The sequence below is a fragment of the Fluviicoccus sp. genome, from assembly GCF_030646115.1.
Taxonomy (GTDB): Bacteria; Pseudomonadota; Gammaproteobacteria; order Pseudomonadales; family Moraxellaceae; genus Fluviicoccus.
Genome location: NZ_JAUSMX010000002.1, coordinates 228,624 through 285,692 on the forward strand (window position 1 = coordinate 228,624; position 57,069 = coordinate 285,692).

General features: G+C 57.3%; 54 protein-coding genes (2 of these 54 running past the window's edge). 34 read left to right on the top strand and 20 right to left on the bottom strand.

Annotated elements, in window-relative coordinates:
• Both Q7T36_RS01080 and Q7T36_RS01085 read right to left on the bottom strand, forming a co-directional pair.
• Nucleotides 1-185 carry the 5' portion of a hypothetical protein gene (locus Q7T36_RS01080; RefSeq protein ID WP_304843088.1) on the bottom strand. Its footprint begins 136 nt before the window's first position, so the window shows 185 of its 321 coding nt (coding positions 1-185); it begins with the start codon at nt 183-185; its stop codon lies off the left edge, out of view.
• Entirely contained in the window at nt 164-910 is a 747-nt protein-coding gene (locus Q7T36_RS01085) for a DUF2846 domain-containing protein (protein WP_304843090.1), read from the bottom strand. The genes Q7T36_RS01080 and Q7T36_RS01085 overlap by 22 nt, the downstream gene beginning before the upstream one ends.
• Before the next feature lie 138 nt (nt 911-1,048).
• On the opposite strand from Q7T36_RS01085, the gene Q7T36_RS01090 reads away from it, so the two are divergent.
• On the top strand, nt 1,049-1,894 hold the full coding sequence (locus Q7T36_RS01090) for an arginase (RefSeq protein ID WP_304843092.1): 846 nt from the start codon (nt 1,049-1,051) through the stop codon (nt 1,892-1,894).
• Here the strand turns inward: Q7T36_RS01090 and Q7T36_RS01095 are convergent.
• A complete protein-coding gene (locus Q7T36_RS01095) occupies nt 1,886-2,701 on the bottom strand; it encodes a formate/nitrite transporter family protein (protein ID WP_304843095.1) in 816 nt (271 codons plus the stop codon). The genes Q7T36_RS01090 and Q7T36_RS01095 overlap by 9 nt on opposite strands.
• A 136-nt stretch (nt 2,702-2,837) precedes the next feature.
• Between Q7T36_RS01095 and Q7T36_RS01100 the strand changes: the two genes are divergently transcribed.
• Nucleotides 2,838-3,230 carry a surface-adhesin E family protein gene (locus Q7T36_RS01100; protein ID WP_304843097.1) on the top strand — a complete coding sequence of 131 codons (393 nt, stop codon included), beginning with the start codon at nt 2,838-2,840 and terminating at the stop codon, nt 3,228-3,230.
• Nucleotides 3,231-3,281: 51 nt separating this feature from the next.
• Here Q7T36_RS01100 and cysN read toward each other — a convergent pair whose 3' ends face one another.
• Nucleotides 3,282-4,718: a sulfate adenylyltransferase subunit CysN gene (cysN, locus tag Q7T36_RS01105; protein ID WP_304843099.1), complete on the bottom strand. Its 1,437-nt coding sequence runs from the start codon at nt 4,716-4,718 to the stop codon at nt 3,282-3,284.
• Entirely contained in the window at nt 4,718-5,647 is a 930-nt protein-coding gene (cysD, locus tag Q7T36_RS01110) for a sulfate adenylyltransferase subunit CysD (RefSeq protein WP_304843101.1), read from the bottom strand. Before cysD ends, cysN begins: the two co-directional genes overlap by 1 nt.
• Before the next feature lie 125 nt (nt 5,648-5,772).
• Between cysD and Q7T36_RS01115 the strand changes: the two genes are divergently transcribed.
• Both Q7T36_RS01115 and Q7T36_RS01120 read left to right on the top strand, forming a co-directional pair.
• Nucleotides 5,773-6,669, top strand: a complete 897-nt coding sequence (locus tag Q7T36_RS01115; RefSeq protein WP_304843103.1) for a LysR substrate-binding domain-containing protein — start codon at nt 5,773-5,775, stop codon at nt 6,667-6,669.
• 99 nt (nt 6,670-6,768) lie between these two features.
• Nucleotides 6,769-7,296: a hypothetical protein gene (locus Q7T36_RS01120; protein WP_304843105.1), complete on the top strand. Its 528-nt coding sequence runs from the start codon at nt 6,769-6,771 to the stop codon at nt 7,294-7,296.
• A gap of 83 nt (nt 7,297-7,379) precedes the next feature.
• Here Q7T36_RS01120 and Q7T36_RS01125 read toward each other — a convergent pair whose 3' ends face one another.
• Nucleotides 7,380-7,820 (bottom strand): MOSC domain-containing protein, encoded by a 441-nt coding sequence (locus tag Q7T36_RS01125; RefSeq protein WP_304843107.1) that lies wholly within the window; start codon nt 7,818-7,820, stop codon nt 7,380-7,382.
• 87 nt (nt 7,821-7,907) lie between these two features.
• Between Q7T36_RS01125 and Q7T36_RS01130 the strand changes: the two genes are divergently transcribed.
• The 13 genes from Q7T36_RS01130 (at nt 7,908) to Q7T36_RS01190 (ending at nt 26,099) form a co-directional block, all read left to right on the top strand.
• Nucleotides 7,908-9,143 carry a hypothetical protein gene (locus tag Q7T36_RS01130; RefSeq protein ID WP_304843109.1) on the top strand — a complete coding sequence of 412 codons (1,236 nt, stop codon included), beginning with the start codon at nt 7,908-7,910 and terminating at the stop codon, nt 9,141-9,143.
• 322 nt (nt 9,144-9,465) lie between these two features.
• Nucleotides 9,466-10,245, top strand: coding sequence for an outer membrane lipoprotein-sorting protein (locus Q7T36_RS01135; protein ID WP_304843111.1), 780 nt, complete (start codon nt 9,466-9,468; stop codon nt 10,243-10,245).
• Nucleotides 10,245-11,501: a hypothetical protein gene (locus tag Q7T36_RS01140; protein WP_304843113.1), complete on the top strand. Its 1,257-nt coding sequence runs from the start codon at nt 10,245-10,247 to the stop codon at nt 11,499-11,501. Before Q7T36_RS01135 ends, Q7T36_RS01140 begins: the two co-directional genes overlap by 1 nt.
• Nucleotides 11,502-11,513: 12 nt before the next feature.
• Nucleotides 11,514-13,862 (top strand): RND family transporter, encoded by a 2,349-nt coding sequence (locus Q7T36_RS01145; RefSeq protein ID WP_304843115.1) that lies wholly within the window; start codon nt 11,514-11,516, stop codon nt 13,860-13,862.
• A gap of 175 nt (nt 13,863-14,037) precedes the next feature.
• Nucleotides 14,038-14,988 carry a UbiA family prenyltransferase gene (locus Q7T36_RS01150; RefSeq protein WP_304843117.1) on the top strand — a complete coding sequence of 317 codons (951 nt, stop codon included), beginning with the start codon at nt 14,038-14,040 and terminating at the stop codon, nt 14,986-14,988.
• A gap of 11 nt (nt 14,989-14,999) precedes the next feature.
• Entirely contained in the window at nt 15,000-17,753 is a 2,754-nt protein-coding gene (locus Q7T36_RS01155; RefSeq protein ID WP_304843119.1) for a phosphotransferase, read from the top strand.
• Entirely contained in the window at nt 17,750-20,461 is a 2,712-nt protein-coding gene (locus tag Q7T36_RS01160; RefSeq protein WP_304843121.1) for a phosphoenolpyruvate synthase, read from the top strand. The genes Q7T36_RS01155 and Q7T36_RS01160 overlap by 4 nt, the downstream gene beginning before the upstream one ends.
• Before the next feature lie 99 nt (nt 20,462-20,560).
• Complete coding sequence (locus Q7T36_RS01165; protein WP_304843123.1) at nt 20,561-21,673, top strand: hypothetical protein; 1,113 nt, start codon at nt 20,561-20,563, stop codon at nt 21,671-21,673.
• A complete protein-coding gene (locus Q7T36_RS01170) occupies nt 21,670-23,277 on the top strand; it encodes a fatty acid CoA ligase family protein (RefSeq protein WP_304843125.1) in 1,608 nt (535 codons plus the stop codon). Before Q7T36_RS01165 ends, Q7T36_RS01170 begins: the two co-directional genes overlap by 4 nt.
• A complete protein-coding gene (locus tag Q7T36_RS01175; RefSeq protein WP_304843127.1) occupies nt 23,274-23,912 on the top strand; it encodes a phosphatidylcholine/phosphatidylserine synthase in 639 nt (212 codons plus the stop codon). Before Q7T36_RS01170 ends, Q7T36_RS01175 begins: the two co-directional genes overlap by 4 nt.
• Entirely contained in the window at nt 23,905-24,444 is a 540-nt protein-coding gene (locus Q7T36_RS01180; protein WP_304843129.1) for a CDP-archaeol synthase, read from the top strand. Before Q7T36_RS01175 ends, Q7T36_RS01180 begins: the two co-directional genes overlap by 8 nt.
• Nucleotides 24,445-24,568: 124 nt before the next feature.
• Nucleotides 24,569-24,865, top strand: a complete 297-nt coding sequence (locus Q7T36_RS01185; protein WP_304843131.1) for a helix-turn-helix domain-containing protein — start codon at nt 24,569-24,571, stop codon at nt 24,863-24,865.
• 7 nt (nt 24,866-24,872) lie between these two features.
• A complete protein-coding gene (locus Q7T36_RS01190; protein WP_304843133.1) occupies nt 24,873-26,099 on the top strand; it encodes a type II toxin-antitoxin system HipA family toxin in 1,227 nt (408 codons plus the stop codon).
• An 84-nt stretch (nt 26,100-26,183) separates the two neighbouring features.
• On the opposite strand, the gene Q7T36_RS01195 is transcribed toward Q7T36_RS01190, so the two are convergent.
• The 4 genes from Q7T36_RS01195 to Q7T36_RS01210 all read right to left on the bottom strand — a co-directional run bounded on the left by Q7T36_RS01195 (nt 26,184) and on the right by Q7T36_RS01210 (nt 28,185).
• Complete coding sequence (locus Q7T36_RS01195) at nt 26,184-26,411, bottom strand: hypothetical protein (protein ID WP_304843135.1); 228 nt, start codon at nt 26,409-26,411, stop codon at nt 26,184-26,186.
• Between the two features lie 209 nt (nt 26,412-26,620).
• Nucleotides 26,621-26,974, bottom strand: a complete 354-nt coding sequence (locus Q7T36_RS01200; RefSeq protein WP_304843137.1) for a hypothetical protein — start codon at nt 26,972-26,974, stop codon at nt 26,621-26,623.
• Nucleotides 26,975-27,088: 114 nt separating this feature from the next.
• The gene (locus tag Q7T36_RS01205; RefSeq protein ID WP_304843139.1) at nt 27,089-27,583 is read right to left on the bottom strand and encodes an OmpA family protein; all 495 of its coding nucleotides are present in this window, start codon (nt 27,581-27,583) and stop codon (nt 27,089-27,091) included.
• 2 nt (nt 27,584-27,585) lie between these two features.
• Nucleotides 27,586-28,185, bottom strand: a complete 600-nt coding sequence (locus tag Q7T36_RS01210) for a 6-carboxytetrahydropterin synthase (RefSeq protein ID WP_304843141.1) — start codon at nt 28,183-28,185, stop codon at nt 27,586-27,588.
• A 191-nt stretch (nt 28,186-28,376) separates the two neighbouring features.
• Here Q7T36_RS01210 and Q7T36_RS01215 point away from each other — a divergent pair, with 191 nt between their 5' ends.
• The 3 genes from Q7T36_RS01215 to Q7T36_RS01225 all read left to right on the top strand — a co-directional run bounded on the left by Q7T36_RS01215 (nt 28,377) and on the right by Q7T36_RS01225 (nt 31,199).
• Nucleotides 28,377-29,357, top strand: coding sequence for a malate dehydrogenase (locus Q7T36_RS01215; RefSeq protein WP_304843143.1), 981 nt, complete (start codon nt 28,377-28,379; stop codon nt 29,355-29,357).
• Nucleotides 29,358-29,540: 183 nt separating this feature from the next.
• The gene (locus tag Q7T36_RS01220) at nt 29,541-30,749 is read left to right on the top strand and encodes a trans-acting enoyl reductase family protein (protein WP_304843145.1); all 1,209 of its coding nucleotides are present in this window, start codon (nt 29,541-29,543) and stop codon (nt 30,747-30,749) included.
• Nucleotides 30,750-30,884: 135 nt separating this feature from the next.
• Complete coding sequence (locus tag Q7T36_RS01225; RefSeq protein WP_304843147.1) at nt 30,885-31,199, top strand: hypothetical protein; 315 nt, start codon at nt 30,885-30,887, stop codon at nt 31,197-31,199.
• Nucleotides 31,200-31,490: 291 nt separating this feature from the next.
• Here Q7T36_RS01225 and Q7T36_RS01230 read toward each other — a convergent pair whose 3' ends face one another.
• Nucleotides 31,491-33,002, bottom strand: coding sequence for a fumarate hydratase (locus Q7T36_RS01230; protein WP_304843149.1), 1,512 nt, complete (start codon nt 33,000-33,002; stop codon nt 31,491-31,493).
• Nucleotides 33,003-33,068: 66 nt separating this feature from the next.
• A complete protein-coding gene (locus tag Q7T36_RS01235) occupies nt 33,069-34,295 on the bottom strand; it encodes a YihY family inner membrane protein (protein ID WP_304843151.1) in 1,227 nt (408 codons plus the stop codon).
• A gap of 48 nt (nt 34,296-34,343) precedes the next feature.
• Here Q7T36_RS01235 and wrbA point away from each other — a divergent pair, with 48 nt between their 5' ends.
• On the top strand, nt 34,344-34,934 hold the full coding sequence (wrbA, locus tag Q7T36_RS01240; RefSeq protein ID WP_304843153.1) for an NAD(P)H:quinone oxidoreductase: 591 nt from the start codon (nt 34,344-34,346) through the stop codon (nt 34,932-34,934).
• Complete coding sequence (locus tag Q7T36_RS01245) at nt 34,931-35,275, top strand: DUF2069 domain-containing protein (RefSeq protein ID WP_304843155.1); 345 nt, start codon at nt 34,931-34,933, stop codon at nt 35,273-35,275. Before wrbA ends, Q7T36_RS01245 begins: the two co-directional genes overlap by 4 nt.
• On the opposite strand, the gene Q7T36_RS01250 is transcribed toward Q7T36_RS01245, so the two are convergent.
• The 3 genes from Q7T36_RS01250 to purM are packed head-to-tail and all read right to left on the bottom strand — an operon-like array spanning nt 35,205 to nt 37,650.
• Entirely contained in the window at nt 35,205-35,945 is a 741-nt protein-coding gene (locus Q7T36_RS01250; protein WP_304843157.1) for a DUF3108 domain-containing protein, read from the bottom strand. The genes Q7T36_RS01245 and Q7T36_RS01250 overlap by 71 nt on opposite strands.
• Nucleotides 35,946-35,958: 13 nt before the next feature.
• Nucleotides 35,959-36,594, bottom strand: coding sequence for a phosphoribosylglycinamide formyltransferase (gene purN, locus Q7T36_RS01255; RefSeq protein WP_304843159.1), 636 nt, complete (start codon nt 36,592-36,594; stop codon nt 35,959-35,961).
• A 9-nt stretch (nt 36,595-36,603) separates the two neighbouring features.
• A complete protein-coding gene (gene purM, locus Q7T36_RS01260; protein WP_304843583.1) occupies nt 36,604-37,650 on the bottom strand; it encodes a phosphoribosylformylglycinamidine cyclo-ligase in 1,047 nt (348 codons plus the stop codon).
• A 157-nt stretch (nt 37,651-37,807) separates the two neighbouring features.
• Here purM and Q7T36_RS01265 point away from each other — a divergent pair, with 157 nt between their 5' ends.
• The 6 genes from Q7T36_RS01265 to Q7T36_RS01290 all read left to right on the top strand — a co-directional run bounded on the left by Q7T36_RS01265 (nt 37,808) and on the right by Q7T36_RS01290 (nt 46,410).
• On the top strand, nt 37,808-38,692 hold the full coding sequence (locus Q7T36_RS01265; RefSeq protein WP_304843162.1) for a hypothetical protein: 885 nt from the start codon (nt 37,808-37,810) through the stop codon (nt 38,690-38,692).
• A gap of 25 nt (nt 38,693-38,717) precedes the next feature.
• On the top strand, nt 38,718-39,821 hold the full coding sequence (locus Q7T36_RS01270) for an AI-2E family transporter (protein WP_304843164.1): 1,104 nt from the start codon (nt 38,718-38,720) through the stop codon (nt 39,819-39,821).
• Nucleotides 39,822-39,869: 48 nt separating this feature from the next.
• A complete protein-coding gene (locus tag Q7T36_RS01275) occupies nt 39,870-40,667 on the top strand; it encodes a MerR family transcriptional regulator (protein ID WP_304843166.1) in 798 nt (265 codons plus the stop codon).
• Nucleotides 40,668-40,856: 189 nt separating this feature from the next.
• A complete protein-coding gene (locus tag Q7T36_RS01280) occupies nt 40,857-42,899 on the top strand; it encodes a hypothetical protein (protein WP_304843168.1) in 2,043 nt (680 codons plus the stop codon).
• Between the two features lie 5 nt (nt 42,900-42,904).
• The gene (locus tag Q7T36_RS01285) at nt 42,905-45,781 is read left to right on the top strand and encodes a CSLREA domain-containing protein (RefSeq protein ID WP_304843170.1); all 2,877 of its coding nucleotides are present in this window, start codon (nt 42,905-42,907) and stop codon (nt 45,779-45,781) included.
• Complete coding sequence (locus Q7T36_RS01290; protein ID WP_304843172.1) at nt 45,778-46,410, top strand: DUF2057 family protein; 633 nt, start codon at nt 45,778-45,780, stop codon at nt 46,408-46,410. Before Q7T36_RS01285 ends, Q7T36_RS01290 begins: the two co-directional genes overlap by 4 nt.
• Nucleotides 46,411-46,476: 66 nt before the next feature.
• Here the strand turns inward: Q7T36_RS01290 and dcd are convergent, their stop codons facing one another.
• Together dcd and apbC are read right to left on the bottom strand one after the other, a co-directional pair.
• Nucleotides 46,477-47,043, bottom strand: coding sequence for a dCTP deaminase (gene dcd, locus Q7T36_RS01295; protein ID WP_304843174.1), 567 nt, complete (start codon nt 47,041-47,043; stop codon nt 46,477-46,479).
• A 27-nt stretch (nt 47,044-47,070) separates the two neighbouring features.
• Entirely contained in the window at nt 47,071-48,144 is a 1,074-nt protein-coding gene (gene apbC, locus Q7T36_RS01300) for an iron-sulfur cluster carrier protein ApbC (protein WP_304843176.1), read from the bottom strand.
• A 94-nt stretch (nt 48,145-48,238) separates the two neighbouring features.
• Here apbC and metG point away from each other — a divergent pair, with 94 nt between their 5' ends.
• Nucleotides 48,239-50,290 (top strand): methionine--tRNA ligase, encoded by a 2,052-nt coding sequence (metG, locus tag Q7T36_RS01305; RefSeq protein WP_304843178.1) that lies wholly within the window; start codon nt 48,239-48,241, stop codon nt 50,288-50,290.
• Nucleotides 50,291-50,447: 157 nt separating this feature from the next.
• Here metG and Q7T36_RS01310 read toward each other — a convergent pair whose 3' ends face one another.
• Both Q7T36_RS01310 and Q7T36_RS01315 read right to left on the bottom strand, forming a co-directional pair.
• Nucleotides 50,448-50,894 carry a PaaI family thioesterase gene (locus Q7T36_RS01310; protein ID WP_304843180.1) on the bottom strand — a complete coding sequence of 149 codons (447 nt, stop codon included), beginning with the start codon at nt 50,892-50,894 and terminating at the stop codon, nt 50,448-50,450.
• A gap of 39 nt (nt 50,895-50,933) precedes the next feature.
• Nucleotides 50,934-51,473, bottom strand: a complete 540-nt coding sequence (locus tag Q7T36_RS01315; protein ID WP_304843182.1) for a DUF4334 domain-containing protein — start codon at nt 51,471-51,473, stop codon at nt 50,934-50,936.
• A gap of 90 nt (nt 51,474-51,563) precedes the next feature.
• On the opposite strand from Q7T36_RS01315, the gene Q7T36_RS01320 reads away from it, so the two are divergent.
• The 5 genes from Q7T36_RS01320 (at nt 51,564) to Q7T36_RS01340 (ending at nt 56,569) form a co-directional block, all read left to right on the top strand.
• Nucleotides 51,564-52,175 carry a TetR/AcrR family transcriptional regulator gene (locus tag Q7T36_RS01320; RefSeq protein ID WP_304843184.1) on the top strand — a complete coding sequence of 204 codons (612 nt, stop codon included), beginning with the start codon at nt 51,564-51,566 and terminating at the stop codon, nt 52,173-52,175.
• A gap of 313 nt (nt 52,176-52,488) precedes the next feature.
• Complete coding sequence (locus Q7T36_RS01325; protein ID WP_304843186.1) at nt 52,489-53,370, top strand: site-specific integrase; 882 nt, start codon at nt 52,489-52,491, stop codon at nt 53,368-53,370.
• Between the two features lie 17 nt (nt 53,371-53,387).
• Nucleotides 53,388-54,590, top strand: coding sequence for an IS91 family transposase (locus Q7T36_RS01330; protein WP_304843188.1), 1,203 nt, complete (start codon nt 53,388-53,390; stop codon nt 54,588-54,590).
• Between the two features lie 339 nt (nt 54,591-54,929).
• Complete coding sequence (locus tag Q7T36_RS01335; protein ID WP_304843190.1) at nt 54,930-55,874, top strand: hypothetical protein; 945 nt, start codon at nt 54,930-54,932, stop codon at nt 55,872-55,874.
• A 122-nt stretch (nt 55,875-55,996) separates the two neighbouring features.
• Nucleotides 55,997-56,569, top strand: coding sequence for a hypothetical protein (locus Q7T36_RS01340; RefSeq protein WP_304843192.1), 573 nt, complete (start codon nt 55,997-55,999; stop codon nt 56,567-56,569).
• Between the two features lie 114 nt (nt 56,570-56,683).
• On the opposite strand, the gene Q7T36_RS01345 is transcribed toward Q7T36_RS01340, so the two are convergent.
• Nucleotides 56,684-57,069, bottom strand: partial view of an RNA methyltransferase gene (locus Q7T36_RS01345; protein ID WP_304843194.1) — the 3' portion only. The gene runs 646 nt beyond the window's last position; only the last 386 of its 1,032 coding nucleotides appear in the window; its start codon lies beyond the right edge, outside the window; the stop codon is at nt 56,684-56,686.

A 57,069-nucleotide genomic window follows, 5' to 3' on the forward strand; every position in this document is an offset into this window, starting at 1 on the left:
ACCACCAGCAACAAACCAGCTCCGCCAAATTGCCATGCCGGAGGCAAGGGATTGAATTTGCCCAGCATCACGGCAAAACCAAGCCCCATTACCGACATGCCCGCCACGTCAAGCACCAACCACCCCAGCGAAATGTGCTGTGGCGGCCGGGATAGAGGCGGCTTTACCAGGTCAGCGGGTTCCACAACACCACCTCTTTGCCGATACTGACGTCCTTCAGCTCCTGGATGCGCTCGGGGGGCACGGGATGCTCACCATCGGCAAACAGGTCAAACGGTTTCCAGCGTTCCTGGGATAGAGTGGCGAAGGCATAACCGGGCTGGTCAAGGCGGGTTTCACGAATTTCCTGGATAGCCATCTTTTCAGGCATTTCCGACAAGGGTCCCATTTGTAACAGACCCAGTGCTTTCTCGGGCTTGATGCGGAAACCTTCCTCGTCATAACGGAAATAGTATTGCTTGCCGCCTTCCACCTTCAGCTTGGTGCGGAAAATATAGCCCAGATAAACCGGCCCCACCGGACGACGCGCCGCAAAATCATACTCACCGGCTGGAAGCTCCAGCCAGAAGTAGGCGTTGTTGCGGAGCCCGTGCAAGCGGCGGCCGTTGACGAAAATATTGGGCGCCAGAATCTCTTCGGCATTCCAGGTGCTGGCAGGCCGGTAGATATAAATAATCGAACTGCGGGCGTCAGTAGCCGGAACCGGCTGGTACAGGCTGCCCTTGGTGGGCATGACATAAGAGCCGATACTGAAGCCGCGTGGGCGGTAGGTATCCAGCACATGATCAATTTTTCCGCGCAATTGGGTCAGTTGCGGGTTGCTGACCGGGTGCAGGGCAGTCTGGGGGGTGGAGCAGGCGGTCAAGGTAATCAGACCCGCCAAAGCCAGTCCTGGTCCGAGGCAACGCATAGGGGACATCCTCACTGTTGTTCTGGTAACCCTTCAGAATTGCAGATGTTACCTTTGATTTAGTTGGCAATGGAATGCCCATGCCTTTATTTTTGTGTATGGTTGCATGAATCAGACCACAAATCCGGAAAATGGACAATGAAAACCGTCGCAATTGACGCCGGATTTGCCATTGGCGGCGCAGACACCGGCAACCGTAACGGTCCATGGCTCTATCGGCGCAGCCGCTTGCGTTACCGGCATGGCATGCTGGATGGCGGGCTGGTGTGGCAATGCCAGGCACAACCCCTGCCTTGGCCGGAAGGGGTTCCGGAACTCCGCAACTCCTGCATCCGACTGGCGCGGCGGGTTTTGCGCCAGCAAAAGCGCGGCCTGCCGGTGATTATCGGCGGCGATCACAGTTGCGCCATCGGCACCTGGAGCGGGCTGTCAGATTATGGCCGGAAGGCGCTGGGCCTGCTGTGGATTGATGCCCATCTGGACAGCCACACCCCGCTTACCTCGCCCAGCGGCCGCCTGCATGGCATGCCGCTGGCGATTCTGCTGGGCGAAGGCGAACCGGCGTTGCAACTGGGCAAAGGCCCCATGGTGAGGCCGGAATATACCGTGGTGCTGGGGGTGCGCAGTTACGAACCGGGCGAGCCGGAACGCCTGCAACGGCTTGGAGTGCGGTTCTATACCATGGATGAAATCCGGCGGCGCGGATTGGGCGTCTGTGTGGCCGAGGCCTGGCGGCGGGTTTCGGCCGCGCCGGACGGATTCGGCCTGAGCATTGACCTGGATGCGCTGGACCCCGCCTATGCCCCCGCCGTCAGCGTGCGCGAGCCGGACGGCCTGTCCTTGCCGCATCTGGTCAAGGCCTTGCACAGCCGCAACCGCCGCCGGTTGAAGGCGGTGGAGATTGTGGAGTTCAACCCGACGCTGGATCGCGACCTGCGCACCCAGAAAACCCTGACCGCGCTGCTGAACAGCCTGCTACGCTGAACGGCGATGATAAATGATGTGATATACCAGACCGACCAGCACGCTGCCGCCGACCAGATTGCCCAGAATGACCGCCGCCAGATTGGTGAGGCATCCCCACACCGTGATCACCGGAACGGCATCAACAGTACCGGCGGCCTGCAGCAGCATGGCCATGGGAAAGAAGAACATGTTGGCAATACTGTGCTCGAACCCGGCAGCAACGAACAACGTCACCGGCAAGAACACGGCCACGGCCTTGTCGAAGACACTGCGCCCGGCAAACGCCATCCACACGGCCATGCAGACCAGAACATTGCAAAGCACACCGCGAAAGAAAGCGGTTTGGAACGGCAGATCCGTTTTGGCGGCGGCTATCTTGAGGTATTGAGCGGCAATGGCGCCGTTATTGAGATCGGCATGGTGCGAAAGGAACACCAGCACCGCCAGCCCGACCGCGCCGATCAGGTTGCCGGTACACACCACCAGCCAGTTCCGCAGCAACTCGCGGGTGGTGATCTTGCCGTCTGCCCAGGCCATGACCAGCAGGTTGTTGCCGGTAAACAACTCCGCCCCCGCCACCAGCACCAGAAACAGCCCCAGCGAGAACACCGCCCCGCCCAGTAACTGTGCAATGGCGAAGCCGAGTGAGGCATCGGATTTAACGATCACAAACCCCAGCGACCCCAGGCCGATAAACGCACCCGCCAGGATGCCTAGCATAAGCATGGTCAACAAGGGCAAGCGGGCCTTGGTGACGCCAACGGTTTCGACGCGGGCGGCAATTTCCTTGGGGGAAAAGGCATCGGAGCCGTAAATTTCGGGCATGGAAATCCTCATGTGTCCGGGGGGTTAACGCGTGGGCGTATTCTTAACGAATCCATGCTGAAAAGTCACTTCCTGTGTGCAGTGGTTGGTCCTATGATTGACGGAATAACCCTAACCTTTTTCAGGAATAATAATCATGAGAATCCTGCCCCTGATGTTTTTTACCGCCCTGCCCCTGTTGGCGCAAGCCGAAACCTGGACGGCCTCCTCCTCCCGCGAGGGTGATCAATGGGCGGTGGATACCGATTCCATCAAAACGGTCAACGTGGCCGGAAAGTCCCTGAAGCAAGCCTTGGTTCGGGCGAAGTACAAGGAGGTTACGGAGGACTACGGCCGGAAATACAACGAAACGCTGACCACGGATGTCTATGATTGCCAAGGGAAAACATCAGCCACCCGCGACGAGAAACTGGCGCTTGACGGCCAGCCGGTGCACAGCCGCAGCACGCCTGATGATCAACTGGAATTTATTGATATCTTCCCGAATACCGCCAGTGCGGATATTGCCAAGGTTATTTGCGGAAAATAAAAAAGCCGCCTGACCTTGCGGCCGGGCGGCATTCATAACGCAGACTGTAGCTTACTTGAGCAGCTTGCTGATGTCCTTGGTGTCCCAGTGCGGGAAGTACTTGCGGACCAGCGTGTTCAGCTCCACCTCAAAGGCGCGCAGACGCGCCAGCTCATCACCGTCAACCGCCGCTTCTGCGACATGGGCGGCAGCAGTAATCATACCGGCTCCGGCCGTGGCATTGCTCATGCGGTCGATGATGATCAGGCTGCCTGTACCCCGGCAATCCCGGTAGGCGTCAAACACTACCGGCGCATTGACCACGATGCGGCACAGGCCGATTTCATTCAGCGCCAGTTGCCCGGCATTGAAGTGTTCCAGCGAGTTGACGTCGATACGGTGCAACACCGCCTCCACACGCCCGAACACTACCTTGCCCGACAGCTTGAAGGCATACTCCTTGCCCGGCTGCAACGGATTCTCGTTCATCCACACCACATGCGCATCAAAGGCGGTGGAGACGTTCGGCTCGCTTTCATCCGCGCGCACAATCATGTCACCGCGCGAAATGTCGATTTCGGTTTCCAGCGTTAGGGTAATGGCCTGGCCGGTAAAGGCCAGATCGGCTTCTCCAGTGGAACCAAGCACCGTCTTAACCTTGGAGCGCTTGCCGGACGGCAGCGCGACAATGTTGTCGCCGGGGTGGATTTCACCGGAAGCCACCGTGCCGCAGAAGCCCCGGAAATCCAGGTTCGGCCGGTTCACGTACTGCACCGGCAAGCGGAAAGCGTCCAGCGTGGTGTCGTGGTTGACCTGCACCGATTCCAGCAATTCCATCAGGGTTTCACCGGTATACCAGCCCATGCCTTCAGAGCGGGTGATGACGTTGTCGCCGCGCAAGGCCGAGACCGGCACAAAATGAATGTCCGGAATGTTCAGCTCGGCCGCAAACTCCTGGTATTCCTGACGAATGCGGTTGTAGACCTCTTCACTGAAATCGACCAGGTCCATCTTGTTGATGGCGACAATGACATGGCGGATGCCCAGCAGGCTGACGATGAAGCTGTGGCGACGGGTCTGGGTCTGCACCCCGCGACGGGCGTCAATCAGGATCACGGCCAGATTGCAGGTGGATGCACCGGTCGCCATGTTGCGGGTGTATTGCTCGTGGCCGGGGCAGTCGGCGATGATGAACTTGCGCTTCTCGGTGGAGAAATAGCGGTAGGCGACATCAATGGTAATGCCCTGCTCGCGTTCGGCCTGCAAACCGTCCACCAGCAGCGCCAGGTCAATGTCCTGGTCGGTGGTGTTGTACTTCAGCGAGTCCTTCTTGATGGCGGCCAGCTGGTCTTCAAAAATCAGCTTGGAGTCGTGCAGCATGCGGCCAATCAGCGTGGACTTGCCGTCATCGACGTTGCCGCAGGTGATGAAACGCAGCAAGTCCTTGTTTTCGTGTTGCTTGAGATAGCCCAGAATATCGGAGGCGATCAGGTCGGATTGATGAGACATTAGAAGTACCCCTCCATCTTCTTCTTTTCCATGGAACCGGCGGAGTCGTGGTCAATGACACGGCCCTGACGTTCGGACGTCTTGGTCAGCAGCATTTCCTGAATGATTTCCGGCAGGGTGGCTGCGGTGGACTCCACAGCGCCCGTCAGCGGATAGCAACCCAATGTCCGGAAGCGCACATTCTTGGTCTGGATCTTCGCCTTCTCTTCATCGCTCAGGTACTGCAGGATGCGGTCGTCGTCGATCATGATCAGCGTACCGTCACGCTCAATCACCGGACGTTCGGCGGCAAAATACAGCGGCACAATCTCGATGTTTTCGAGGTAGATGTACTGCCAGATATCCAGCTCGGTCCAGTTCGACAGCGGGAACACGCGAATGCTTTCGCCCTTGTCGATCTTGGAGTTGTAGATATTCCACAGTTCCGGGCGCTGGTTCTTGGGGTCCCAGCGGTGGTTGCGATCGCGGAAGGAATAGAAACGTTCCTTGGCGCGGGACTTTTCCTCATCGCGGCGGGCGCCACCGAAAGCGGCATCGAACTTGTACTTGTTCAGCGCCTGCTTCAGGCCTTCCGTTTTCATCACATCGGTGTGCTTGGCGCTGCCAACGGTGAAGGGGTTTACCCCTGCCTTGACGCCCTCTTCATTGATGTGGACGATCAGGTTCCAGTTGTGCTTCTTCGCCATGTAGTCGCGGAAAGTGATCATTTCCTGGAATTTCCAGGTGGTGTCCACGTGCATCAGCGGGAATGGCGGCACGCCCGGCGCAAAGGCCTTCAGCGCCAGATGCAGCATGACGGCGGAGTCCTTGCCCACCGAGTAGAGCATGACCGGGTTTTCGAACTCGGCCGCAACCTCGCGGATGATGTGGATGGACTCGGCTTCCAGCTGCTTGAGATGGGTCAGTCGTTTCTGCGAAAGGGTAACCATCGGAAGGGACCTGCAGGTTGTGGGGGCATGCCGGCGGCTACCCCGTTTTCAATAGGCGCTAGTCTATGCGTTTTGACCTATTTATGAAAATATACAATTCCGATAATAGGCATAGAGTTTAATCTATGGACCGCCCTTCCCCCTTGCGCGCCACACCGCAGCAGCTGCGGGCTTTTGAGGCCGCCGCCCGTTTGTTGTCCATGACCCGCGCCGCCGAGGAACTGCATCTTTCTCAGCCCACGGTTTCCATCCAGCTGCGTGAACTGGCGGAACAGGTGGGCCTGCCCTTGTTTGAGCAACATGGCAAGCGCATACAGCTAACCGCCGCCGGGCTGGAATTGCAGGACACGGTGAGCGAGGTATTCGGTTTGTGGGCGCGGTTTGAATCGCGCATGGCGGAATTGCAGGGGGTGCGTCGCGGTACGTTGCGTCTGGCTGCCGTAACCACGGCCGAATACCTGCTGCCGCAGTTGCTGGGGCCGTTCTGCGAGGTTTATCCCGGCATTGATGTGCAGTTGGCCGTTGAAAACCGCGCCTCGATTCTGGGTAGGCTGGACAAGGGGCTGGATGAACTGACGGTGATGATGAAACCGCCGGTGGATGCCCGTTTGCGGACCGAACCCTTTCGCGACACGCCCCTGGTGGTGGTGGCGGCGCGGAATCACCGGCTGGCTGGGAAACGGGTGAGCCTGACGGAGTTGGCGGGTGAGCGCTGGCTGATGCGGGAAAGCGGCTCCGGCTGCCGGCTATTGGCCGAGGAGCATTTTACGGAGCAGGGTTTCAAGCCGCAGGTGGCGATGTCGCTGGGGAGTAATGAGGCGATCAAGCATGCGGTGGCCGGCGGGCTGGGGGTGACGGTGTTGTCGCGTCATGCGTTGGGGGATGATCCGGCCCGGGATAATTTGTGCATTCTGGAGGTGGGGGGATTTCCGTTGAAAGGTGCGTTCAGTTTTGTGATGCGAGATAACCGTAAGCTGAGTCCGGTGGCGAGGGCGTTTTTGGAGTATGTGAGGGGGGTATGAGACTTACCCACTTCATATCGGTCGGACTGATTGACGGCTCTCGGAATTTTGGATAAAACGGCCTCGCCGATTCCTCGGCAATCTCAGGAATAATTAGTTATGTATAAATCGGTTGTGTTGTGTCTGGCACTCATGATTGGGTGCTCTCAGGTTATTGCTGCCGAGTTGGATCGCAAGGAGGTGCTAGTCCAACAAGTTCTTAAAGCTCAGGGTGTCCGCGAAGTGATTGAAGAAATGAATCGTCAAACTGATGAGTCGTTCAAATTGCAGGCACAACAACTGTATCAACAGGTCCTGACCTCAAATGGAGGCATTGAAATCCCCGCCGCTCGTGAACTGCATAACAAGCTGTTCACTTCCTCGGAATGGCTTATCCCTGTTGAGGATATAACTGCTAAATGGGCCGAAGCCTATGGTCGGCAAATGACGGTTCCTGATTTGGAAAATGCATTGTCGTACTACACTTCTGCAGTAGGGCAGCGCGAGGTGACTGTAAATAAAAACGTCAGCAAGATGCTGACAAGCTGGATGTTGCAGGAAATGCAGGCTCGGGCTGATAAAATATTCACGGATTACATGCGAAACATGAAAGCTCTGTTAGCTAATCCCTCGAGGCATGTAAAATAGTTGCGTAACTTCTAATTCAGCGGTACAAGCGAAAAGTTTGGAGGCTTTCTCGTTTTATACCGCTGAAATTTATCAAAAATCAATCACACTTCCTCCATCCTGATCTCATCCCCCACCGCAATCACCCCACCCCGCAATACCCGGCAACAAACCCCGCCCCGCCAGTCCAGCCGGATAATCTCCTGCAAACCGGGAAACTGCATATCCATCTTCCGGCAAGGCATGGTTTCACGACTGATACGCAACCGGACATCACCAATCACCACCACCCTCCCCAAATCCGCCATCCCGAAAACATAATCCTGAACCAGCAAATTGGCCCGGCGCGTATGCCAATGCAAATCAACACCGGCATCCCGGCAAACATCCCGCCACGACTCCGCACTCAACAGCGAAACCTGCCGACTGCACTGACGGCTGACATAATCACCGTCCAGCCCCTCCTCCACCGAAATATCGGCCCTTTCCCTGACCACCATCGCCTCCCCACGGGCCGGACGCACCGCAATGCCAATTAACTTCATAACCCTGATTCAACCTTTTGCCTGTGGAGATCTGGCAGTCCCATTCGGAACTGCTAGGCTTTGAACTATAGCTCAGGAGAGATGCCGATGTCCCAAGCACTGGAAAAGGCGTTAACCGGTCAGCCGTGGTCGGTATCGGAACTGATATTTGATCTGGCGGATGTCTTTGACGATGAAGGACGCCCCATCGCCGAACGCCGCGCGCGGGCCTCGATCAGGGCCGGGGTGCCCATGGAAATGAAGGAATGCCCCTACTCCGACCTACGTCAGGGCAAGCTGATGAATACCTCGGCTCTGGTACAGGTATCCCGCCATTACAACACGGTCATGGCCGATCTGGCGGGCTTCCGGGCGCAAGCGGGCGGGCGTAACGCCAACTGGACCGACATCCTGGCCGCCGTGCTGGACCAACTGGCCAGGCCCGCCATCCACCTGCTGACCAGCCGCGACCCGCACAGTCCGGTGCCCGCCAGTGACGCGGTCAGCCACAAACTGGGGGCCGGTTTTTTCGGGGTGATGCAAACCCTGCACGAGCGACTGGCGCTGGGCGCAGAAATACCGGTCACCGCCGCCGCCTTCCTGTCCTTGATCACCGAAACCCAGGCGCTGATCGGAGCCGGTGAGGTTTGCGCCGGTTCACCCCCCATGATCCGCAATGCCTGCACCGCGCTGATTGAAGGCAGTCCCGAGCATGCCATCACCTTGCCCGCACAGCGCCTGACCATTGGCTACTGTCTGGCGCTTCAGGTCGAGCTGGGCATATTCTGGCGGCTCTATGATCGCCATTATTACCGGCAGTTACTGGCAGGGCCTGACTTTAGTCACCAGCGTCCGTTCAACAAATATCTGACTGATCTGGCCCACACCGAAGCCGCTTCGGCCGCTTTGGCCGGAATGGACCTGCCGTTGGGCGACCGGTTGCCTGAAGCACTGTCACCCGCCTGCCGGGCAAAGCTTGGCGCGGCCTTGACCGGAGATGCCGCCCCGGAACTCTGGCAACCGGATTTCAAGGCGGTTCTGCGCCTGCTGGAAGAACCGGGCAGCGTGGTGGGTTATACCGGGGACAAGGTTCAGTTTGCCCAACAGGCGGCCTGCTATGCCCACGCATTCCGCAGCTTCCGGCAGGAAATTTCGGCAAAGGAGGCGGAATTGCGGGCGGTGCTGGGTTATGACCCGCATACGCCGGTGCATTTGGGCCCGCTGGCGTTCATGCCGCCCAAGGCCTTGCCATGGTTTGAAAGGGTGGTGGGGATCAGGCTTGGCGACTCCGGTTATTTTGACGGTTCACGGGTGGGGGTGCGGCAGTTGCAGGCTATTACCTGAGTTAGAGAGGCGTTTACTGAACACTGCTCATATTATTGCGAAATGACGCCACCCCCCTGACGCTCATCCACAAGATTGCCAGACACCCTCCCCCTACAATCGCGCCAATCCGGCAACAGCTTGTTTTTACAAGCGGAAGCCAAGGACCAGACCGGTCACAACCGGCGCTTACCCCACCGGGAAAGCAAAAAGGACGCTAAGGATAGCCACACGGCCAGCAACGCCGCGATTAAACTGTATTTGCATTTGACCCGACCGGAACAGCGTCTAGGCTGAAACCAACCGGGAAAAACTTATAAATCTGAATAATCACGGTGAAATCATGCGTATCGCTCCGCTCATGGCCCTTGGCCTGACTCTCTCCATCGTATTCAACCCCCTTTCTGCTCGCGCCGATCAAGCCGACACCATTGCCCAGGAAGCCGATAAACGCCTGCACGGCTTTGGCGACAGCACCGCCAGCATGAAAATGACGTTGATCAATCCTTCCGGTCAAACCGCCGAGCGCGCCCTGCGTGTGCAGAACCTGGAAACCGGTACCGAAGGCGACCGCAGCCTGATGATCTTCGACACACCGCGCGACGTGTCTGGCACCGCCCTGCTCACCCACACCCAGGCCGGCAGCGACGACCTGCAATGGCTCTATCTGCCCGCCATCAGCCGGGTGAAGCAGATTGCCGCCGGCAACAAGTCCGGTCCGTTCATGGGTTCCGAATTTGCGTTTGAGGACATCGTTACCCCCTACTGGCAGAAATACAGCTACAGCTTTGTTCGTGAGGAAAAGTGCGAGGCGCTGACTTGCGCCGTTATTGAACGCAAGCCCAAGGACGCCAATTCCGGCTACACCCGCCAGCAGGTGTGGATTGACAAGCAGGACTACCTGATTCGCCGCATCGACTTTTATGACCGCAAGAACAGCTTGCTGAAAACCTATACCGCCAGCGGCTTCCAGAAGGTACAGGGCCAGTGGCGGCCAGCGTCCATGCTGATGGTGAACCTCCAGAACCGCAAGCAAACCCGGCTGGACTGGGCGGACTTCAAGTTCAAGACTGGACTGAAGAAGGATGACTTCACCGAAAATGCGCTGAAGCGGGCTCGTTGATGCGTATCCATACGATTTTCGGACTGGCCGCGCTGGGCCTCCCGGCCATGGCTTTTGCCACTCCCGCCCTGAAAGCAGAAGCAGGTCTGGAGGCAACCGGTTATTTTCAGTCAGGTTCGCAGGGGCAGACTTCCAGCGCGGCTTCGTTGCGTTTGCTGGGGGAAGCCCGCTGGGACTGGAACGGACGCAATGACAGCTTCACTCTGAAACCCTTTGCGCGCGTGGACAGCCAGGATTCCGAACGCAGCCATGCCGACTTGCGCGAAGCATTTTGGCTGCATGTGCTAAACAATTGGCAGACTCAGGCCGGTATCGGACAGGTATTCTGGGGCGTCACGGAGGGCGCGCATGTGGTGGATATCATCAACCAGACCGACACACTGGAAAATCCGGAAGGCGATGCCCGGCTTGGCCAGCCGATGCTGAATGTCAGCTGGGAGCAAGATGAGCATCTGCTGGATGTGTTCGTATTGCCCGGTTTCCGCGAGCGCCCGTTTGCGGGCATGGATGGCCGCTTGCGCCTGCCATGGCAGGTCAAGGCCGATGCCGCCTCTTATGAGTCCGGGGCGGGCAGGAATCATATTGATGTGGCCGCGCGTTATCAGTTCAGCGCCAATGGCTTACGGGCGGGCATCAGCGCCTTCAAGGGCACCTCCCGCGAACCGGAATTGCTGCCGGTGGTGGACTTGACGCAAGTCGGTCCCGGTTTCTTCGCTCCCGGCTACCTGCCGGAACTCCATCCTTATTACCCGCAAATCACCCAGTTCGGCTTGGACATGCAACTGACGCGCGGTGACTGGCTGTGGAAGCTGGAAGCTGTCGATCGTCACGGCTTTGGGCCGGACCGTTTCCAGAGCGCCGATGCCGGGCTGGAATACACGCAAGTGGGGGTGCTGGGCAGCCGTTATGACCTGGGCTGGCTGGCGGAGGGCTTGTATGACAGCCGCGCCGAACAGGCGACGCAACCCTTCGAGCATGACCTGCTGCTGGGCTGGCGTCTGGCTGTCAACGACGAAGCCTCCAGTGAAGTGCTGCTGGCCGTGGTGCGCGATCTGGAACACCCCGAAACCTATGTGCGGTTGAAAGGCAGCACCCGGATCAACGACCGGCTGAAACTGGCCCTGGAAGCACGCGTGCTGTCCACCCGTGCGCCGCAAACCCCGTTCGAGGTGCTGGCCGCGCCCGACTACGACTACAAACTCCGCAGCTTTGGCGATGACAGCCATGTGCGTGCGGAACTGACCTGGTTTTATTGAGGAAATGCATCCATGACGAACCCCGCCCCGGCCCCTTCCCGCATCGACCGGATGTGGTCCGCCCTGGCCGACTGGATCGTGTCCCATCCGTGGACCAGCATCATCGTCTCGCTGCTGGTGACACTGGCGGTCAGCGCCGGCAGCGCCGGTTATATTTATTCCACCGACCATCGCGCTTTCTTCGGCAAGGATAACCCGCAACTGCTGGCCTACGAGAAACTGCAGGAAGACTATACCAAGACCGATACCGTCCTGATCGCCGTTGCGCCCAAGGATGGCAAGGTTTTCACCCCGGAATTCCTGGGCATGCTGCAAGACCTGACCAAGGCCGGTTGGCAGGTTCCCTACTCGCAGCGCGTCGAGTCGCTGACCAACTTCCAGCATGTGAAGGTGGATGGCGACAACATCGCCACGGAAGATCTGGTGGTCGATCCCACGATGCTGGACGCCGCTGCCCTGGAATCCATCAAGCAGACCGCCGTCAGCGAACCGTTCCTGGTCGATTCGCTGGTAAACCCGCAAGGCAGCGTCGCCGGGGTGCGCATTACCCTGAACATGCCCGGTAAAGAGCCGCTGAAGGAAATCCCGGCAGTGGTGGATCACATCCGCACCATGACGGCCGACATGGTCAAGGCGCATCCGGGCGTGGAAGTGCATCTGGCAGGTCAACCGATCGCCAACAAGGCGTATCCGGAAGAGTCACAGGCCGACGGCGTACGGGTGTGGCCGTGGTTCCTGCTGACAATGATGGTGATGCTGTCGGTGTTGTTCCGCAGCCTGAAAGCGATGTTCGTGACGCTGGTGGCCTGCATTCTGGCGGTGCTGGGCGGCGCGGGATTTATCGGGCTGTTCAAGTTTGTGGTCAACGACGGCGTGATCGTGGCGCCGGTGATGATCTTGTCGATGGCGTTCGCCGACGGCATCCATGTGGTGGTGAACTGGATTCAGGCGGTCAATCAAGGCAAGAGCAAGCGCGATGCCATGGCGGAAAGCCTGAGCGTCAATATGGGGCCGATGACCGTTACCAGTGTCATGACCGCCATCGGCTTCCTGACCCTGCTGTTCAACGACTCGCCGCCGTTCCAGGTGATGGGCCTGATTGTGGCCGCCGGGGTGGTGTTCGCGCTGCTGCTGACCTTCTTCTTCACCGCTCCACTTCTGGTGCTGCTGCCGGGCGAACCGCCGCGCAAGATTTCGCCGCTGATGCGGGAAGACTCCCCCACCGTGGCGCGTTTCGCGGACTTCATCATTGCCCGTCACAAGCCGATCCTGGTGGCCTGCTTTGCGGTGGCGGCGGTGTTCATTGCCTTCATTCCGCAAAACCGCATCAACGACGACATCGTCAAGTACTACACCCCGGAAGCCAAATTCCGGCAGGACGTGGAGTTCGTCAACGCCAACCTCACCGGTATTGCGGAAGTGAACTACTCCCTGCCCGCCGGGAGTGCGGACAATATTGTCGATCCGGCCTACCTGAGGCAACTGGATGCCTTTGGCAACTGGCTGAAGGCTCAACCGGACGTGACGCAGGTGAACTCGCTGGTGGACATCATCAAGCGCATCAACCAGGTGATGCACGGCAACGATCCGGCCTTTTACCGCATTCCTGATACCCGCGAGGAAATCGCCCAGTACCTGCTGCAATACGAACTGTCGATGCCCTACGGCATGGACCTCAACTACCTGATCCGTTTCGACCGTTCGGAAAGCCGGGTGCGGGTGGCGGTGGGTACGTCCAGCGGCCAGCGCATCATCGCCCTCGACGCCGCTGCGCAAGGCTGGCTGAAGGCCAATGCTCCCAAGGCGATGCAGGTGCAGGGCAGTTCGTTGAACCTGATGTTCGCCCATATTTCCGAGCGCTCCATCAACGGCATGTTCGGCGGCATGCTGGGATCACTGGTGGCGGAGTCGCTGTTCGTGATGCTGGTGTTCCGCGCCTTCCGGCTGGGGCTGGCCAGTTTCCTGGGCAACCTGATTCCCATCGGCATGGCCTTTGGGTCATGGGCAATGCTGAACGGCAACATTGATGTCGGGTTGACCGTGGTGCTGGGCATCGCCTTCAGCGTCGTGGTCGATGACACCATCCATTTCATTTCCAAATATGAACGCGCCCGCAAGGTGGAAGGCAAAAGCCCGGAAGACGCCGTGCGTTATGCCTTCAGTCATGTCGGTTTTGCCTTGCTGTCCACGACGGCGGTGCTGGGTTCGGGTTATGCCTGGCTGGCCAACTCCGCCATCCAGCTGACGGTAAATACCGCCATCGTCACCGTGACCACCATCGGCATCGCGCTGGTGATTGATGTGTTCCTGTTGCCGAGTTTGTTTTTGGTGCTGGACAAGCGGACGGTAAAAACAGGTTGAGGAGTCCCCTCTCCCCTTGTGGGAGAGGGTGGCGCGCAGCGCCGGGAGAGGGGTGCGGAAAGTGGCCATGACACACCGTCAGTTTTGAAGCCGATGCAGTACCCCTCTCCCTAGCCCTCTCCCACAAGGGGAGAGGGAACCCAAGTTAACAATTGACTACCGAGATAGAACCAAGATGACCGACCTGACCCTCTCCTCCCCCTGGCCCACCCGCTTCATGGCCTGGGTGCACCAGCGCTTCGCGCTGCCGAACGCGCTGCTGTTCTTCATCCTTTACATCACGGCCGCCGTAGTGGCCCGCAGCGCTGCCGGGGGTGAAATCGCGCTGGGCGGGCTGGATGTTCTGGCCTGTGTGGTCACCTGGTCCTACTTCCTGTTGCTGCGCGTGTTTGACGAACACAAGGATTACGAGCTGGATTGCCTGAACCATCCGCAGCGGGTGCTGCAAAGCGGCCTGATTACGCTGGACCACCTAAAGATCGTTGGTGGCGTGACGCTGGTGCTGCAACTGGGTTTCTCACTGGCGCGGGACGGAGGTTTCGGCCCCACCATGACGGCCTGGGCCATGATGTTTGCCTGGACCTGCCTGATGGGCAAGGAGTTCTTCATCGAAGAATGGCTGAACAAGCACCTGACCTGGTACGCCGTATCGCACATGCTGGTGATGCCGTTGACCGTGTGGTGGCTGGCGAACATGGCCGTGCCCGGCATTGAACTGAACCTGACCCTGCAAAGCCTGATGCTGCTGGCCTTCATCAGCGGCTTCTGTTTCGAGATTACCCGCAAGACCAAGGGGCCGGAAGAAGAACGCGACACGATCGAGTCCTATTCGCGGATTTTCGGCACCCAGGGCTCTGCGGCTGTGGTGATGCTGCTGGTGACCGCCATGGTCGCCAACCAGATCTGGTTGATCACGCTGCTTTCACCGGAACATTTCCCGATCTGGGCCGGGGTGGTGCTGATCGTGTTCTGGCTGATGGGCATCAAGCAATTATTGGCCTTTGTTAAGTCGCCTTCCACTGCCGGCCGTGAGAAGAATGAAAAGTCGGTCGCCCTGACCCTGCTGGCAGGTTATGCGGTGGTGATCGGTGTGGTTTTGTCGCTGCATGGTGTGGTTCTGGCATGAGGATGATGGATATGTCTAACATTCAACCCTACGCGTTTGCTCCCCATTACCTGTTCGGGGAAGAACATCTGGCCTCCTGCCAACTGGTGTTTGACGGCCAGACCGTCATAGCCGTCCCGGTGGATGTCTCCCGCGAGCATCTGTGTGTCTCCATTGAGAATGGTCTGCCGGTGCCGCCGGTCGGCACCATTATTCGTCCTGTTCGGCTGGACATCCTCAAGCGCGGCTTCACCTTCCCCTGCCTCACTGTCAAGGCGGTGCGCGAGGAACTGTGGTGCCCCACCGAGATTGACCTCTGCACCGTCAACTGCGAGGACAGCAACCAGATTCTTTGGGAAATCAGCTACCTGCTGCGCAACATGCCGTCGTTGTCCGCCGACCAGTCCTGGGACGACATTACCTTGCCAAAAGTACCGGCACGCGGCCTCTACACCGAAGAAGCGCGTCAGGCCCGGCTGGCCTTTGTGCGCGATGAAACCGGCGCGGAAATGACCGAGGTGTCCAAGATCAGCCTCGATCCGCGCAAGCTGGTGAGCAACATCGAGGCGCTGATCGGCTCGGTGGAAGTGCCGGTTGGTGTTGCCGGTCCGCTGCACATCAAGGGCAGTCACGCAGGCGGTTTGTTCTACGCGCCGCTGGCAACATCGGAAGGCGCATTGGTGGCATCTGCCACCCGTGGCGCCACGGCCCTCTCCCGCTCCGGCGGCGTCACCACCCGCGTGCTGGGCCAGCGCATGATGCGCGTGCCGGTGTTCGTGTTCGAGACCATGGCCAACTCGCTGTTCTTTGCCGAATGGGTCAAGGACCATTTCCGCGAACTGTCCGATGAAGTCGGCAAGTATTCCAACTACGCCTCGCTGGTGGAAGTGCAGCCCTATGTGCTGGGTCGCGCCGTGCATGTGCACTTCATCTACGAAACCGGCGACGCTGCCGGCCAGAACATGACCACTACCTGCACCTGGCAGGCCTGCCAGTGGATCCTGAAGAACATCAAGCGTTTTGAAGGCCTGCGCATCGAGAACTTCCTGATTGAAGCCAACCTCTCCAACGACAAGAAGGTCACCTACCAGACCTTCCTCAAGGGACGCGGCGTGCGCGTGGTGGCGGAAGCATTGCTGACCAAGGACACCTGCGAACGCATCCTCAAGATCAAGCCCAAGCAGATGGTGATGGCTTACCAGTACATCGCCTCCGGCTCCATAGCGGCGGGCATGATCGGCATGAACATCAATGTCGCCAACATCATTGCCGCCATGTTCACGGCGCTGGGTCAGGATATTGCCTGCGTGCACGAATCGTCGCTGGCGCACCTGCACATGGAACTGACCGACGACGACGACGTCTATTGCACCATGATGCTGCCGTCACTGGTGATCGGCACCGTCGGCGGCGGCACCAACCTGCCGCAGCAGCGCGAATGTCTGGAAATGATTGGTTGCGCCGGTCCCGGCAAGGCGCACAAGCTGGCGGAAGTGATTGCCGCCTACTGCCTGGCGCTGGATATCTCGACGCTGTCCGCCGTCGCCTCTGACCAGTTCGCCCGCGCCCACGAGAAACTGGGCCGCAACCGTCCGGTCAACTACCTGAAGATTGGCGATTTGAATCCGGAGTTCGTCAATCTGGCCGTCGCCAAGACCGGCCTCAGCCAGTTCCAGGTCAGCGAGATGACGCCGCTGAGCAAGAACATGGGCGGTTCCAGCATCATCACCGAACTGACCGCACACAAGATCAACAAGCTGGTTGGCCACTTCCCCTTCCATCTGCAAACCGACCACGGTCCGAAGGACGTGATGATCAAGGTGAAGCCGCTGGATGCGGAAGTGATCCTGATGGTCAACAGCATGGCCAGCATGTGCAACCCGCGTCTGGCGCAGGAGTTCAACAACTTCCGCGACCACGTCGGCTTCAAGGGCTGCCATGTGCGTGAACTGGCGGTGATGAGCCAGGCCGACCCCCGTTTCACCCGTCATGCCCCGCAAACCTATGGCGTGGTCAACGATCTTGAGCGCGAAGCCTATATCATCATCCAGGAAAAGCTGGACGGGCTGGAGCACATGGACTCCGCCGACAATACATCCGGCTGGGAAAAGCAACACATCGAGGCGGCCATCAAGGGGATAGCTGAAGTACACAGCATCTGGCTGGGACGCGAGGAAGAGCTGAAGCAGCAACCGTGGCTGATCGACTATCCCACCACCTCCAATATGAAGGAAAAGCTGCGACTGTGGGAACTGCTGGGCGTGCATTCCCGCGAGGAATTTCCGGAATGGTTCTCGGAACAGGACCTGTCCAACTACCGCGATATCGTGCACAGCATCGGTGAATGGTGGTCGCTGATTGAAATGATGCCGCGCACGCTGATCCACAATGACTTCAACCCGCGCAACATTGCCTTCCGCCGTGATGCCGAAGGCAAGCTCAGCCTGTGCGCCTACGACTGGGAACTGGCGACACTGCACCTGCCGCAACACGATCTGGTGGAATTGCTGGGCTTCACGCTGTATGACCCGGTGGACCCCAATGAAATTGAACACTACATCGAACTGCACCGCACAGAACTGCAACGTCACAGCGGTATCGCCCTCGACCCGGTGATGTGGAAACGCGGCTATGTGCTGGCACTGATGGACATTCTGGTCAACCGCCTGCCGATGTACATGATGGCGCACACCTTCCGTCACTACGAGTTCATGGAGCGCGTCTATCGCGCCTTCCGCTCCATGCTGGACATTGAACAGGTCGGGCAACCGGGAGTGAAGCCATGAGCCGCTGCCTGTACAGCCAGGAAGAAGCGCTGTTCCTGAACCCGGATCTGCTGGGCGGCAAGGCGGCCAATCTGGCCTGGCTCAGCCGCGAAGGCCTGCCGATGCCGCGCTGGTGGGTGGTCACCACCGACGTGTTCACGCAACTGCTGCGCGACAACGGCCTCAGTGAGATGGTCGCGGAGGCGCTGGCGGGTATCGGGCCGGACACCGAACCGGCGGCCATCGAGCCGATCGCGGTCCGCATTCAGCAGCAGGTGTTGAAGGCGCGGCTGTCCGGCGAATTGCTGCAGGCTATTGGTGAACTGGTGAAGGGGCGCGAGGAACAGTTCTTCGCCGTGCGTTCCTCGGTGCTGGGGGAAGATGCCCAAGGAGCGTCGTTTGCCGGGCAAATGGACAGCTACCTGTTCCAGCGCGGCCGCGCCGATATTGGCGCCAGCCTGCTGCAGGTCGCCGCATCCGCCTTCAACGCCCGCGCCCTACAATACCGCATCGCCAAGGGCATTGCGCTGGACGACATCCGCGCCGCCGTCATCATCCAGGAAATGATTGAAGGGGAAGTGTCGGGCGTGATGTTTACCGCCCATCCGCTGAACGGCAGCCGCCGCCATGCACTGATCTCGGCAGCCTGGGGCGTCGGGGAAGGCATCGTCGCCGGCATCTGCAACACCGACGAGTTCACCGTCAGCCTGTTCGACAACACCATTGAGCGCCAACTGGCAGACAAGGACCAGGCCGTGGTCTTTGACCGAGATGCCGGACGCGGCACCAAGGAAATCCATCTCGACGGCGAACAGCGCCACATTGCCTGTCTGTCGGATACGCATATCCTGTCGCTGCGTGATATCGGTCTGAAGATCGCCACGCTGCAACACTTCCCGCAGGACATTGAATGGGCCATCCGCCAGGATCAGGTCTACATCCTGCAAACCCGGCCTGTGACCCGCCTGCCGGAGCCAAAGGAACCGGTGGGTCGCCGCATCGTCTTCGACAATTCCAACATCCAGGAATCGTATTGCGGCGTCACCACACCGCTGACTTTCAGTTTTGCCAACCGCGCCTACGCCACCGTCTATGAACAGACCATGCGTGTGCTGGGCGTCAGCGACAAGGGCATCGCCGCCCACCGCGACATGCTCGACAACATGTTGGGATTGGTGCACGGCCGGGTGTATTACAACATCAACAACTGGTATCGCGGCCTGCTGCTGCTGCCCGCCTTCAAGACCAACAAGGCGGACATGGAGCGGATGATGGGCCTTACCGATCCGGTGGATCTGGTGCAGGACCGCGAGTTCAGCTTTGGCGAAAAACTGCTGCGGTTGCCGCAGGTGCTGCGCGCCCTGTTCAACCTGCTGCGCGGCTTCCGGCAGATGGGTCAGCGCGTCACCGAGTTCCGGGCGCTGTTTGAAAACGCCTACCGCAGCATCGATCGCGACCACCTGCACACCCGCACCCCCGGCGAGCTGATCGACGAAGCCCGCCGCCTGGACCGCGAACTGTTGCAACGCTGGACCTCGCCCATCATCAACGACTTCTACGTGATGATGATGAATGGCAAAGTGCACCGCACGCTGGTCGAGGCCGGCTTCACCGAACCCGCCGTGCTGCAGAACAACCTGCTGTCCGGCGAGGACGGCATTGAAAGTACCGAGCCGACCAAGATGCTGCTGCGCATGTGCGCCTACATCCGCACCCAACCGACGCTGCGCACGCTGGTTGAAACCGGCGACAACCACAGCCTGCTGGCGCGCATCCAGGTGCACGACGCCAACTTCCACACCCAGTGCCTGGACTACATCGAACGCTACGGCGACCGCACCATCGGCGAACTGAAGCTTGAGTCGGTGACGCTGCGCCAGGACACCGCCTTCCTGTTTGCGGTGCTGAAGAACTACCTGACCCGCGACGACCTGACTCCGGAAACGCTGGCCTCGAAGGAAGCGCAGTTCCGTGACTCCGCCGAAGAAGAAGCCTTCACCGCCATCCGCACCAAGCTGGGCAACCGCGCGCTGACGATTTTCAAGAAGAACCTCGACAAACTGCGCGACGCCATCCGCAACCGCGAGAACATGCGTCTGGCCCGCACCCGTGTCTTCGGCCTGTACCGTGACCTGTTCCTGGAAATCGGCAGCCAGTTCGCCTTCAGCGGCCTGCTGGACGACAAGCGCGACATCTTCTACCTTTCGGTGGATGAACTGTATGCCATGCAGGACGGCCGCGCCGTACAACTCAGCCTGAAGGCGATGGTGGCCGGTCGCAAGGCCGAGTTTGCCGAGTACCAGAAGGCGGATTTGCCGCATCATTTCTGGACACACGGCATGGTGTATTACCAGAACAGTTACCGCTATCCATTTGAAGTGGAAGCAGAACCAACTGGTAATGAACTGAAAGGCACCGGCTGTTACCCCGGTATTGTTGAGGAAAAGATCCGCCTGATCTTCTCGCCGGACGACGAACTGTCCCTGAACGGGCAGATCCTCTGCACCGTACGCACCGATCCGGGTTGGGCACCGCTGTTCCCGACCGCGGGTGGCATCCTTGTAGAACGCGGCTCCACGCTGTCGCACTCGGCGGTAGTGGCGCGGGAACTGGGCATTCCGGCGATTGTCGGCATCCCCGGTATCACGCAGCGGCTGCGGGATGGCGAAAAGGTGCGCATGGACGGGGCGAAGGGGACGATTGTGCGGCTGGAGTCCTCAGACCAATAAACGCGGCGTAAGGGCGCAATGCGTGCGCCCTTTCGAATCAAACACACATCTTGTTCGTTGACGAGGGCGCATGCAATGCGCCCCTACGGGGGAATCGAAATGACCAGCATCATGACTGCGTGGAACCCTTCCACCCCGCTCCCCGAAGCCTTTCTCACCCTGCCCGCGCAAATCTACGCCAACGACCCCTTCTGGCTGGGCGAAGATCCCCAGTCGGTGCGACAGCAGTTCAGCGGCCTCAACCCCTGGTTTAATGATGGGCTGGCCTGGATCGGCGTCATTCCCGGCAAGGCGCGCCTGGCGGGGTTTGTGGTGCCGGGGCAACTGATTGACGGTGAACAGGCCACATTTTTCGGTTTCTGGGAAACAATCAATGACATGGACGTCAATCTTAAACTGTTCAATGAACTGAAAGCCTGGGCGGGTGAGCATGGCGCCACACGACTCTACGGCCCCATCAACTTCACCACCTTCGGCGCCAACCGGCTGCGGCTGGATGCCTTTGAAAACGGCGCATTCCCCGGCGAACCCTGGAACCCGGACTATTACCCGGCGCTGATGGAACAACTGGGCATGGATATCCGTTACCGCTATATCTCTACCTTCGCCAAGGTCGACGAGATTATCGTGCCGATAAAACGCGACTATGTCCGGGTAAAGCCGCAACTGGCACAAGCCATCCGCTTCAAATCCATGACGGCGGAATACTGGCTTTCACATCTGGATGAACTCTACGGTTTTGTCGGGCAGGTGTTCGGGGCCAACTTCGCCTATACGCCCATTTCCCTGGAAACCTTCCGCCAGGTTTGCGGTGCGGATTTCGCCGCCAGGTTCTGTCCGCAAACCTCGGTGCTGGCCGAAAGCCTGGATGGCCGCATCGCCGGCTTCTTTCTGGTTTATCCGGATTACGGCCCGTTGATGCGTCAATCCTTGCCTAATCCGGTTTCTTCCAAGGACATCCGCTTTTATCCCTGGGCCGGTCAATTGCCTCGACCGCGCATGGCGCTGGCCAAAACCGGGGGGGTTCATCCGGATTTCCGTTCATTCGGCCTGTTCACGGCCATGGGTTGTGAACTGACTTTACGGGCCGAAGGTGTGTATGATGAGATCGCCGGCGCCCTTGTGCGCGAAGATAATGCCTCCCTGAACTTTGCCGCCCGGCACGGTCAGGCCCGGCATCACCATTACGCCTTGTATGGAAGCAAAACATGAGTGGAGTCAATCTGGTACAACCCGTTTTTAATGCCTGGTCGCAACATCCTGAAAAAACCGCCATCCGCATTCCCCGGATGCAGCGACTGGATTTCAAGGGTGAACAAACCCTGACTTATGGCCAATTGAAAGCGGAAACCGGACGTTACCAACGCGCCCTGGATGCCATGGACCTGAAGCCCGGCGACCGGGTGCTGGTGCTTTCACGCGTGCGCATGGAGCTGTATGTGCTGATGCTGGCCTTGCTGGCATTGGGTCTGGTGCCGGTACTGATTGATCGCGGCATGAGCACCAAGCGGATTCGCGCCGCCATTCGTTTCAGCGGCGCCAAAGTGGCCATTGGCGAAGCCGATATCTTACGTTATTGGTGGATGTTCCCTCCTTTATGGTGGATGAAGCGGCTGGCGCTGGACGGCAAGACGCTGGGCGTCGAAGATTTCCGCTCCTGGCTGCCCGACGCTTGCGAACCCCGTTGCGTGGGCGTTGAACCGGACGCTCACGGCCTGATTACCTTCACCTCTGGCAGCACCGGTTTGCCCAAAGGCGCCGACCGCACCCACGCCAGCCTCATCGCCCAGCATAACGCCATCCGTGAACACTGGCTGGACCAGCCGAACGACATTGACTGTCCCAGCTTCCCGGTACTGGTGCTGCACAACCTCTGTTGCGGCATCACTACCGTGCTGCCGCGTGTCGACCTTGCCACACCGGGCCATTACGATGCGGAAGAACTGGTCAAGCAACTGAAACTCCAGGAAGTGACCCGGCTGTCCGCCGCACCGGCCTTCATGCAGCATCTGTGCGATTACGCCTTGACCCATCAGGTGCAGTTTCCCTACATCCGCACTGTCGCCATTGGCGGTTCCACCCTGCCCGCACGGCTGATCCACCGCCTGCCCCTGGTTTTTCCCAATGCACACTTGATGGGCGTGTACGGCTCAACCGAAGCCGAACCCATTGCGGATGTGCAGATTGATGAACTGGCGCGTGAAGGTGGCGAGCATGCCGGGCATCTGGTGGGCTACCCCGTCCGCTCGGCACAGGTTTGTGTGGTTCCGGTCGGTCAGGTGCTGAAGGATGATCACCGGGTTCGGGCCGTGCAGTGCGGGGCCATGACCATTGGCGAAATCCTGGTGTCCGGCAAACATGTGCTGAAAAGCTACATCGATAATCCGGATGCCACCCGCGAAAGCAAGATTCCGCGCCCCGATGGTCAGGTGTGGCACCGCACCGGCGACGCCGGTTTCATGGACGACCGCGGACGCCTGTGGCTGGTCGGCCGCGTCAAGGACGGCATCCTGGTGGGCAATCGGGTCTACTGGCCCTACCCGCTGGAAAAGACGCTCGACGATTTACCCGGCATCCGCCGCAGCGCCGTGCTGGGCTGGGAAGGCAAGCTGATGATGATCTTTGAAACCCAGGGACAACTTGATCTGGCGCCAGTGCTGGCCGAACTTCGGGCGTCGGGCATTTTCCGTGCAGCCTGGGCAACTGTGGTCTCCATGCCGGTTGATGGCCGTCACAACAGCAAAATTGACCGCCCGTTGCTGCGAGAATGGCTGGAGCGGGGGAAACTGCGCTACCAGAATCTGGATGTGTCATGAAAACACCGGCCTCTTCCCCTTACATCATTCAGCTTAACCCGGTGGATTGCCTCACCCTCAGCGGTGTCATCACCAGCTCGGCGGCGATGGTCCTGGCCCTGAAGGGAGAAAGCTATCTGGCCACGGCGCTGCTGTTCATCGCCATGCTGGGCGACGCCCTTGACGGCATGCTGGCGCGCAAGTTCAAGCTGGAACGCCCTTTCGGCCGTTATCTGGACGGCTTCATGGACGTGCTGATCTATCTGGTCGCACCGTCATTCCTGCTCTACACCCACGGTTTTGACGGCTATTGGTCCGTGACCCTGCTGGTGATGATCATTTGCGGCAGCATCCGCCTCTCTGTGTTCAACGACATCGGCAACATTCAGGAAGAAACCGGTAGTCTGGCCTATCTGGGCATGCCGGTGTTCTGGAGCATCTTCCTGCTGGCCGGTTTCCTGCTGCTGGATTTCGTGTTGCCGCCGCTGTATCTCAATGCCGTCATGACCCTCGCTCTGCTGGCTTTCAGCCGCGCCATGCTGCTGCGTCGGCCCTTCTTCAAGTTCAAGAAGCTGTGGCACATTCTGGGCATTACACTGAGCGGTGTGCTGATTTTTACGGGCCTGTATTTTTCAGGAAAGATCCCCCATGTTTGAAAGCCTGTTGCTGGCCTGGTACCTGCAATTGCCGGTGATTGTGGGCGGGGTACTGCACATGGTGGTGGTGACCCGCGACCTGTGGCCTTCATTGAAGGTGCCGGTCTGGCAGTCGTTGTTCGGGGCCAACAAGACCTGGCGCGGCATGCTTTTCATGCCGGTGCTGACGGCGCTGGGGGCTTGCCTGCTGTATCCGGTAGACCCGCTGCTGGGGTCCGGTTCCCCGTTTGCAGGGCATGCGTTGTGGCTGGCAGGTGCGGTGGCGGGTATCGGCTATGTTCTGGCGGAGTTGCCCAATTCCTTTATCAAGCGTCGGCTGGGTATTGCTCCAGGCGCCACGCCGGAGCAGCACAAGCATTTTTTCATCCTGCTGGATCAATTGGATTCCGGTATTGGAGTGGCGCTGGCGTATGTGTGGTTTTTGGGGGTGTCGTGGCAGGTTTTTGCCTGCTTTGTGCTGTCCTTTCCGTTGACGGCGCTGGTGGTGAAGCGGTTGTTGTATTGGGCGAGGTTGAAGAAATCGGCGGTTTGAGCGGGCGTTTCTCAATTTCGCCATCCCAAAGTCGCCGAACGAGAGTGACCCATCACCTAAAAGACAATATAATAACCGCTATATCCATTAAAAAGACATAAAAGCCATTATGTTGAACCTTATATTGGCAACTCCCTCTGAAATCTGCTCGCAGCTTGGCCATCGCCTCCGTGAGCAACGGTTAGCACAATCGCTGACCCAGACAGACCTGGCTTTGCGCGCCGGCGTCTCGGTTGGAACCATCAAGAATCTGGAAAGCAAGGGGCAATCCTCCCTGGAGTCCCTGATCCGCACCGTGGTGGCCTTGGGCCTCACAGACCAACTCCAGACTCTGTTCACCCTACAAACAGACTCAATCGCCGCCATGGCCCAGGTCGCAAAAGCCAAACGCCAACGCGCCCCGCGTCGCCCCCATCCCTGAGGATGTCATGCGCTTACTGAATGTATTTTATAGCGGCTGGGGCGAGCACTGGCTGTTGGGGCAGTTGGCGGATGATAGCCAAAAGCTGCTATTCGAATTTTCGCCGGAAGCCTTGCGACAAGGGCTTGAACTTTCCCCACTGCATTTGAAATTGCGCCCCGAAGCTTATGGCGGCTTTCCTCAACATCTGTACCGACTGCCCGGACTGATTGCCGATGCCCTGCCGGACGGTTGGGGCTTGCTACTGATGGACCGCCTGTTTCGTCAGCGTGGCCTGCGAACCGCCACCTTGTCGCCGCTGGATCGTCTGGCATTTATCGGCGATAACGCCATGGGTGCCCTGGCATTCCACCCGTCCGACAATACCGATCTGGAACCGGCGGAGATGAGCTTGCTGGCGCTTGCCCGTGAGGCAAAACAAATAGTCAGCGGCAATGACAGCGATGCGCTCGTGCAGTTGGCCCGCTTGGGCGGCTCCCCTCAAGGCGCACGCCCGAAAGTACTCGTCAACCATGACCCTGGTATTCATGTTATCAGCACTTCAGGGAATGCAGCTGGGCAACCCTGGCTTATCAAGTTCCAGGCGCGTGGAGAACACAAGGAAGCCTGCGCGCTGGAAAATCTCTACGCACGACTGGCGCGTGAATGCGGCGTGGATATACCTGAAACACGGTATTTTGATCTGGGACGCTCTCTGGCAGCATTCGGTGTTGCACGTTTTGACCGCAAGGACGGTTTACGGGTTCCCACCCACACCTTGGCCAGCGCGCTTCATGCTGATTTCCGGCTGCCGTCCTCGGTGGACTACACCACCTTCCTTCGCGCCACTCGTGCCTTCACCCGTGATGAACGCGAAGTTTGTAAAGCCTATGAACGGGCTGTTTTTAACGTCGTATTCCACAATCGGGATGATCATGGGCGAAACCTGGCTTTCTGTCTGGGGATGGACCGGCGCTGGCAACTGGCTCCCGCCTATGATTTGACCTGGAGTGAAGGGCCCGGTGGCGAGCACCAGATGGATGTCTGTGGCGAAGGGTTGGCGCCGGGAAAGCCGCATCTTTTACGGTTGGCCAAGGAAGGTGGTGTAGAGGTACGTTGGGCTGAAGAAGTCATTGAGCGGATGGTCACGGTCGCCAGGGCATTCCGAGACTTGGCCAAAGCCGAACCGATTCGTACCGCCACCGTTCAGGCGGTCTGGAAATCCGTTTCAGCATGCCGGGACAGAATGATTTGAGTGAAAATATCCTGATCGGCAATATGGCCACTCACGATTGGCTAAGTTCTGGCTAAGTTCTGGCGGAGTTGCCCAACTGCTTCATCAAGCGTCGGCTGGGTATTGCACAGGGGGCCACGCCTGAGAATGCATCCAGCTGGATTCCGGCATTGGCGTGGCGCTGGCGTATGTGTGGTTTTTGGGGGTGTCGTGGCAGGTTTTTGCCTGCTTTGTGCTGTCCTTTCCGTTGACGACGCTGGTGGTGAAGCGGTTGTTGTATTGGGCGAGGTTGAAGAGGTCGGCGGTTTGAGCCGGGGTCACGAGTTGAGTCATCAAGTATTTGTCGCTAGATCGAAAGCGAACTCAACACCAACTGCATTTTTAGTAATAGTTATGCTAGATGCATAACCAGTCTTTTTCCAATGTGGAAATTTATTGTTTGCAACGACAGATACGATACCTTCAACCTATTAAAAGTATTGCGCTTCTTGACAGCAACAACCAAACCAACGTTACACATGATAAATGGTTAGTTATTAGTTCTACCCTAGAATCCCTGACTCTTCGACTTTTGCTAGAAATGCATCTTGGATTTCTTCTTCAATACTCTCTCCACCGTAAGTAACGAAGAATTGATCATTAAGCCCTTCAAGGTCAGAGATGCCACCAAAGCCGCCGAGAACTATGGATGCCGTATCTATGGTGACAACCTTGAAAAAGTTTGTTAATGCAATTTGATCTTCAAGACTCAGTCGTTGAAAGGCCTTCATGGCTTTTCTATATACGAGTATACTTTTGTTCTGATCGCCAGATGCTAGCGGTTCCCTGTATCGTTCAATTCGTTTGCCAAGCAACTCAACAAACAATCCTTCAGCAACTTTTTCAGCAGTTGACATATTACACTCCAAGTAGAAAAACTCGGGACAGAGCAACATTTTCCCATGCCGGAATAAAATGATCTAAATAAAACCACCCGTTTACCGTAAGATTAAACGAATAAATGGCCTCACTTATTTCCCACATACATCCCCCGAAACCTTCCCACCCCCATCCGCCGGCATTCCACCAATCAACCGCCCGCGCAACGCCGCAGGCGCAAACTCAATCCGGGTATTAAGCGCCCGTTCAGGTCCGTCATTTGCAACAACCGGCTTGGTCACACCAAACCCCACCGGCAGCAACCGCTCACAATTAATACCATGAGACACCAGCCACCGGGCAATCGCCATGGCCCGCGCCTCGCTCAAGGCCTGCTCCAGGCTTTCAACACCACCGGCAGCCAAATGCCCCTCAATCCGCACAAGACTGAGATAGCTCTTGGCGGCCAGAAAATCCTTGATCTCCTCCAGCACCGCCCCGCTTTCCGGTGTCAATTCATCCGTTCCCGTTACAAAACCGGGTTGGGCATCGGTTTTCAAACGGCCGTTTTCAATGGTCACCCCCGCACCGGCCGTTCCCGCAAAAGCCAGTGACACCAGCAGCACCGTCTTGGTCATGGATTTCATCTTCAGACTCCTGTCACCTGCGGAACCACCACCGGATTAACGAAGCTCTCCCCCCGCTTCAGTTTTTCAAACATCTCCGGGTCCGGCCACTCCGCCCGAACCTGATCGGAAAAAACAATGTCCTCCAGCCGGATAAGCCCCATGCGAGGATTGTCGATATCCTCCCGGAAGCACTGGGCATAGCCGGTCTGGGTCTCGTGCACAATCACGGACTGCAAACGCACATCCCCTTCACCGTTCTTCATCACGGTCTGACTCAGCACTGCATCAGCCATCGCAAACATCAACCGCGAAAACTGCTCGGCGGACGGCGAAACCGGCAAGGCAATCCAGCGCGCGCTGAAGGTCTTGCAGGCGGAGATATAGTCGGCATTGTCCTTGTCCCAGAAGGCCACGGCATGATCAAAACTGTCGGTCAGAGTGCGAATGGGGCCTTTCATCAGGCCGAAGTCATACACCATCTGCCCGTTATCCAGGGCATGCGCCTCCAGGATGAACTCGACAACATAGCTGTGGCCGTGCAGCGAGCGGCTGCAACGGTCACTGCTGCAATTTCGGACAATATGGGCGTTTTCAAAACGGAACAGTTTGCGGATTAACATGCGACCTCCGGCGATTGAGACGCATTCTAGCAAAATCCGCCCGGCAATTTCCGTTTACTGCCGACAGGCAGCGTCTTTCAATTGAGCAGCGGCACGGGCTTAGGTACAATGCGGCGACTTAAGGCAGACCCCCAAATGGCCATGCCGCTTCCCAGGCCGGTGATCCCGCCCTTTTCCTCAGGAGTTCCAGAATGAAACAACCCGTACGCGTTACCGTTACCGGCGCAGCTGGCCAGATCAGCTACTCCCTGCTGTTCCGCATTGCTTCCGGCGACATGCTGGGCAAAGACCAACCCGTCATTCTGCAACTGCTGGAAATTACCCCGGCCCTGAAGGCCCTTGAAGGCGTGGCCATGGAACTGGACGACTGCGCATTCCCGCTGCTGGCCGGCATCGTCATGACCGATGACCCCATGGTTGCTTTCAAGGACACCGATTACGCCCTGCTGGTTGGCGCCCGTCCGCGCGGCCCCGGCATGGAGCGCAAGGATCTGCTGGAAGCCAACGCCGCCATTTTCTCGGTGCAAGGCAAGGCCATCAATGCCGTCGCCAGCCGTGGCATCAAGGTTCTGGTCGTCGGCAACCCCGCCAACACCAACTCCCTGATCGCCCAGCGTAACGCTCCGGACATCAGCCCGCGTCAATTCACCGCCATGACCCGCCTGGACCACAACCGCGCCATGGCCCAGCTGGCCCAGAAGACCGGCAAGACCATCAACGATGTCAAGAACATGACCATCTGGGGTAACCACTCCTCCACCCAGTACCCGGACATCTCCAAGACCACCGTTGACGGCAAGGCTGCTGACAGCCTGATCGACAATGACTGGTACGTGAACGAGTACATCCCCAACGTGCAACAGCGCGGCGCGGCCATCATCAAGGCTCGTGGTGCTTCCTCCGCTGCTTCCGCTGCCAACGCCGCCATCGACCACATGCGCACCTGGGCTCTCGGCACTCCCGAAGGCGACTGGGTTTCCATGGGCGTCTACAGCGACGGTTCCTATGGCATCGACAAGGGCCTGATCTACTCCTTCCCCTGCGTTTGCAAGAACGGCGACTGGGAAATTGTGCAAGGCGTCGAAGTCTCCGAGTTCTCTCGCGCCCGCATGCAGGCCACCGAGAAGGAACTGCAGGAAGAGCGTGATGCCGTGAAGCATCTGCTGCCGTAATCCGGTCGCTTTTCGTGTTGAAAGAACCCGCTGCGGCGGGTTTTTTCATGGGCGACCCTCAACAACGCGCAATTATTGACCAGCCACAGAACTCTCTTACAATATCGCCCACTTCGCGCATGGCTGCACTTTACGCTCACGGTAACATCCGGGTATTCATTGCCTTATCAACAAGAAGAATCCATGGCCTCCCGCACCCGCCCATATGACATCATCCTTTTTGGCGCCACCGGCTTCACCGGGCAACTGACCGCTGACTACCTGCTGAAATGCGCCGAACCGGTCAGGTTAGCGTTGGCCGGGCGCAACCCGGAAAAACTGGCCCATATCCGCGACGTGCTGATGGCGGACAACCCCGGCATCACCGCCCCCGACATCCTGACCGCCGACAGCTACGACCGCGCCAGCCTGGAAGCCTTATGCGCCCAAACGCGGGTTGTCATCACCACCGTGGGGCCATATCTGTTGTATGGGGAACCGTTGGTGGCCGCCTGTGTCAGCCAAGGGTGCGATTATGTAGACCTGACCGGCGAACCCCAGTTCGTCAGCAATATGCAGCAGGCACATGGCGCGGCGGCGCGGGCCAAAGGCGTGAAAATTGTGCATTGCTGCGGCTTTGACAGCATTCCGCACGATCTGGGCGTCTATTTCACCCTGGAGGAATTGGCTGCACGATATGGCCGTGACGTTCTGGCCCAATCCACGGTGGAGGTGGAAGGTTTTGTCCGGGGTTTCGGCGACATCTCGGGCGGAACCTGGAACTCGGCCATCAACGCCATGCCCGCATGGAAGCAGTTTGTCCGTGACCGTCGCCGTCAGCATCACCAAACCTTGTCGGGCCGCAACATCCGGCTAGTGGAAAAGCCGGCATTGAAGAAAGTGGCCGACGGCTGGGCAGCCCCCCTGCCCACCATAGACCCGGCCATTGTGGTGCAATCAGCCGCCCGCTATCGTTTCTATGGCAAGGATTTCAGTTACGCCCATTTTGCCGTGACCCCGCAACTGGCGCGTATTGCCGTGACAGGCGCGGCCATTGCCGGGGTATTTGTTGTGGCGCAATTCAATGCCGGTCGGGAATGGCTGGGCAAACGCCGCCCGTCCGGAGCGGGTCCGGCTCCCGAGGTGCGCGCCAAGCATTGGTACACCGTAGATTTTGAGGCGGATGTGAAGCTGCCGGGCAAACCGGTATTGCATTTCCGCACTCAGGTCAGCGGCGGGGACCCCGGTTATGACGAGACGGCGAAGATGCTGGCGGAAAGCGCCCTGTGCCTGGCGCTGGACGGCAAGTCTCTGCCAGCGCATTTCGGGGTAGTGACACCGGCGGAGGCTATGGGCGGCAAGCTGGTTGAGCGATTGAAGAATGCTGGCATGGGGTTTGAAGTCCGGGGTTGAGTGTCATGGGCTGAACACATCGCGAATTTTGGGAACGTGAGGTTCCTCACAATAAATACACACATTTTCTTTGTTGACATTATTCATCAGTCCTGACATTTATTGGACATAATAAAACCAACGAGGACTGCCGCCATGTCTCTGCCTGCCTCTGAAAGCGAGAAGCTTCCTGCCTTTTCAAATGATGCGTTGCCGACTAACGAATTGCGCAGCGCCTTGAGTCAGGCGTTGAACCTGGACAAGGAAGGCAAACTGGGGGATGAGGACTTGGCGAAGATGGATGAGACGGTGAGTCACTATCTGAGTCAGCAATTGAAGGTGCTGGCGGCGCAGGGGATGATCCGGGAGGAGCCAGAGCCGGTAGCTTGGCATCAGCTTGGGTGGGTCCAGGCGATGGGGGCGGTTTTGGTGGTTTTGCTGGTAGGGGTGATGGTTTATCCGGGGGGATAATCAGTGGGGAGCCCCAACTACGCTAATGAATCAATTCGGCTCATTCGCTCCTGAAATACTTTAAATATATCTTGTATGGAATAAACGAGATCAATAGGAGCACCAACAAGAAGGCAACGTGGATTTGAGTCGTTAGCCTTAGATATCCCATAAGCGCCCAGCAAATCCAAGCAAAAAATATTGAGCCTGCTTTTATTAAATGGCTATGTTTATCTGTCATTTCAAAAGCTCGAATGGATTGGGGCTAAGCCAGAGAAACGGGGAGCTAAACTCCCCGCCTCATTTCCCCAATCAGCCCTTGACCGGAATCTTCCCGATCTTGGCCTGCCAGATCTTCGGCGCCGTATCATGCACCGACTCACCCAGCACATCCACCGCCACTGTCACCGGCATATCTTCCACCACAAACTCATAAATGGCTTCCATACCCAGATCGGAAAACGCAACCACCCGCGCCTTGCGTATAGCCTTCGACACCAAGTACGCCGCGCCGCCCACCGCCATCAAATAGACGGCTTCATGCTTGCGGATGGCCTCAATCGCCACCGGGCCACGCTCCGACTTGCCGATCATGCCGTACAGACCGGTCTTGGCCAGCACCGTCTCGGTGAACTTGTCCATGCGCGTCGCCGTAGTCGGACCGGCAGGCCCCACCACTTCATCCCGCACCGGATCAACCGGGCCCACGTAATAAATGAACTTGCCCTTCAAATCGACCGGCAGTTCCTCACCTTTGGCAATCATGTCCACCATACGCTTGTGCGCGGCGTCACGGCCGGTCAGGATGGTGCCGTTCAGCAACAAGGTTTCGCCGGTCTTCCATGACTTGATTTCGTCATGGCTGATGTTGTCCAGACTCACCCGGCGCGCGGTCGAGGAATCCCAGGTCACTTGCGGCCAGTCTTCCAGCTTTGGCGGCGTCAGCTCGGCCGGGCCGGAGCCGTCCAGTTCAAAATGCACATGGCGGGTGGCGGCGCAGTTTGGAATCATCGCCACCGGCAACGACGCGGCGTGGGTGGGATAATCCAGGATCTTCACGTCCACCACGGTCGTCAAGCCGCCCAAGCCCTGTGCGCCAATGCCCAGCGCGTTTACCTTCTCGAACAGCTCCAGACGCAGTTCTTCCACGCGGTTTTGCGGGCCACGCGCCTGCAATTCATGGATATCCACCGGGTCCATCAACGATTCTTTCGCCAGCAGCATCGCCTTTTCCGCCGTGCCGCCAATGCCAATACCCAGCATGCCGGGCGGGCACCAGCCGGCGCCCATGGTCGGTACGGTCTTCAGCACCCAGTCCACAATGGAGTCGGAGGGGTTGAGCATCGCCATCTTCGACTTGTTTTCCGAACCACCGCCCTTGGCGGCAATCTGGATGTCCACGGTGTCGCCGGGCACAATGCTGTAATGGATCACCGCCGGGGTGTTGTCCTTGGTGTTCTGGCGCTTGCCGGCGGGGTCACGCAGAATGGAGGCGCGCAACACGTTGTCCGGATTCAGGTAGGCGCGACGCACGCCTTCGTTGATCATGTCGTCCACCGACATGGTCGATTCCCACTTCACGTTCATGCCCACTTTCACAAACACCGTGACAATGCCGGTATCCTGGCAAATGGGACGATGGCCTTCAGCACACATCCGGGAATTGATCAGGATCTGCGCCATGGCGTCCTTGGCGGCCTGATTTTCTTCACGCTCGTAGGCTTCGTTCACGGCCTGGATGAAATCCAGCGGGTGGTAATAGGAAATGTATTGCAGGGCATCGGCAACGCTCTGGATGAGGTCGTCTTGCTTGATCACGGTCATCGTGGGGCTCCGGAATCCCCTTCCCGGCGGAAAGGGTGAGTGTGAGAAATCGTGGCGGAATTATACCTAATCCACGGACAAAATCTGTCCCAGCGTCTGGTTGAGTTCCTCACCGGTCATTTCATGCACGCGCAACAGGTGCGGGGTCAGTTCGCGCGCCCAGTTGTCGTCGTCATGCAGGGTTTTCAGGTCTTCAGGGCGCGGCAGGGGCCAGGGCAAATGCTGGTAGAACTCCCAGAAACTGATCCGGTCCAGATTACGCACCAGCACGTAATTACCGATTTCGGTTTTCTGGATGTAGTTCAGGCTCAGCAGCAGGTTGGCCATTTCTGACCAGGTTTCCACTTCATAGCGCCCCAGGATAGACATGGCCTCCACATCGGAAACCGAATGCCCGGCCTGCTGCCGGCGGTGGAATAACTGCAACACGTCCATCAGCGCCAACAGCGGATGCCGGTGGCTGAAATGCTGTTCCTTGTACAGTGTCAGGGCGCGGCTGACTTCCACCCCCAGCAGCACAATCATCCAGGATACATAAATCCATATCAGGAAAATCGGGAAGGCGGCAAATGCGCCATATACCAGCTGGTAGGATGAGAAGTTGGCAATAAACAAACCAAACAGGCGTTTTGCCGCCTCAAACAGAATCGCCGCAAACAGCCCCGCCTGGAATCCCGCCTTCACCGGCACCTTGCAGTTGGGCACCGTGATATACAGCAGGGTGAAGGCCAGCGTGGTGAAAATCGCGGGCATGATCTGCAAGCCCGGAAATACATTGTCCACCAACTCACCGGCATTGCTCATCACGCGCAACGAGGTCAGGTAGGAAGAGACGGTAAACGCCACGCCCAGCAGCAACGGGCCCAGGCTCAGCACCGCCCAATAGCGCAGGAAGGCAATCAGGCTCAGGCGCGGTTGCCGCACTTTCCACACCTGGTTGAAGGCTCGCTCCACAGTCATCAGCATCAACAGCGAAGTCACGAACAGCATCAGCACGCCAATGACGGTGAGATTAGAGGCCTGCTTGGCGAAATCGTTGAGGTAGGTCTGGATCTTGACCCCGGTATCGGGCAGGAAATTGTTGAAGATGACGTTGGTGATTTCCTGACTCAGGGTTTGCAGCGACGGAATTCCGGATAAAACAGCAAACAACACCGTCAGCATCGGCACAATGGCGAACAGCGTGGTGTAGGTCAGTTGCGCGGCATTGCTGCGGCAGTCGTCGTGCAGAAAGCGGCGAATGACGAATTTCGCCATGGAAAGGGAACGTTTATACAGGCGCTGCCACTGCATGTCGGTCTCGTTTTGCTAGAATCGCGTTTTTCCAAAAGGCTTACGCCAATGTCCGAACCTTATGTACTGGTGTTGTACTACAGTCGTCATGGTAGCACACGCCAACTGGCTAAACTGATTGCGCGCGGCGTGGAATCCACCGGTATGCGCGCCCGCTTGCGCACGGTGCCCGCCATATCTACCGTGTGTGAGGCCACGGCTTCCGCCATCCCGGAAGCCGGTGACTTGTATTGCTCTTCCGAGGATCTGGCGGGTTGCGCCGGGCTGGCCTTGGGCAGCCCCACCCGCTTCGGCAACATGGCCGCGCCGCTCAAGTATTTCCTCGACGGCACCTCCGACCTGTGGCTGAGCGGCGCGCTGTGTGACAAACCTGCAGCCGTCTTTACATCCACAGCGTCGCTGCACGGCGGCCAGGAGTCTACCTTGCTGACCATGATGCTGCCGCTGCTGCACCATGGCATGGTCATGTTGGGCATTCCCTACCGTGAAGCCGGGCTCAATACCACGCAAAGCGGCGGTACACCCTACGGTGCTTCCCACTGGGCAGGCGCCGACGGCAGCCGCAGCATCACTTCCGACGAACAGGCGCTGTGCCTGGCGTTGGGCAAACGTCTTGCAAATTGGGCTGCCAAATCATGATCCGACTATTGAATCCCTTGTATTTCCTGACACTGGTCTGGCTGATGGCCGCTACGGTGATGTTCGGGCCGGAAGGCATGGGGGCTGTTGCGCTGATCATGGCCGTCAAGGTGCTGCCGCTTTTGGCCTTTCTGCCCTTCATCCTGAAAAAGGATGCCGACAAGCTGATGACTTTCTCGCTGCTGCTGCTGTTTTATATGGGCTACACCACCATGTTGTGCTTCAAGCCCGGCGTCGAAGGCGTTTCGGGCATTGTCGGAACCGTGCTGGTTACGGTGCTGCTGGTGGTTTCGCAACTGGAAGTGAAGCGGCAGGGGAAGTTGCGGAAGGCGCAGGCTTGATTGCGGGCTGATAGCCGGTCAAGTCCAGCTTGAAGACGGCTCCGTCATCATTTTGAACCACTTTGACCGTCAGATAACCCAGGGACTTGGCCAGCCAGAACTGGGAATCACGATCCGGACTGGCATGAATACGCCGGACCCGGAGGGTATCCAGCGCCCCTATCGGCGTATTCAGCGTTTCGCCTCCCATGATTTCAAAACGGACCGGGTGAAATTCCTTGGGATCAGCCAGTAAATAAACGCCGTCCAGTTTCCCGGTGCGCATCAGATCCTCGCGAATCTGGATATCCATATTCAACGGGTCCAGAGCGCCAGGCTTGATGGCGTAGTCCTTTTCCTTGCCGTTGCGTACGGCATGGGCGCTCAGTTTCTTCCAGTCGAAGGCAACCCGGTTGGCGCGGGAGCGGAACAATACCTGACGTTGGTTCTGATAGCCCAGAGACTTGATCTGGCCGTTTTCCATGAGGAAGTCGGTCTGTTCCAGTGAATTGGCCATCATGGCCGTCGCCCGCAACTCGTAATGAAAGCGGTTGCCCTGACGCGACAACGTCGCCGTTGCCGTCCCGTTGAGACGATTATCCAGATTGACCTTGTAGGTGGCCGTATAGGGAATGGGCTCGGCAATCGCCGCACCGGCAAGGCCCAACAACAGAATCGGCAAAGCGCGCATCGGCAATCCTTTATCAGAACAGAAGTTTGACCGGCCCGGCGGCGCCATCACCATCGATCAAGGGTTTCCCCTCACGATAGACCAGACGGCCGGATGCCATCCAGCTTAACACCAGCGGATAAAGCCGATGCTCCACCTTGTGCACCTTTTCCGTAAGCGTTTGTTCATCATCACGCGGATGCACCGTGACCACACCCTGCACAATCGCCGGTCCGCCATCCAGCTCGGCATTGACGTAATGCACCGAGCAACCATGAAGCCGGTCACCCGCCGCCAGCACCCGGCGGTGCGTATGCAAGCCCTTATAATGCGGCAACAACGAAGGATGAATGTTCAGCAACCGCCCTTCATAATGACGGACAAAGCCGGAGGTCAGGATGCGCATGAATCCGGCCAGCACCACCACATCCGGCTGCCAGGCATCAATCTGCTGCTGCATGGCGGCATCAAAGGCTTCACGGTTATCATAATCCCGGTGGGCAATGACCGCCGTGGCGATGCCCGCTCCGGCGGCGCGAACCAAGCCATAGGCGTCAGCCCGGTTGGAAAGCACCCCGACCACCCGCCCGGCGATTTGACCGCCGGTACAGGCATCCATGATGGCTTGCAGATTACTGCCGGAACCGGAAATCAGCACCACGATATTCATGGAAGACAATCAGGCAAACACCACCGTCGGTTCACTGTGGGTCGAAGGTACGATCTCACCCAGCTTCCACGCTTCTTCACCGGCCGCCTTCAGGTGGGCAATGGCATCTTCGGCGCGATCGGCCGCCACCACCACCACCATGCCGACGCCGCAATTAAAGGTGCGGTACATTTCAAAACGTTCGACGTTGCCCTGTTCCTGCAACCATTTGAAAATAACCGGCAACTCCCAGGAAGACTCATCCACACGGGCGTCGGCACCTTCGGGCAGCACGCGCGGCAGGTTGCCGGGCAGGCCGCCGCCGGTAATGTGGGCAATGGCGTGCACCGGCATGGCCTTGATCAGCGACAGGATCGGCTTGATGTAGATCCGAGTCGGAGCCATCAGGCGGTCAGCCAGGCTCTTGCCTTGCAGATCCTGGGTCAGGTCGGCCTGGCGCACATCCAGAATCTTGCGCACCAGCGAGTAACCATTGGAATGAACACCGCTGGCGGCGATGCCGATCAGCACATCGCCGGCTGCGACCTTGCTGCCATCAATGATTTCGCTCTTTTCGACCACACCGACCGAGAAACCGGCCAGATCGTAGTCTTCACCCTCGTACATGCCGGGCATTTCGGCAGTTTCGCCCCCCACCAGCGCGCAACCGGCCTGCAGGCAGCCTTCGCCGATGCCGGTAATCACAGTCGCAGCGGTTTCAACCGACAGCCGGCCAGTCGCATAGTAATCGAGGAAGAACAACGGCTCTGCACCGCAGACCACCAGGTCATTGACGCACATGGCGACCAAGTCGATGCCGATGCTTTCGTGCCGGTTCAGTTGCAACGCCAGTTTCAGCTTGGTGCCGACACCATCAGTGCCGGAAACCAGCACCGGTTGACGGTAACCGGCGGGTATTTCACAGAGCGCGCCGAAGCCGCCCAGTCCGCCCAACACCTCCTTGCGGGTGGTCTTTTTCGCCACACCCTTGATGCGTTCCACCAGGTTGTCACCGGCTTCAATGTCAACACCGGCGTCTTTGTAGCTCAGGGAGGGAGGGGTTTGGCTCATGGTCATATCCAGAAGGGGCAGGCAATGGGCGCGCATTTTACCTTTTCAGGCTCAATTCCTCTAGGCCGCCGTGTCATATTGGCGATATCCGGTATATGGAAGGTAGAAAAAGCGGCGGCGGATGCGTTAAGGTTGCCGTTTCATGCTGACACGGACCCGGAAAATGCCATTGTTGACCCTGCGCCCGTCCCGTTTGTACGCCATGTGGCTGTTGGTTGCCGCTGGCGCCCAGGCCGCCTCCCCTCCCTGGGCGGAAGACCTGCTGGGAATGACCGGTACGGTCACGGTATTTGACACGCCTGCCGTCAAGGCGGCGCTGGCCTCCTCCGAACCTCCCCGGAATCTGGAGCAGTTGGCGTTAGCGGCCGGTTACCGGCTTTGGCCCGGCGCCCGCCTTTGGCTGCTGGAGACGGCTGCCGAACAGAAACCGGTTGCGGTTAAACCCGATGCCTCCCTGCGCCAGGAACTGGACCGCCGCGGACTCATGGTGGAGCAGGCATTAACAGATAATGATATCGCTGCATTTCAAGCCTCCCTGCGCACAGCAGCAACCGACCGCAAGCCGCTGATGCAACTCTTGTCAAAGTTGCGGATTGACGGGGTTGTCCTGATGTCGCGCAGCAATCCCATGCGCTGGCAATTGGTATTGCCGGATTTCACACTCACCGGATCACTGGACAGCAGCGGTCGCCTGTACCTGCCGCATATCTGGGCGGAGAATATGGCCTTGCAATGGCAATGGCCGGGATTGAAGCAGTCGGCTCTGGTTGAGGTTCAGGGAATTGACGGCTTTGCCACCTTCAAACTGGCCGAAACAGCGTTGGGCACGGTTTGCCAGTCAGTCCGGCTGCTGCGGATTCAGGGCGAGGCGGTTTCCTTTGCCTGCCATTCCGGGTCTGCGGCCACCGTTCCGGAAAAAACCGGAAACCTGCCGCTGGTCATGCAGCCCTTCGCCGATCACGGGCTGGATGAAATGATCCTGATGGGCCGGCAACTGAGCGGCCGCACCGGTTTGTATCGCTGGCAGGCGGCATCCGCCGGTCAATAACCCAGAGTTCACAGGAACCCGATTCATGAGCAATCCGATGAACCGCTGGCCACTGGTGGCCGCCGCTGCTGCCGCCTGCTGGCTGGTCTGGGCCTTGCAATCCATCCTGATGCCATTTCTGGCCGGCGCCTTACTGGCCTATCTTTGCAATCCGCTGGTCAACCGGCTGATGCGGCTGTGGAATCTGAAACGGGGCACGGCGGTCACAGCCGTTTTCAGCACCCTTCTGGTGGCCGTGACCATCTTCCTAATCTTGCTATTGCCGGTGCTGTGGCGACAGTTCATTTATCTGGAGTCCCGGCTGCCCGCCCTGCTGCGCTGGGTTAACCGGGAAGGCATTCCCTGGTTGGAAAAAACATTCCGCATTGATCTTGACCGCCTGGACATGGATCTGATTTCCGGATGGCTTTCGTCCTACTGGCAGGAAGCGGGTTCGGCTGCCGGAAACGTCCTGACCCGGGTTGCGCAGTCCAGCATGGATATCCTGTCGTTGTTCGGGCTGATCGCGCTGGTGCCTGTAGTCATGTTTTATCTGCTGATGGACTGGGATAAATTGCTGAAAAACCTGCATGGTCTGATTCCTCTTCAGCACGAACGGCGGGTTTCCGGTATTGCCGCCGAGTGTGACGAAGTGCTTTCCGCCTTCGTGCGCGGACAGTTCATTGTCATGTTGCTGCTGGGTGTCATTTATGCCGTCGGCCTGCAAATCGCCGGGATCAAACTGGGCATTCTCATTGGCTTGCTGGCCGGCTTGGGCAGCATCATTCCGTATCTGGGTTTCACCATCGGCATCATTTTTGCCTCAGTGGCGGCGCTGTTCCAGTTCGGATTGAAACTGGATCCGCTGCTGATGGTTTGGGCGGTATTCATGGTCGGCCAGATACTGGAGGGCTGGGTGTTGCAGCCATACCTGATTGGCGACAAGATCGGTTTGCCGCCGGTCATGGTCATTTTCGCCATCATGGCCGGCGGCCAGTTAGCCGGTCTGGTCGGCATGCTCTTGGCACTGCCCGTGGCCGCCATTATCATGGTACTCTTGCGCCATGCTCATGACAGGTATCGCAGCAGCGATTTCTACCAGCGCACCGGAACGGCGGAACCCGCCTCTGGTGAAGAACCGGACCTCTGAGCTTGACCGCCGCCCTGACAGCGGCGGAAATACTCCTGGACTCTAGTAATGACCGATACAGAAAACAATAGCTACCCTCATCCCCGCCCCCCCGAGGAATACACTATTGATGATCTGGCCCGAACCGCCGGCACCACCGTGCGGAATGTTCGCGCCTATCAGGACAAGGGCATTCTGCCGCCGCCCGAACGTCGTGGACGCACCGGCATTTATACCGACGCCCACCTGGCGCGGCTTCGGGTCATCGGGCAACTGCTTTCACGCGGTTACAGCATCGCCAACATTTCCGAACTGATTGCAGCCTGGGAAAGCGGCCATGACCTGCGCCAGCTGCTGGGACTCGAAAACGCCATTACCACCCCGTGGTCGGATGATACCCCAACGTATTATGACATCCTGCAACTGCTCAAGGATTTCGGGCCAAGCGTGACCCAGGATGAAATACTGCAGGCGGCGCGATTGGGCATGATCGAAATCACCCCGGACGACTCCCGACTGCGTGTACCCAGCCCGCGCCTGCTCAACGCCGGCATCCAGCTGGTGCAGGAAGGCCTGCCGCTGGGCGAGCTGCTCAGCATCATCGAAGGTGTCCGCGACAACGTGGAATATGTTGCGGATGAACTGGTCAAGCTGATTGTACGGCTGGTTTTTGACCCCTACGGGAAAGACAGGCTGCCGCCACCTGAAGATGTGGAGAAACTGACCAATCTGGTTTGGCGCTTGCGACCCATTGCCGACATAGCCATTGCCGCCGAAGTTGGCCGGGCCATGGAAAAAGCCATCAATGACCACCTGAGTGAACGTCTGGTCGCCGTGATGACGCATATGCGTGAAGAAAAAAAATAGTGTTCAAGGCGGTAGTCTCGGGCATAATTCCCTGTCGGCAACCCGGCATGCGGTTTGCCTGAGGCGTAGAGTCGGACACCCTGACATTCCTCCCGAATGTCACAGAAAAGCATAAGACAAGATCGCGCTCCCTCACTAGAATACGGACGCATAACAAAAACACACGCTTTGAATCAGGAGAACACCAGCATGTCAAGAATTCAGGGTGCATCCATTGCAGCTCTGCTTGCCCTCGTTTCTGCCATCGGTCATGCCGACGCATTGCTGGTCAACACCATCGAAGATGAAGACAATCTGATCAACAAGAATTGCTCCCTTCGCGAGGCCGTCAGTTACGTCCACAACAAAAATCTGATCCTGAAAAGCCTGCCCTTCGTAGAGACTCCCATTACCTTCAAGACTGCCCGAATCAAGAGTCTGGAGTCTGATAAGAAAATTTATGAAACCCAACTGGAAGGCGCCACCGGTGCGGATAAAGCACGTCTGGAAGGCGAAATCAAGCGTATAGACGGTGAAGTGGCGGACTTGAATGCCCAAGTCGCCGTTCTAGAAGAGTCCAAAAAGGCCATTCTCAGCCAGGTGACCGGCCTGCAGATTTATGGCTGTACTCCAGGTGCCGCGTCAGAAGCCGATATCATATCCCTGAAAAGCGATCTGTCTCCGGACCCGGCCAAGCCTACCCCCTTTCAGATCAAACTGAGGCCAATCACGGTCTCTGACTCCATGACCATTCAACGCGATGACAGCGCGGACAGCACCGATCCAACCGTGATTGAAGTCACACCGACCATTCAGGTGCAGGGTGATTTTCGGGCTTTCAATCTGGATGACGGAATTGCTGACCAGAAATCCCGGATTCTGGTGTTGTTGAGCGACCTGATCATCTCCGGTTGCAACCATGATCCGGCAGCTCCCAAAGTTTGCGATGTCAACGGCGGTGTCATTTATAACCGTGAAAACCTGGAAACTACCGGTGTCACCATTCGTGACGGTAACGCCTCTGGTATGGGTGGTGGGTTGTATCTCGCCGATTACGGCACGGTAAGGCTGCTGGACTCCACTTTTGAAAAAAACAGGGCGGCAGATGGCGCCGCCCTGTATAGCTTGGAGCCAGGTGTGCAGGTTCAGCGCTCTGCGTTTACAGCCAACACCAGCACAAATGGCAGCAATGCAGTCTTCCGGGTTGTCAAAGGTGTTTTTACGGATGCATTCGGCCCGAATGGCGGACCCTTTGTCATTTCCAGTACTTTTTCAGGTAATGCCGGCGTTGCGATTCAGGTTCCCGCAGAGCTTAAACTGCTTAATCTGACGGTGGTGCTGAATGACGCCGGAATCAACTTCAACAACCTGAATCTGGATGTCACCAACTCCATTATCGCGGGAAACTCCGGTAATGACTGTATCAATGAAGGCGTGCTGACCAAATTCCGCTTCAACCTGTTCATGAACGGTTGCCCCATGGGTCTGGCGGCGGACAAGAATCTGCAAATCAGCGGTGTGGGGGCGGAAACCCTGATTGCAGATGCAAATTCCGATGACAAATGTGATCTCCCACCGGCGGTCGGTCTGCTCTGCCCGCTCAATGCCAACGGCGGAAAGGCAAAGTCGCACCTGCCCCGCATGCTGGCCTCTTACACAGATATATTGGAATCCCCCATCATCAATAAAGGCATGGCGCCTGGCGATGTATCATCCACCGAAGGTTGTGCCCCCGTAGACCAGCGCGGTGTGACAACACAACTGTGTGATATTGGCGCGGTGGAGCTGGTATCCCTGAATCAGGCCACACAAGGCAAGGATGTGAAATCCGGAGATACAGTCAGGTTCAGCATGCTGGAGAAAATCGGCGACGGAGAATTGCTGCCATCGGAAAAATGCCCGATCATTGTTCCCGCCAACAGTAACTACCATCCGGAAATTGACGGCTGCCCCACCATTACCAAATCCCCGGTCCGGGGCCGTCTCAGTTTTGACAAAGTGACCCGTGAAGTGATTTATACCCCGATTGACTCATATCATGGCCGGGACAAGTTCAATTATTCGGTTGTCACCACCCTGAGCCGGTTCAGTAATGCCATCAATAACCGGACATTGACCATGGAGGTCACGGTCGTGGCCGAACCGGACAATACCTTCCAATCCAAGACTTTTGCCGGCGGTGCTTTCGGCTGGTCCGGGTTGATTATGCTGGCAGGGCTGGCCATCTCCCGCCGCCGGGTTAAAAGAGGATAATAACAATGATCAGGCTTAATCCCCTATGGCTGGCAATTCTGGTGGCGGGTGTTACTGCCCTGCCCGCCTCCAGCAATAATATCGTAACCATCGTCAAAGTGACCACTTTTGAAGATGAGAATGGCGAAAACCAATCTGCCTGCTCCTTGCGTGAGGCCATCAAGGCCAATAACGATCTCACCCCGTTTGGGGGCTGCTCCATTGGCAATCGTTATTTGCAGAACACCATCCAATTGCAGAATGGTGAGTACCGGCTGAAAGCCGACGCTGCACACGGTCCCTTGCTTGCAACACGTGAAATCAAGATTGTCGGCATTGACAATAATGACTATGGCTCGGACAACCCTCTGACCAATAATCGTCCCAAGGTCAATCCGCCAACCACAGTGATTGACGGTCAGAACGCCGTTCGGATTTTTGACACCACGACCAATGCCTCGGCTCTGGTTCTGGGTAACCTGATTATCCGCAACGGGGTCGCTGACCGCGGCGGCGCCATCCTGGCCGGCGGCTCCGTCAGTCTGGACAAGGTGTATATCCGCAACAACCGGGCGACGGAAGCCGGCGGTGCCATTTATTTGTCCGGCGTCAAAGCCTCATTGAATTCAACCCTGTCTTCGTACGAAAACAACCAAGCCAAGATTGGTTCGGCCATTGGCATGTCCTGCATGGACAACCTGTTGTTTGCCGCACGCACCATTGAATTCAACCAAATGTCAATTATCGGCAATGGTGATGGCAATAACATCAGTGTTATTGATGGCTGTGGTAACCTAACTGTCAATATCACCGCTTCTACCATCGCCCGGAATTTAGTCAGCAATACAGTGGACGTGGAGAAGTTAGACAAAGACAACAAGATTATTAAAGTGACGCTCAACGGCGGTGGTGTTATCCGCATGGTTGATCAAGTCGGCTACTCTTCATCCGTTGCTTTTCAATTTGTCACAGCTGCTGAAAACGGACCTGCGCCGGTAATCACCTATAGCAATCTTCAATCCTTATCCCTTAACAGCTCGGTGATTGCTTTCAATAGTGGTGCTGGCTGCAAAGACACCAACGCCTTGTTTGAAACGGCTCTTGCCGGGGATTACAACAGCCTTGAGGGCTGTGCCTTTGACACCAAGCAGGCAGGAACCCGTAACATAGTTCTGGACGGACTGGCCGACGCCACGTTAGCCAATGAACTGGAGGCCTTGGGTAATTATGGCGGCCTGACACCGAATTACCTTCCCAGACTGACATCTAAATACGTTCTGGACAAAGCTGCCAGTGGTGAGCTGTGCCCGGAAGTCCTGGACCAGCGCGGAGCCCCCCGTAACGCCAATATGACTTGCGAACGTGGTGCTGTTGAGCGCCGGCAACTGTTGGCAGCAGAAGATCTGCGAATCAAGAACAGTATTGGCTCCAATCGGGCTATTTTGGCCAACTTGCTGGACAACGATGCCCCCTCAGAAACATTCAGTGGCGGGATCTGGTCTGCGGGTACCCTTAGCAGCCCTGACATGAAGTGGCCAACTGCATCCTCACTGTTAGCAGTCCCTGCGCCGCTGGTGCGACCAGTTCGGAAAGTCAGCCTGATTGCCATACCGGGCACAGTTGCCTGCTCAGTACTGGACTCCGTCGGCACCGTCAGCGATGTCATTGATCAGGCCGTCGTGATTGCAACTAAAGTACCGCCGGTCGCCGATGCCGACAAACGCAGACTTCAGGAAACTGTCAAGACCAAGCTGGCTACTGCACTTGAAAAACTCCGGAAAACCACGCCCAAGAAAGACTCCGCTGAGTTGATAGATGAACTGCTTGCCAAGGCGGAAAAAGTTTCCAATGCGGCCGTTGCGGCAAAATTGACAGCCGCCAGGAATCAATTGAAGACTGACAAACTTGATATTGATGGCATCAACGCCTTGCAGGCGCTGGCTGAAGAAATGATCAGCTTTGAAAATCAGGCTCGTGATACTGCCCAGTCCGAGTTTCAGTTGGCCCTGAGTGCCAATAATTCAGCCTTGGCAAAAGCCAAGCTGGAAACGTTTAACGATCTGGACGCGAAAATAGTTCGCAGCAACCAGATCCGGATGGCCTTTATTTCCAAAAACTATCCCAAGCTTGATGAGGACAGTGTCAACGAAGTCGTCGGGCTGGCTGATGCTGTCATCGCCTATACCACAGCAGCGGCCATGAATACTGAGACAACATCCATCATGCTGCGCAAATCTCTGCTGAGTGATCTTGCGACTAACGTGGTGCGACTGGGAAACACCCCTGCAACACAGGACTTGCTGTTCTATAAGTCCAATGAAGTCACCCCGGCGAATGTGGATCTGAAGTGTACTTACCAAGTCAGGGATGAAGCCACGGCACTCACGTCCAATGTAGCCAAGCTCACCTTGCAGATAGTCAATAATCCGCCTAACGCAGGGGACGATACCGTGTCCCTTCAGCAAGGGGCTTCCTCGGTGGTCATTGATGTTTTGGCCAATGACGATGACAAGGGTGACGGTGTTTTCGGCTCACTGTTCAGCTTGGCCGATGAAAATCCCGCCAAGGCGCTGAATATCCAGATTGAAACCGAGCCTGAACTGGGTTATCTCACCGGTGAAGCCGAAGGTCTGTGCCCCAATAACAACTCTATCAATGGAAAAAAATGTTTTGGTGGAAAGCTGACCTACCATCCCGACAACAGCCTGTCTCCATTCTCCGACCAGTTTACCTACAGTGTCCTGGACCGGGATCTTGCTGGCTCTCAACCGGCGACTGTGAAGATCATCAACTCGGCTCCGGCTGACGGTGAGGGGGGGGGCGGATCCTTCGGCTGGCTCTCTCTTGGTGCGTTGGGTATGATGGCGTTCCGCCGTTATCAACGCCGCCAGGTCAAGAAATGAGAGTTATGCAAGTCAAGCCATTACTGTTGTCACTGATGCTGGGGTTGGGTGCAGCCCTCCCCAGCCTTTCAACGGCAACAGATGCCGCATTGAAAACCCAATCCGTTGCCCGCGTTTCCTCCCCCGAAATCATCCAGATTCTCAGCGTGGATGGTGACGAGCAGTTAGGGGCCATGTTTGGTTCCCGCGCCAGAACACTGGAGTTGACGCCGGGGGAACATGTTGTCAGTGTGCGTTATACCCAGCTTTTCCAGTTGGGGGCTGACGACCATGACATTATTAAATCAGCCCCTATCGCCTTCCGGTTTACGGCTGAAGCCGGTAAACACTACACCTTCACCGTCAATCCGCCAAAACGTCACGATGCGGCGGTTGCCTTCGCCAAGAATCCCGATATCCGACTGGTAGATAGCGCTTCAGGCGAAAGCCGCTCCGGCATTCTGGTCAAGTCACTGGGCCAGGCGTCGCTGGTGGATACCATGAGCAAGGCCTTCCAAACCGCGACCAATGACGACACCACCGGAGCCAATGGAAGGCTGGAGTCGCTGAAGACCTTGTGGCTGAATGCCACTCCCGCCGAAAAGCAGGCGTTTGCCGCCTGGCTGGCAGCCCAGGCCGCCGCCAAATAAGCCATTGTTTTGCCAAACAACAAAGGGGCCAATATGGCCCCTTTGTTGTTTTCAAGGTGAGCAGAATCAGGCCTTGGGCAAGGTCACCCCGGTTTGGCCCTGATACTTGCCGCCGCGATCCTTGTAGGAGGTTTCGCAGACTTCATCGGATTCAAAGAACAGCATCTGCGCCACACCTTCGTTAGCATAAATCTTCGCGGGCAAATTGGTGGTGTTGGAGAACTCCAGCGTCACATGCCCTTCCCACTCCGGCTCCAGCGGCGTGACGTTGACGATGATGCCGCAGCGTGCGTATGTCGACTTGCCCAGGCAAATGGTCAGCACGTTACGCGGAATCTTGAAGTATTCCACCGTGCGGGCCAGCGCAAAGGAATTGGGCGGAATGATGCAGATATCGGAATGGATATCGACAAAGCTCTTTTCATCGAAGTTCTTCGGGTCCACCGTGGCGCCGAAGACGTTGGTGAAGACCTTGAACTCGCGGGAGCATCGCACATCATAACCGTAGCTGGAAACACCGTAGGAAATGATCTTCTCGCCACCTGCCACACGCACCTGGCCGGGTTCGAAGGGGCTGATCATGTCGTGCTGTTCGGCCATGCGGCGAATCCACTTGTCTGCTTTGATCGTCATGAGTGCGCTTCCGTTGAATGCCTGAAATTATTTGGGAGTGAAAAAGCCGATGCGATTGGTGGGCACCACTTCGTGTTGCGCCAGCTTGACCGCGATACGACGGGCAATGTTACGGTAATGCATGGCCAGCGGACCATCCGGATCGGCCACCACCGTGGGTTTGCCGTTGTCCGTCTGTTCACGGATGCTCTTGTCCAGCGGCAATTGACCCAGCAGTTCGGTCTGGTACTCACGGGCAATACGCTCACCGCCGCCTTCTCCGAAAATGGCTTCACTATGGCCGCAGTTCGAGCATACATGCAGCGCCATGTTTTCGACCACACCCAGCACGTCAATGCTGACCTTGCGGAACATCTCAATGCCCTTCTTGGCGTCCAGCAGCGCGATGTCCTGCGGCGTGCTGACGATGACAGCCCCGGAAACAGGAATACGCTGCGCCAGCGTCAGCTGGATGTCACCGGTGCCGGGCGGCATGTCGATGACCAGATAGTCCAGGTCCTGCCAGGCGGTTTGCCCGAACAACTGCAGCAGCGCCCCGGTGACTTTCGGACCGCGCCACACCACCGGGTTGTTGTCATCAATCAGGAAACCGATGGACATGGCCTGCAAGCCGAAAGCCTGCATCGGCACAAATGCCTCGTTGCGGATTTCCGGACGCTGGTTGAACAGGCCGAGCATGGTGGGAATGCTGGGACCGTAGATGTCGGCATCGAGAATGCCCACGCGCGCGCCCTCGGCGGCCAGCGCCAGCGCCAGATTGACGGCGGTGGTGGACTTGCCGACGCCGCCCTTACCCGACGCCACCACAATCACGTTCTTGATGGGCGGCACGGATTCAACATTGTTGGTGGGCTTGCTGCGCGGCACCTTCAGAATGAAATCGTAGGCAATGCGACCGGCGCCGGCATCGGTCAGGGTTTGCACCACCAGATCACGCAGTTCATCCACGCAACCGGCAAAGGGATAAGGCATGGCCAGTTGAATGCTGACCAGATCGCCGTCGATGTCCATGCTTTCTGTCAAGGCCAGCAAATCCTTGCCCATCCAGGGATCGACCTGGCGGCTGAGTGCGGATTCAAGGTGCTTGCGGGACAGGGACATGAAGGACTCCGGAGGCAAAAGACAGGCTGCGTATGCTACCCCATTTTGCGCTATAGTAGCGACCTTCAAATTTTCATCCGGACGCCCCCTGCCCATGAGCACGACTGCCCGCCGCCTGCTGGTCACCAGCGCCCTGCCCTATGCCAACGGCCCCATTCACCTCGGCCATCTGGTGGAATACATCCAGACCGATATCTGGGTGCGGTTCCAGAAATCACGCGGCCATGAATGCCATTATGTCTGCGCCGACGATGCGCACGGCACCGCCATCATGCTCAAGGCGGAACAGAACGGCGTGACTCCGGAAGAACAGATCGCCACCGTCAAAGCCGATCACCAACGCGACTTCGCCGACTTCCTGATTACCTTCGACAACTACCATTCCACGCACTCGCCGGAAAACCGCGAGTTCAGTGAAACCATCTACCTGCGCAACCGTGAAGGCGGCCATATCGCCACCCGTCCGGTGCGGCAGCTGTTCGACCCGGAAAAGAGCCTGTTCCTGGCCGACCGTTTTATCAAGGGCGACTGCCCGAAGTGCAACGCCAAGGACCAGTACGGCGACTCCTGCGAAGTCTGCGGCGCCACCTATGCCCCGACCGAGCTGAAGAACCCCTATTCCACCATTTCCGGCGCAACGCCCGTTGAGAAAGAATCGCTGCACTACTTCTTCAAGCTGCCCGATTTCGAAGCCATGCTGAAGGAATGGACCCGCGCCGGCGGCCTGCAAACCGAAGTCGCCAACAAGCTGGCCGAATGGTTTGAAAGCGGCCTCAACGACTGGGATATTTCCCGCGATGCGCCCTATTTCGGTTTTGAAATTCCCGATGCTCCGGGTAAGTATTTCTACGTGTGGCTGGATGCGCCCATCGGCTATATGGCCAGCTTCAAGAACCTCTGCGGCAAGCAGGGTCTGAACTTTGACGATTACTGGGCTCCCGGCGCGGAAAGCAAGACCGAGGTCTACCACTTCATCGGCAAGGACATTGTCTATTTCCACGCGCTGTTCTGGCCGGCCATGCTGCACGGCGCGAACTTCCGCAAGCCCAGCGGCGTGTTCGCCCACGGCTTCCTGACCGTCAACGGCCACAAGATGTCGAAGTCGCGCGGCACCTTCATCAAGGGGCGTACCTATCTGGATCACCTGCAGAATCCGGAATACCTGCGCTATTACTTCGCCAGCAAGCTGTCGGGTTCGGTGGAAGACATTGACCTGAATCTGGAAGACTTCACGCTGAAGGTGAACAGCGATCTGGTGGGCAAGGTGGTGAACATTGCCAGCCGTTGCGCCGGGTTCATCAACAAGCAGTTTGACAGCACGCTGTCTGCCCAGTGCGTCGAAGAAGAGTTGCTGGCCGAGTTCATCGCTTCCGGTGACGGCATTGCCGAACATTACGAAGCCCGCGATTTCGGCCGTGCCATCCGCGAAATCATGGCGCTGGCAGACAAGGCCAACCAGTACATCGACGAGAAGAAGCCCTGGGCGCTGGCCAAGGACCCGGCCAACCGTGAAGAAGTGCAAGCGGTTTGCTCCGTCGGCCTGAACCTGTATCGGCAACTGATTGTCTATCTGGCCCCGATTCTGCCCGGCATTGCCGAATCCAGCCGCGCCTTCCTGGACCTGGCCAGCCTGAACTGGGAAAGCCGTTACAACCTGATGCTAGGCCACCGCATCAACGCCTTCACCCCGCTGATGACGCGTGTGGAAAAGGACAAGGTACAGGCGATGGTAGATGCCTCGAAGGAAAACCTGACGGCTACCGTAGCCGCTCCCGCCAAGGCGGAAGCCAAGCCTGCCGCCGAGATTGAAGCCCTGGCACCGACCATCACCATTGATGACTTCGTGAAGGTGGATTTGCGGGTGGCGAAGATCGTGAACGCCGAACACATTCCTGAAGCCGCCAAGCTGCTGAAGCTGACGCTGGATCTGGGCAATGAACAACGCACGGTGTTTGCCGGTATCAAGTCGGCCTACAAGCCTGAAGACCTGATTGGCCGCCTGACGGTGATGGTGGCCAACCTGGCCCCGCGCAAGATGAAGTTTGTTATGTCGGAAGGGATGGTGCTGGCTGCCGGACCCGGCGGCGGCGATATTTTCCTGCTGACGCCGGATGACGGTGCGACACCGGGAATGAAGGTAAAATAAAGGATTAAGGGCGTTGGGGCGCAACGCTTGCGCCCTCTATGCAGAACACGGCGTCCTGTTCGTTCACGAGGGCGCATTCGATGCGCCCCAACGGGGTATGGACTGCAATGCCCAAGGGGGGCAAGTTTATTACTCGCCCCTTTTTTCGTCCCTACCGCTACTGCCTCAAAGGCGTCACCTGATACCCGACCTGATAACGGGCGATGACATTGTCGTCTTCATCCCGCAGCACTCCTTCCAGCACATAATCCCCACGTCCGGAAATCTCGGCCTTGGCCGTCACCTGGGAAATCACCGTCTCCTTCAAACGCACTTCCAGCGTGACCTCACTGGCGGCCGTTTGTTCAATCTTCAATTCGGTATTCTTCAGGAAAGACTCGAAGCGTTCCGTATTGAAACTGGACAGGAAAATCGCCTTCCCCGAAGCTTCAATCAGCATGAACAGCGCACCGGTTGGCATGAGGCCTTCATTGCAGCTATTGGCTTCCAGTGGCATCAGACACTTCACATAGCCGCGTTTCATTTCCAGCACTTTCAATCCGCTGCGGGCTACCAGGGTGCTGGATTGCTCCACATCCGGCTTCAGGGTCGTCATCATTTGCATGGTGTCAGTCTCTCAGTAAACAGGCTTGCACCCGGCGGATCAGCCTTGGGTGTCGCGGCGCAGGACGAAGAAATACGGTTGCTTCATCCCCTTGAAATCCATCACCCCCAGCAGGGTATCGGCATCCACGCGGCGGAATACATCCTGGATGGGTTGGCGGTCGTAGATCATGGCGGCGCTGACCTTGCCCCGGAAGGAAGTCAGGCGCAGTCTGGCGGCGGTTTGGCGAGTGCTGAACAGCGGCTTCAGCCACGGGAAAATACGTCCGGCGAGGTTGTTGAGGGCGTCCGGCACATGGTGCGCCAGACCGATGGGCATCAGCGACGGGTTGACGCTATAGCGCTTGCCGCCAACGCCGGTAAAGACCAGCGGATGAACGTGGTCCGCATCGATGAACTCCTTGCCATACCAGCCGTAGCGCTCCAGCAAACCGTCCATGACGTGATCGGTGGGAAAATCCGCGCCACGCCAGCGGCCGTGCATGAAGTCGATATCCACCCCTTCCAGGCTGTCGAACAGCTCCAGCGCTTGTTCTGTTCCAACCTTCCCCTGTTTCAGGGCCTGCTCAAAACTCGGCATGCGTCACTCCTCTTCAAGATGGGTTTGGCTTGACTGTGCCTGACCATAATGCAAGTATTTACTTAACTTCAACTGGCATTTGGATTGAGTATGCGCCGCAAGCCCCAGCAACTGCGTTCCCGGGAGATGGTGGACAAGCTGATTGACGCTACCGGCAAGGTGATTGTGGCGCGCGGGCTGGAATATGCCACGACCAATCATATTGCCGAGGAAGCGGGGGTCAACATTGCTTCGCTGTACCATTATTTCGGTAATAAGGAGGAGATGATTGAGGCCTTGCAGGACCAGTTGACGCAGGATTTGTTGCAGATGCTGGTGCAGCATGCCTCGGGTTTTGACCTGCAGGCCTTGTCGATGCGTGACATTGCGGAGGCTTCTATCCTGTTTACGCTGGAGACGTTACGGAGCAATCCGGTGTTCATGGAGTTGTCGCGGCATTGGAGCCGGTTGTCGCTGCAGCGGTCGATGGCGGTGATTGAGCAGCATTTGCTGCAGTTATGCACGACGTATTTCCGGCAGCATTTCCGGACTTATCCGATTGAGGATTTGCATATCCGGTTGTATGTGCTGTTGAACGGGGCGATGGCGACGGTGGCGCGGCATTTGTGTGAGGGCAGTCCGGTGATTCGGGATCGGGAGTTGGTGGCGGTGTTGGCGGATATGATTGTGGGGGTGTTGGAAAAGGGGATGATTGAGGGGTGATGGGCGCGTTTTTTTCGCGGGGCGGCAATGTGTTGTTACAGTTGGAATGGGGCGAATTAAGGGTACGAATTGTCGCAGCTTCCCTTTCATGCTAAGTTAAAATGCATGTAAATCAGTGGCTTGCCACAAAAACTCCAGAAATAAACACCTTTTCTGGAAAATACAAGCACCAAATTCGGTGTAGATATCAAAGTTGAACTAAACCGCTTCGCGGTGGCTTTTCTGCCTGTTTCGTCATCGTTTTCCTCCGTATCAGCCACATCGGGTCTTCACTGGAAGATGGGAAATCCCTCCCGTCATCCGGAGACTCATCATGACGACCGCCCTGCGTTTGCGCATGGACAACGCCATGCTTGTCCGTGGTCTGGCCGACCGCACCCGTCAGTCCTACCTCGAAGCCATCACCAAACTCACCCGCTATTACCGCGTCAGCCCTGACTCCCTGTCATCCGCTCAGGTCGAAGCCTGGCTGCTCCACCTTGCCAAAGACCGCAAGCTGTCCTTCAGCACCGTCAATCAGGCCGCCAGCGCCTGCCGCCTCTTCTATAACACCGTGCTCGGCCTGGATCGTGCCAGCTTCAACATTCCCATGGCCAAGACGCCGCAGCGCCAGCCCGAGATTCTGGCCCGGACCGAAGTCGCCGCGCTGTTGGCGGCGGCGCGTGGTCTGGCCGACCGAACCTTGCTGATGACCATCTATGCCGCCGGACTCCGGGTCTCCGAAGCCTGCACCCTCCAGATTGCCGATATTGACAGCGCCCCTGACCGTTTATGCCTTCGTGTCCGGCACGGTAAGGGCGGCCAGGATCGCTACACGCTGCTGGCGCCCACCCTGCTGGCCGCCCTGCGTGAATACTGGCGACACAACAAACCCCGGCTCTGGTTGTTTCCCAATCCCGGCGGAAACGCTCCTATCGACATCAAGACCGCACAACGCCGTTATAACCAAGCCCGGACAGCCGCGCACATCCGCAAGACCGGCGGCATCCACACCCTGCGCCATTGTTTTGCCACCCACCTGCTGGAGTCCAGTGTCGATCTGGTGACTATCCAGACCTTGATGGGACACAAAGACCTGTCTACCACCGGCCGTTACCTGCATCTGGTGTCGATGCAATGGCAGCCACCCCGCAAGCACCTGTCGCCCTTTGACCTGCTCGCGGCCTTGCCCGGCGCACGTCCTTCAACGTCCTGATTCACCTCGCTACCCTCATGTCCGCTTCGCTCGCCGAGGTCTTCCGGTCCTTTGCCGCCGACTGGCTGGCCGCGCATGGCGTTTCCTCCCAGCAAGCCCGGGTGATGCGCGCCGTGCTCGACTGCCGCACCGCCGCCCTGGGCGGCCATTGCGAGGCCTGTGACGCCTGCGGACACCTGCGCTTTGTCTACCACTCCTGCCGCAACCGGCATTGCCCCTCCTGCCAGTCCCGCGCCAAGGAGGCTTGGACACGGCAGCGCATGACAGAACTGCTGCCTGTGCCTTACACGCATCTGGTCTTTACCCTGCCGCATGCACTGAACGGGCTGGCGGCCTGTCATGACCGCTGGCTCTACACCACGCTGATGACGGTGGTCGCTTCGGTGTTGACCGACTTCGCCCGCAATCCGCGCTGGCTGGGGGCGCAACCGCTGTTCTCGCTGGTGCTGCACACCTGGGCGCAGGACCTGCGGCGGCATGTACATGTCCACGGCCTGATGGCCTGCGGCGGGCTGGATGCGGCCGGGCACTGGTTGACCCCGAAGCGCGACCCGCGCTTCCTGTTCCCGGTGCGGGCCTTGTCTGCCGTGTTCCGGGCGCGGTTCATGGCGGCGCTGGATGCGGCCTTGAAGGCGGGCACGCTTCCGAACGATCCGGCGGCGACAGCGGCGGAACGGTCAGCAAGGCGACGGCGATTGCTGCGCCATGCCTGGGTGGTTTATGCCAAAACCCCGATGGGCGGCCCGGCCGAAGTGCTGCAATACCTGTCACGCTACACGCATCGCACGGCCATCTCGAACGAGCGTATTGTCGCTATCCGGGGCGATACGGTGCTGCTGCGGGTGCGCGACAATCACGCCGGGGGCAAGCGGGTGATCCGGGTACCGGGTGTGGAGTTCACCGGCCGCTTCCTGCAGCATGTGCTGCCGCCGGGCTTCAAGCGGATACGGCATTACGGGGTGCTGTCGGCAGCCTGCAAAAAGCACGATCTGGAGCGGGCGCGTCTGGCCTTGAATACCCCCACGCCGTCGCCGGTGGCGATGGAGGAAGCCGCTGACTTCATGAGCCGGGTGGCACTGGTGGATATCCATCGTTGCAAGGCCTGCGGGGAAGGCACGATGGGGGTCGTGGCGTTTCTGGCCCCGGACCGGTCGGCGGTGTTCAGACCGCACCCAGCGCTGTGTCCGGCCAAGGCAGCACTTTGCCGGGGGCCGCCATGATCAGGAGTCGATATCCAGCGACCATCAGGCTTGGAGAGTGCGGTCTTCGGGAGTCGGCTTGGCTGAAAACGGATGGAAGAGCCGAAGGGGTGGTGATACATCAGGTCGGTTCGTCCCCGAGCGTGCATCGGCGCGGCAACAGCGGGGCTTGGAAGGCAAAACCCCTGCGCCACAGGCATCGTGGCTTGACAGGACACCGGCGGAAAAGGTACTAATCTCCAGATGGAAGGCCCGGCCCGGCGGTTCAGTCCAACATGGTTTATCCACCGCGTTCAGGTGTATCGACTCCAACCGGCTGCTTGGCGCGATGGATAAACGCTATTCGTTAGGCTTTTGTTAATGAATGGAATTTTTCGCTATAGAATTAAGCAACCTGTGACTTGGTTTAATCAGGCTGTATCGAAGTCTAATCAGTATTGCCTTTATTGTGGTCGTTTAGTTGGAGTAGGAGCGACTATTAGCTCAAATAAAGAGCATTTAGTTGGAAGAGAATTTGTTCCAACAGGTGCATTTGGTGATGGAACATTATTTAACTTTATCTTCAGGGCATGCGAAGACTGTAACAATGAAAAATCAAATATTGAACGCCATATATCTACAGTATCTTTGTATAACAGCCCTGCTAGACGAGACTCTCAGATATATAATGATATTGCTAACCGAAAAGCAGCAAACGATTATTATCCAAACAAACAAGGAGTCTTAATTAAGGACTCTGACGATAATCTTACAATAGCTGGTGGTTTTGGCCGTAGTAATATTACATTTGGCCTTTCTAGCCCACCTCAAGTTGAGCCTACATATTTTGAATTACTTGCGTTTAGACATATACAGGGAATTTTTTCACTTATTACTTCGCATAATCCGCTTACAGCAACAGGCACTACACTGTTAAGTCATGATTTTTTTCACTTTTTTGGCTTATATAATCATGCCGATTGGGGTAATCCCCATTTAATTGAAATAATGAGCAGAGTTTGTAAATTTCCATGCTATGCCAATATTGAAACAGCAAATGGCTTTTTCAAAGTAATAATAAGAAAAAGGAGTGCCGATGACGGCGAGTGGTTTTGGGCTCTTGAGTGGAATAAAAGCTATAGAGTTATTGGTGCTATAGCTAACATAAATGATAATCCAGCAGTATTTAGGAATCTGCCTGCCCTAGTTTGGAAAGAATTAGGTATTCAAGATGGTGCAACAACAAGAATTCGTGAAGAAACTCCTCTTAATGAAGAGCAAGATATATTGTTTGTCGCTCAAGTCGAAGGTGTGCAAATTGCCTAACTTGCGCGTCAAGTGCGACAAGCACCCAGCCAATTATTGTGCAATTTTTTGAATTCAGTGATTACTGAGTTTTTGTTTATTTTGTTGTAGGGTGCTTGCGCCTTACGCGGGTAGTTGAAATTATGAATGCTGAAGACGATTATCAGAACACCCTAACAAATACCCTTCGAAAAATAGGAAGAAACCTATTGAATTACCAAAGGGTAGAGATGTTATGGAAATCTCAAATTAACATCTCAGATGTAACCGTCGAGATAATTAATGGAGAAGCAGTAGTTCGTCAAAAAAAATCAAGTACACGCCCCCAACCCATGGGCTGGCTTGCTGAAAATCACCGAAAATTGCTTTTCTCAAAATTTCCTGAGCAAGACACCAAGGTCAATCCCGAGACGATCTCCATTACTACATCATTTAGAATAGAAGATGTCACGCTAAGTTCCGATCGTCGTAAAGATATCCTTATACTTGTCCAAGAGCGAAATATTCTAGTCCATTTGTTAGCTGAAACGTTTGACCACACATCAAAAAATGATTGTATTAGGTTATGTGCAGAACTAGACCAGCAGAACGCAAGAATAATTCATGAAATTGAGTTTCTTAATAACATCTCCAAATCATTCCAAGATGAGATAAAGGAAATTACCAAATATCTTGAGTCCGAATCTTTTATAAACGATATTTCGCAAAATTTCTAAAACTCATTCGAGTGGGACGAATTTTGCTGCGCCAAATCCGCCCCTAAATTCCAACGTTCCGACTGTAAAAAAACCCTTTTTCAAGCAGCAAATAATGGCTTTTTTGGCACTGAACTAACCTCTCAACCGGTCGATATTAACCACCTCCACCGCCCTCGCCCTCAACTGCCCACACCCACCCTCCACATCCTGCCCCGCACTATTCCGCACCTTCGTCAGCACCCCCCGTCCATGCAGATACCGAACAATCTCAACAATCCGATCCCCATCCGGCCGCTCATAATCATCCCCCTCCAGACTGTTAAAAGGAATCACATTAAGAACCGCATATTTCCCCTTGAAAATACGCAAAATTTCATCCAGCTCATCTTGACCATCATTAACCCCCTTCAGCAGCGTCCACTGCACCTGAATCGGATAACCGGTCAGCCGAGCATAACGCTCACACAACGCCATCAACTCCTCCGGCGCAATCCGGGGAGCCTTCGGCAGCAGATACT

Excerpts from the sequence above, each read along its gene's own strand:
- Q7T36_RS01085 (WP_304843090.1), bottom strand. The coding sequence starts at position 910 with ATGCGTTGCCTCGGACCAGGACTGGCTTTGGCGGGTCTGATTACCTTG.
- Q7T36_RS01090 (WP_304843092.1), top strand. The coding sequence starts at position 1,049 with ATGAAAACCGTCGCAATTGACGCCGGATTTGCCATTGGCGGCGCAGAC.
- Q7T36_RS01095 (WP_304843095.1), bottom strand. The coding sequence starts at position 2,701 with ATGCCCGAAATTTACGGCTCCGATGCCTTTTCCCCCAAGGAAATTGCC.
- Q7T36_RS01100 (WP_304843097.1), top strand. The coding sequence starts at position 2,838 with ATGAGAATCCTGCCCCTGATGTTTTTTACCGCCCTGCCCCTGTTGGCG.
- cysN (WP_304843099.1), bottom strand. The coding sequence starts at position 4,718 with ATGTCTCATCAATCCGACCTGATCGCCTCCGATATTCTGGGCTATCTC.
- cysD (WP_304843101.1), bottom strand. The coding sequence starts at position 5,647 with ATGGTTACCCTTTCGCAGAAACGACTGACCCATCTCAAGCAGCTGGAA.
- Q7T36_RS01115 (WP_304843103.1), top strand. The coding sequence starts at position 5,773 with ATGGACCGCCCTTCCCCCTTGCGCGCCACACCGCAGCAGCTGCGGGCT.
- Q7T36_RS01120 (WP_304843105.1), top strand. The coding sequence starts at position 6,769 with ATGTATAAATCGGTTGTGTTGTGTCTGGCACTCATGATTGGGTGCTCT.
- Q7T36_RS01125 (WP_304843107.1), bottom strand. The coding sequence starts at position 7,820 with ATGAAGTTAATTGGCATTGCGGTGCGTCCGGCCCGTGGGGAGGCGATG.
- Q7T36_RS01130 (WP_304843109.1), top strand. The coding sequence starts at position 7,908 with ATGTCCCAAGCACTGGAAAAGGCGTTAACCGGTCAGCCGTGGTCGGTA.
- Q7T36_RS01135 (WP_304843111.1), top strand. The coding sequence starts at position 9,466 with ATGCGTATCGCTCCGCTCATGGCCCTTGGCCTGACTCTCTCCATCGTA.
- Q7T36_RS01140 (WP_304843113.1), top strand. The coding sequence starts at position 10,245 with ATGCGTATCCATACGATTTTCGGACTGGCCGCGCTGGGCCTCCCGGCC.
- Q7T36_RS01145 (WP_304843115.1), top strand. The coding sequence starts at position 11,514 with ATGACGAACCCCGCCCCGGCCCCTTCCCGCATCGACCGGATGTGGTCC.
- Q7T36_RS01150 (WP_304843117.1), top strand. The coding sequence starts at position 14,038 with ATGACCGACCTGACCCTCTCCTCCCCCTGGCCCACCCGCTTCATGGCC.
- Q7T36_RS01155 (WP_304843119.1), top strand. The coding sequence starts at position 15,000 with ATGTCTAACATTCAACCCTACGCGTTTGCTCCCCATTACCTGTTCGGG.
- Q7T36_RS01160 (WP_304843121.1), top strand. The coding sequence starts at position 17,750 with ATGAGCCGCTGCCTGTACAGCCAGGAAGAAGCGCTGTTCCTGAACCCG.
- Q7T36_RS01165 (WP_304843123.1), top strand. The coding sequence starts at position 20,561 with ATGACCAGCATCATGACTGCGTGGAACCCTTCCACCCCGCTCCCCGAA.
- Q7T36_RS01170 (WP_304843125.1), top strand. The coding sequence starts at position 21,670 with ATGAGTGGAGTCAATCTGGTACAACCCGTTTTTAATGCCTGGTCGCAA.
- Q7T36_RS01175 (WP_304843127.1), top strand. The coding sequence starts at position 23,274 with ATGAAAACACCGGCCTCTTCCCCTTACATCATTCAGCTTAACCCGGTG.
- Q7T36_RS01180 (WP_304843129.1), top strand. The coding sequence starts at position 23,905 with ATGTTTGAAAGCCTGTTGCTGGCCTGGTACCTGCAATTGCCGGTGATT.
- Q7T36_RS01190 (WP_304843133.1), top strand. The coding sequence starts at position 24,873 with ATGCGCTTACTGAATGTATTTTATAGCGGCTGGGGCGAGCACTGGCTG.
- Q7T36_RS01195 (WP_304843135.1), bottom strand. The coding sequence starts at position 26,411 with ATGACTCAACTCGTGACCCCGGCTCAAACCGCCGACCTCTTCAACCTC.
- Q7T36_RS01200 (WP_304843137.1), bottom strand. The coding sequence starts at position 26,974 with ATGTCAACTGCTGAAAAAGTTGCTGAAGGATTGTTTGTTGAGTTGCTT.
- Q7T36_RS01205 (WP_304843139.1), bottom strand. The coding sequence starts at position 27,583 with ATGAAATCCATGACCAAGACGGTGCTGCTGGTGTCACTGGCTTTTGCG.
- Q7T36_RS01210 (WP_304843141.1), bottom strand. The coding sequence starts at position 28,185 with ATGTTAATCCGCAAACTGTTCCGTTTTGAAAACGCCCATATTGTCCGA.
- Q7T36_RS01215 (WP_304843143.1), top strand. The coding sequence starts at position 28,377 with ATGAAACAACCCGTACGCGTTACCGTTACCGGCGCAGCTGGCCAGATC.
- Q7T36_RS01220 (WP_304843145.1), top strand. The coding sequence starts at position 29,541 with ATGGCCTCCCGCACCCGCCCATATGACATCATCCTTTTTGGCGCCACC.
- Q7T36_RS01225 (WP_304843147.1), top strand. The coding sequence starts at position 30,885 with ATGTCTCTGCCTGCCTCTGAAAGCGAGAAGCTTCCTGCCTTTTCAAAT.
- Q7T36_RS01230 (WP_304843149.1), bottom strand. The coding sequence starts at position 33,002 with ATGACCGTGATCAAGCAAGACGACCTCATCCAGAGCGTTGCCGATGCC.
- Q7T36_RS01235 (WP_304843151.1), bottom strand. The coding sequence starts at position 34,295 with ATGCAGTGGCAGCGCCTGTATAAACGTTCCCTTTCCATGGCGAAATTC.
- wrbA (WP_304843153.1), top strand. The coding sequence starts at position 34,344 with ATGTCCGAACCTTATGTACTGGTGTTGTACTACAGTCGTCATGGTAGC.
- Q7T36_RS01245 (WP_304843155.1), top strand. The coding sequence starts at position 34,931 with ATGATCCGACTATTGAATCCCTTGTATTTCCTGACACTGGTCTGGCTG.
- Q7T36_RS01250 (WP_304843157.1), bottom strand. The coding sequence starts at position 35,945 with ATGCGCGCTTTGCCGATTCTGTTGTTGGGCCTTGCCGGTGCGGCGATT.
- purN (WP_304843159.1), bottom strand. The coding sequence starts at position 36,594 with ATGAATATCGTGGTGCTGATTTCCGGTTCCGGCAGTAATCTGCAAGCC.
- purM (WP_304843583.1), bottom strand. The coding sequence starts at position 37,650 with ATGACCATGAGCCAAACCCCTCCCTCCCTGAGCTACAAAGACGCCGGT.
- Q7T36_RS01265 (WP_304843162.1), top strand. The coding sequence starts at position 37,808 with ATGCCATTGTTGACCCTGCGCCCGTCCCGTTTGTACGCCATGTGGCTG.
- Q7T36_RS01270 (WP_304843164.1), top strand. The coding sequence starts at position 38,718 with ATGAGCAATCCGATGAACCGCTGGCCACTGGTGGCCGCCGCTGCTGCC.
- Q7T36_RS01275 (WP_304843166.1), top strand. The coding sequence starts at position 39,870 with ATGACCGATACAGAAAACAATAGCTACCCTCATCCCCGCCCCCCCGAG.
- Q7T36_RS01280 (WP_304843168.1), top strand. The coding sequence starts at position 40,857 with ATGTCAAGAATTCAGGGTGCATCCATTGCAGCTCTGCTTGCCCTCGTT.
- Q7T36_RS01285 (WP_304843170.1), top strand. The coding sequence starts at position 42,905 with ATGATCAGGCTTAATCCCCTATGGCTGGCAATTCTGGTGGCGGGTGTT.
- Q7T36_RS01290 (WP_304843172.1), top strand. The coding sequence starts at position 45,778 with ATGAGAGTTATGCAAGTCAAGCCATTACTGTTGTCACTGATGCTGGGG.
- dcd (WP_304843174.1), bottom strand. The coding sequence starts at position 47,043 with ATGACGATCAAAGCAGACAAGTGGATTCGCCGCATGGCCGAACAGCAC.
- apbC (WP_304843176.1), bottom strand. The coding sequence starts at position 48,144 with ATGTCCCTGTCCCGCAAGCACCTTGAATCCGCACTCAGCCGCCAGGTC.
- metG (WP_304843178.1), top strand. The coding sequence starts at position 48,239 with ATGAGCACGACTGCCCGCCGCCTGCTGGTCACCAGCGCCCTGCCCTAT.
- Q7T36_RS01310 (WP_304843180.1), bottom strand. The coding sequence starts at position 50,894 with ATGCAAATGATGACGACCCTGAAGCCGGATGTGGAGCAATCCAGCACC.
- Q7T36_RS01315 (WP_304843182.1), bottom strand. The coding sequence starts at position 51,473 with ATGCCGAGTTTTGAGCAGGCCCTGAAACAGGGGAAGGTTGGAACAGAA.
- Q7T36_RS01320 (WP_304843184.1), top strand. The coding sequence starts at position 51,564 with ATGCGCCGCAAGCCCCAGCAACTGCGTTCCCGGGAGATGGTGGACAAG.
- Q7T36_RS01325 (WP_304843186.1), top strand. The coding sequence starts at position 52,489 with ATGACGACCGCCCTGCGTTTGCGCATGGACAACGCCATGCTTGTCCGT.
- Q7T36_RS01330 (WP_304843188.1), top strand. The coding sequence starts at position 53,388 with ATGTCCGCTTCGCTCGCCGAGGTCTTCCGGTCCTTTGCCGCCGACTGG.
- Q7T36_RS01335 (WP_304843190.1), top strand. The coding sequence starts at position 54,930 with ATGAATGGAATTTTTCGCTATAGAATTAAGCAACCTGTGACTTGGTTT.
- Q7T36_RS01340 (WP_304843192.1), top strand. The coding sequence starts at position 55,997 with ATGAATGCTGAAGACGATTATCAGAACACCCTAACAAATACCCTTCGA.